The 56,324-nt window shown below is 66.2% G+C and carries 54 protein-coding genes and 1 tRNA gene (2 of these 55 cut by a window edge); 27 read left to right on the forward strand and 28 right to left on the reverse strand.

Annotated elements, in window-relative coordinates; genetic code table 11:
• The 11 genes from BMW90_RS09420 to BMW90_RS09470 all read right to left on the reverse strand — a co-directional run.
• On the reverse strand, window positions 1-125 hold the 5' end (the start) of the coding sequence (locus BMW90_RS09420; protein ID WP_074836278.1) for a DEAD/DEAH box helicase. It extends 4,744 nt beyond the left edge of the window; the window shows 125 of its 4,869 coding nt (coding positions 1-125); its start codon is at window positions 123-125; the stop codon falls past the left edge of the window.
• A gap of 213 nt (window positions 126-338) precedes the next feature.
• Window positions 339-413 (reverse strand) — tRNA-Phe (locus BMW90_RS09425).
• Window positions 414-514: 101 nt separating this feature from the next.
• Window positions 515-1,570 carry an alginate lyase family protein gene (locus BMW90_RS09430; protein WP_074836280.1) on the reverse strand — a complete coding sequence of 352 codons (1,056 nt, stop codon included), beginning with the start codon at window positions 1,568-1,570 and terminating at the stop codon, window positions 515-517.
• Window positions 1,498-4,215, reverse strand: coding sequence for an SEL1-like repeat protein (locus BMW90_RS09435; protein ID WP_083416007.1), 2,718 nt, complete (start codon window positions 4,213-4,215; stop codon window positions 1,498-1,500). The genes BMW90_RS09430 and BMW90_RS09435 overlap by 73 nt, the downstream gene beginning before the upstream one ends.
• Window positions 4,203-5,501 (reverse strand): alginate O-acetyltransferase AlgX-related protein, encoded by a 1,299-nt coding sequence (locus BMW90_RS09440; protein WP_170850530.1) that lies wholly within the window; start codon window positions 5,499-5,501, stop codon window positions 4,203-4,205. The genes BMW90_RS09435 and BMW90_RS09440 overlap by 13 nt, the downstream gene beginning before the upstream one ends.
• Window positions 5,501-6,253, reverse strand: coding sequence for a hypothetical protein (locus tag BMW90_RS09445; protein WP_074836286.1), 753 nt, complete (start codon window positions 6,251-6,253; stop codon window positions 5,501-5,503). Before BMW90_RS09445 ends, BMW90_RS09440 begins: the two co-directional genes overlap by 1 nt.
• Window positions 6,254-6,256: 3 nt before the next feature.
• The gene (locus BMW90_RS09450; RefSeq protein ID WP_074836287.1) at window positions 6,257-7,759 is read right to left on the reverse strand and encodes a right-handed parallel beta-helix repeat-containing protein; all 1,503 of its coding nucleotides are present in this window, start codon (window positions 7,757-7,759) and stop codon (window positions 6,257-6,259) included.
• The gene (locus tag BMW90_RS09455; RefSeq protein ID WP_074836289.1) at window positions 7,749-9,152 is read right to left on the reverse strand and encodes a mannose-1-phosphate guanylyltransferase; all 1,404 of its coding nucleotides are present in this window, start codon (window positions 9,150-9,152) and stop codon (window positions 7,749-7,751) included. Before BMW90_RS09455 ends, BMW90_RS09450 begins: the two co-directional genes overlap by 11 nt.
• A complete protein-coding gene (locus tag BMW90_RS09460; RefSeq protein ID WP_048532733.1) occupies window positions 9,149-10,243 on the reverse strand; it encodes a hypothetical protein in 1,095 nt (364 codons plus the stop codon). Before BMW90_RS09460 ends, BMW90_RS09455 begins: the two co-directional genes overlap by 4 nt.
• Window positions 10,244-10,251: 8 nt before the next feature.
• Window positions 10,252-11,727, reverse strand: coding sequence for a glycosyltransferase (locus BMW90_RS09465; protein ID WP_048532732.1), 1,476 nt, complete (start codon window positions 11,725-11,727; stop codon window positions 10,252-10,254).
• Between the two features lie 43 nt (window positions 11,728-11,770).
• The gene (locus BMW90_RS09470) at window positions 11,771-13,090 is read right to left on the reverse strand and encodes a nucleotide sugar dehydrogenase (protein WP_074836290.1); all 1,320 of its coding nucleotides are present in this window, start codon (window positions 13,088-13,090) and stop codon (window positions 11,771-11,773) included.
• A gap of 560 nt (window positions 13,091-13,650) precedes the next feature.
• Here BMW90_RS09470 and BMW90_RS09475 point away from each other — a divergent pair.
• Window positions 13,651-14,535 carry an MBL fold metallo-hydrolase gene (locus tag BMW90_RS09475; protein ID WP_074836291.1) on the forward strand — a complete coding sequence of 295 codons (885 nt, stop codon included), beginning with the start codon at window positions 13,651-13,653 and terminating at the stop codon, window positions 14,533-14,535.
• A gap of 228 nt (window positions 14,536-14,763) precedes the next feature.
• On the opposite strand, the gene modC is transcribed toward BMW90_RS09475, so the two are convergent.
• The 3 genes from modC to modA are packed head-to-tail and all read right to left on the reverse strand — an operon-like array spanning window position 14,764 to window position 17,278.
• A complete protein-coding gene (gene modC / locus BMW90_RS09480; protein WP_074836293.1) occupies window positions 14,764-15,840 on the reverse strand; it encodes a molybdenum ABC transporter ATP-binding protein in 1,077 nt (358 codons plus the stop codon).
• Entirely contained in the window at window positions 15,837-16,505 is a 669-nt protein-coding gene (gene modB, locus BMW90_RS09485; RefSeq protein ID WP_074836295.1) for a molybdate ABC transporter permease subunit, read from the reverse strand. Before modB ends, modC begins: the two co-directional genes overlap by 4 nt.
• On the reverse strand, window positions 16,505-17,278 hold the full coding sequence (gene modA / locus BMW90_RS09490) for a molybdate ABC transporter substrate-binding protein (RefSeq protein ID WP_074836296.1): 774 nt from the start codon (window positions 17,276-17,278) through the stop codon (window positions 16,505-16,507). Before modA ends, modB begins: the two co-directional genes overlap by 1 nt.
• Window positions 17,279-17,409: 131 nt before the next feature.
• On the opposite strand from modA, the gene BMW90_RS09495 reads away from it, so the two are divergent.
• The 3 genes from BMW90_RS09495 to arsJ are packed head-to-tail and all read left to right on the forward strand — an operon-like array spanning window position 17,410 to window position 20,544.
• Entirely contained in the window at window positions 17,410-18,258 is an 849-nt protein-coding gene (locus BMW90_RS09495) for an arsenate reductase/protein-tyrosine-phosphatase family protein (protein WP_074836298.1), read from the forward strand.
• A complete protein-coding gene (locus BMW90_RS09500) occupies window positions 18,255-19,256 on the forward strand; it encodes an ArsJ-associated glyceraldehyde-3-phosphate dehydrogenase (RefSeq protein WP_074836300.1) in 1,002 nt (333 codons plus the stop codon). The genes BMW90_RS09495 and BMW90_RS09500 overlap by 4 nt, the downstream gene beginning before the upstream one ends.
• A gap of 16 nt (window positions 19,257-19,272) precedes the next feature.
• Entirely contained in the window at window positions 19,273-20,544 is a 1,272-nt protein-coding gene (arsJ, locus tag BMW90_RS09505) for an organoarsenical effux MFS transporter ArsJ (protein WP_074836301.1), read from the forward strand.
• A 60-nt stretch (window positions 20,545-20,604) separates the two neighbouring features.
• On the opposite strand, the gene BMW90_RS09510 is transcribed toward arsJ, so the two are convergent.
• From BMW90_RS09510 to BMW90_RS09520, 3 genes are all read right to left on the reverse strand, one after another.
• On the reverse strand, window positions 20,605-21,396 hold the full coding sequence (locus BMW90_RS09510) for a hypothetical protein (protein WP_074836303.1): 792 nt from the start codon (window positions 21,394-21,396) through the stop codon (window positions 20,605-20,607).
• 13 nt (window positions 21,397-21,409) lie between these two features.
• On the reverse strand, window positions 21,410-21,751 hold the full coding sequence (locus BMW90_RS09515) for a hypothetical protein (protein ID WP_074836304.1): 342 nt from the start codon (window positions 21,749-21,751) through the stop codon (window positions 21,410-21,412).
• A 184-nt stretch (window positions 21,752-21,935) separates the two neighbouring features.
• Window positions 21,936-22,508 (reverse strand): TlpA family protein disulfide reductase, encoded by a 573-nt coding sequence (locus BMW90_RS09520; RefSeq protein WP_074836306.1) that lies wholly within the window; start codon window positions 22,506-22,508, stop codon window positions 21,936-21,938.
• On the opposite strand from BMW90_RS09520, the gene argH reads away from it, so the two are divergent.
• The 6 genes from argH (at window position 22,507) to BMW90_RS09550 (ending at window position 29,554) form a co-directional block, all read left to right on the forward strand.
• On the forward strand, window positions 22,507-23,898 hold the full coding sequence (argH, locus tag BMW90_RS09525; RefSeq protein ID WP_074836309.1) for an argininosuccinate lyase: 1,392 nt from the start codon (window positions 22,507-22,509) through the stop codon (window positions 23,896-23,898). The two genes, BMW90_RS09520 and argH, sit on opposite strands and share 2 nt — an antisense overlap.
• Window positions 23,895-24,041, forward strand: coding sequence for an argininosuccinate lyase (locus BMW90_RS09530; RefSeq protein WP_074836311.1), 147 nt, complete (start codon window positions 23,895-23,897; stop codon window positions 24,039-24,041). Before argH ends, BMW90_RS09530 begins: the two co-directional genes overlap by 4 nt.
• A 5-nt stretch (window positions 24,042-24,046) precedes the next feature.
• A complete protein-coding gene (locus tag BMW90_RS09535) occupies window positions 24,047-24,373 on the forward strand; it encodes a DUF2834 domain-containing protein (protein ID WP_074836312.1) in 327 nt (108 codons plus the stop codon).
• 146 nt (window positions 24,374-24,519) lie between these two features.
• On the forward strand, window positions 24,520-25,641 hold the full coding sequence (locus tag BMW90_RS09540; RefSeq protein WP_211568858.1) for a sugar-transfer associated ATP-grasp domain-containing protein: 1,122 nt from the start codon (window positions 24,520-24,522) through the stop codon (window positions 25,639-25,641).
• A 42-nt stretch (window positions 25,642-25,683) separates the two neighbouring features.
• Window positions 25,684-26,949: a diaminopimelate decarboxylase gene (gene lysA, locus BMW90_RS09545; protein ID WP_074836449.1), complete on the forward strand. Its 1,266-nt coding sequence runs from the start codon at window positions 25,684-25,686 to the stop codon at window positions 26,947-26,949.
• A 70-nt stretch (window positions 26,950-27,019) separates the two neighbouring features.
• Entirely contained in the window at window positions 27,020-29,554 is a 2,535-nt protein-coding gene (locus BMW90_RS09550) for a TIGR02302 family protein (RefSeq protein ID WP_244526473.1), read from the forward strand.
• Between the two features lie 18 nt (window positions 29,555-29,572).
• Here the strand turns inward: BMW90_RS09550 and BMW90_RS09555 are convergent, their stop codons facing one another.
• Window positions 29,573-30,418, reverse strand: coding sequence for a zinc-ribbon domain-containing protein (locus BMW90_RS09555; RefSeq protein ID WP_074836317.1), 846 nt, complete (start codon window positions 30,416-30,418; stop codon window positions 29,573-29,575).
• A gap of 176 nt (window positions 30,419-30,594) precedes the next feature.
• Here BMW90_RS09555 and BMW90_RS09560 point away from each other — a divergent pair, with 176 nt between their 5' ends.
• From BMW90_RS09560 to BMW90_RS09570, 3 genes are read left to right on the forward strand one after another with little or no spacing between them, the layout of a single operon-like run.
• Window positions 30,595-31,272: a cell division ATP-binding protein FtsE gene (locus BMW90_RS09560; RefSeq protein ID WP_048532711.1), complete on the forward strand. Its 678-nt coding sequence runs from the start codon at window positions 30,595-30,597 to the stop codon at window positions 31,270-31,272.
• A 26-nt stretch (window positions 31,273-31,298) separates the two neighbouring features.
• Entirely contained in the window at window positions 31,299-32,174 is an 876-nt protein-coding gene (locus BMW90_RS09565; protein ID WP_048533921.1) for a cell division protein FtsX, read from the forward strand.
• On the forward strand, window positions 32,174-32,923 hold the full coding sequence (locus BMW90_RS09570; RefSeq protein WP_074836319.1) for a lysophospholipid acyltransferase family protein: 750 nt from the start codon (window positions 32,174-32,176) through the stop codon (window positions 32,921-32,923). The genes BMW90_RS09565 and BMW90_RS09570 overlap by 1 nt, the downstream gene beginning before the upstream one ends.
• A 111-nt stretch (window positions 32,924-33,034) precedes the next feature.
• Here the strand turns inward: BMW90_RS09570 and lpdA are convergent, their stop codons facing one another.
• The 8 genes from lpdA to mdh all read right to left on the reverse strand — a co-directional run bounded on the left by lpdA (window position 33,035) and on the right by mdh (window position 43,511).
• On the reverse strand, window positions 33,035-34,429 hold the full coding sequence (gene lpdA, locus BMW90_RS09575) for a dihydrolipoyl dehydrogenase (protein ID WP_074836321.1): 1,395 nt from the start codon (window positions 34,427-34,429) through the stop codon (window positions 33,035-33,037).
• An 87-nt stretch (window positions 34,430-34,516) separates the two neighbouring features.
• A complete protein-coding gene (locus BMW90_RS09580) occupies window positions 34,517-34,927 on the reverse strand; it encodes an MAPEG family protein (protein ID WP_074836323.1) in 411 nt (136 codons plus the stop codon).
• 115 nt (window positions 34,928-35,042) lie between these two features.
• Window positions 35,043-35,306: a hypothetical protein gene (locus BMW90_RS09585; protein WP_074836324.1), complete on the reverse strand. Its 264-nt coding sequence runs from the start codon at window positions 35,304-35,306 to the stop codon at window positions 35,043-35,045.
• 114 nt (window positions 35,307-35,420) lie between these two features.
• Complete coding sequence (gene odhB, locus BMW90_RS09590; protein WP_074836325.1) at window positions 35,421-36,971, reverse strand: 2-oxoglutarate dehydrogenase complex dihydrolipoyllysine-residue succinyltransferase; 1,551 nt, start codon at window positions 36,969-36,971, stop codon at window positions 35,421-35,423.
• Window position 36,972: 1 nt separating this feature from the next.
• Window positions 36,973-39,945, reverse strand: coding sequence for a 2-oxoglutarate dehydrogenase E1 component (locus tag BMW90_RS09595; RefSeq protein WP_048532704.1), 2,973 nt, complete (start codon window positions 39,943-39,945; stop codon window positions 36,973-36,975).
• A gap of 97 nt (window positions 39,946-40,042) precedes the next feature.
• A complete protein-coding gene (gene sucD / locus BMW90_RS09600; RefSeq protein ID WP_074836327.1) occupies window positions 40,043-40,930 on the reverse strand; it encodes a succinate--CoA ligase subunit alpha in 888 nt (295 codons plus the stop codon).
• Between the two features lie 85 nt (window positions 40,931-41,015).
• Window positions 41,016-42,209 (reverse strand): ADP-forming succinate--CoA ligase subunit beta, encoded by a 1,194-nt coding sequence (gene sucC / locus BMW90_RS09605; RefSeq protein WP_048532700.1) that lies wholly within the window; start codon window positions 42,207-42,209, stop codon window positions 41,016-41,018.
• A 339-nt stretch (window positions 42,210-42,548) separates the two neighbouring features.
• A complete protein-coding gene (gene mdh / locus BMW90_RS09610) occupies window positions 42,549-43,511 on the reverse strand; it encodes a malate dehydrogenase (RefSeq protein ID WP_048532699.1) in 963 nt (320 codons plus the stop codon).
• A 160-nt stretch (window positions 43,512-43,671) separates the two neighbouring features.
• Between mdh and BMW90_RS09615 the strand changes: the two genes are divergently transcribed.
• Window positions 43,672-44,427 (forward strand): sulfite exporter TauE/SafE family protein, encoded by a 756-nt coding sequence (locus tag BMW90_RS09615; protein ID WP_048532698.1) that lies wholly within the window; start codon window positions 43,672-43,674, stop codon window positions 44,425-44,427.
• A 17-nt stretch (window positions 44,428-44,444) separates the two neighbouring features.
• Here BMW90_RS09615 and BMW90_RS09620 read toward each other — a convergent pair whose 3' ends face one another.
• Window positions 44,445-44,765 (reverse strand): hypothetical protein, encoded by a 321-nt coding sequence (locus BMW90_RS09620; protein WP_074836330.1) that lies wholly within the window; start codon window positions 44,763-44,765, stop codon window positions 44,445-44,447.
• Window positions 44,766-44,968: 203 nt separating this feature from the next.
• Here BMW90_RS09620 and BMW90_RS09625 point away from each other — a divergent pair, with 203 nt between their 5' ends.
• From BMW90_RS09625 to BMW90_RS09690, 13 genes are all read left to right on the forward strand, one after another.
• A complete protein-coding gene (locus tag BMW90_RS09625) occupies window positions 44,969-45,826 on the forward strand; it encodes an HpcH/HpaI aldolase/citrate lyase family protein (RefSeq protein WP_074836332.1) in 858 nt (285 codons plus the stop codon).
• Window positions 45,827-45,830: 4 nt separating this feature from the next.
• On the forward strand, window positions 45,831-46,379 hold the full coding sequence (locus BMW90_RS09630; protein ID WP_074836333.1) for an NnrU family protein: 549 nt from the start codon (window positions 45,831-45,833) through the stop codon (window positions 46,377-46,379).
• A 4-nt stretch (window positions 46,380-46,383) separates the two neighbouring features.
• The gene (locus BMW90_RS09635; protein ID WP_074836335.1) at window positions 46,384-46,587 is read left to right on the forward strand and encodes a DUF1737 domain-containing protein; all 204 of its coding nucleotides are present in this window, start codon (window positions 46,384-46,386) and stop codon (window positions 46,585-46,587) included.
• Window positions 46,587-47,633 carry a MaoC family dehydratase gene (locus tag BMW90_RS09640; RefSeq protein WP_074836337.1) on the forward strand — a complete coding sequence of 349 codons (1,047 nt, stop codon included), beginning with the start codon at window positions 46,587-46,589 and terminating at the stop codon, window positions 47,631-47,633. The genes BMW90_RS09635 and BMW90_RS09640 overlap by 1 nt, the downstream gene beginning before the upstream one ends.
• Before the next feature lie 329 nt (window positions 47,634-47,962).
• On the forward strand, window positions 47,963-48,352 hold the full coding sequence (sdhC, locus tag BMW90_RS09645; RefSeq protein ID WP_074836339.1) for a succinate dehydrogenase, cytochrome b556 subunit: 390 nt from the start codon (window positions 47,963-47,965) through the stop codon (window positions 48,350-48,352).
• 11 nt (window positions 48,353-48,363) lie between these two features.
• Entirely contained in the window at window positions 48,364-48,735 is a 372-nt protein-coding gene (gene sdhD, locus BMW90_RS09650; RefSeq protein ID WP_074836341.1) for a succinate dehydrogenase, hydrophobic membrane anchor protein, read from the forward strand.
• Window positions 48,736-48,761: 26 nt separating this feature from the next.
• On the forward strand, window positions 48,762-50,570 hold the full coding sequence (gene sdhA / locus BMW90_RS09655; protein WP_048532683.1) for a succinate dehydrogenase flavoprotein subunit: 1,809 nt from the start codon (window positions 48,762-48,764) through the stop codon (window positions 50,568-50,570).
• Window positions 50,570-50,830, forward strand: coding sequence for a hypothetical protein (locus tag BMW90_RS09660; RefSeq protein ID WP_074836343.1), 261 nt, complete (start codon window positions 50,570-50,572; stop codon window positions 50,828-50,830). The genes sdhA and BMW90_RS09660 overlap by 1 nt, the downstream gene beginning before the upstream one ends.
• A gap of 1 nt (window position 50,831) precedes the next feature.
• A complete protein-coding gene (locus tag BMW90_RS09665) occupies window positions 50,832-51,164 on the forward strand; it encodes a hypothetical protein (RefSeq protein WP_048532679.1) in 333 nt (110 codons plus the stop codon).
• 10 nt (window positions 51,165-51,174) lie between these two features.
• The gene (locus BMW90_RS09670) at window positions 51,175-51,954 is read left to right on the forward strand and encodes a succinate dehydrogenase iron-sulfur subunit (protein ID WP_074836345.1); all 780 of its coding nucleotides are present in this window, start codon (window positions 51,175-51,177) and stop codon (window positions 51,952-51,954) included.
• A 439-nt stretch (window positions 51,955-52,393) separates the two neighbouring features.
• Window positions 52,394-53,098 carry a hypothetical protein gene (locus tag BMW90_RS09680; protein ID WP_048532675.1) on the forward strand — a complete coding sequence of 235 codons (705 nt, stop codon included), beginning with the start codon at window positions 52,394-52,396 and terminating at the stop codon, window positions 53,096-53,098.
• 482 nt (window positions 53,099-53,580) lie between these two features.
• Window positions 53,581-54,780, forward strand: coding sequence for a type III PLP-dependent enzyme (locus BMW90_RS09685; protein WP_074836453.1), 1,200 nt, complete (start codon window positions 53,581-53,583; stop codon window positions 54,778-54,780).
• Between the two features lie 146 nt (window positions 54,781-54,926).
• The gene (locus BMW90_RS09690; protein ID WP_074836349.1) at window positions 54,927-55,775 is read left to right on the forward strand and encodes an urea carboxylase-associated family protein; all 849 of its coding nucleotides are present in this window, start codon (window positions 54,927-54,929) and stop codon (window positions 55,773-55,775) included.
• Between the two features lie 36 nt (window positions 55,776-55,811).
• On the opposite strand, the gene BMW90_RS09695 is transcribed toward BMW90_RS09690, so the two are convergent.
• A protein-coding gene (locus BMW90_RS09695) for a serine hydroxymethyltransferase (RefSeq protein WP_074836351.1) crosses the window boundary here: on the reverse strand, window positions 55,812-56,324 show its 3' portion. Its footprint extends 843 nt past the window's final position; the window shows 513 of its 1,356 coding nt (coding positions 844-1,356); the start codon falls outside the window, past its right edge; the stop codon is at window positions 55,812-55,814.

The following is a 56,324-nucleotide window of genomic DNA, read 5'->3' on the forward strand; positions in this document are numbered from 1 at the left end:
TAAAACTGACGTTGAATGTCGTCGTTCTCCATAAATACCCGAACAAGGCGTTCGAAATAGTCGCCTTTCTCTCGTTCGGTCCGCGCTGACGCGCGATACTCATTCAAAATGTCTTGTAGAAGCACCCGTAACGACCTCAGTTTATTGATTTTGTTGTTTTGGCTATTCGCCTCTCCAAAACCCTAGCGTGCATTGTGCGGACCGTCTAGCCAACCGAGACAGCGGGCGAAATGAATGCAGCCGAAAGTCACAGACGGCGAACTGTACATAGAGATGTACATGGCAACATTTGCCATGCGGCCTAAGCCATTGTTAAAAAAGGTGTATTTTTTAGCAAATGGTGCCCGGGGGCGGAATCGAACCACCGACACGAGGATTTTCAATCCACTGCTCTACCCCTGAGCTACCCGGGCACGGGAGAACGCGTTGCGTTCGGGTGGATGCCTTCTAGGAGAGCCGTGCCGGAGTGTCCAGTGGGTTTTTGCAAATTTCTGCCCCCCGGCACGGCATTTCTTCACTCCGCCGCACGTCGCCAGATCAGCCCCTGGTCGCCGCCGAGCTTGGAGCTGGCCAGCGGGCGGTAAACCGCTGCCAGCACTTCCAGATCCGACGAGGTCGTGAGGGTCAGGTAGGCCTCGAGCCAGGCGAGGTTGTAGGCCGAGATCTCGCGGCTGCCGTCGAAATAGCTCTGCTCCTCGCCGGTGATCTCGCGGGTGGTGGCGCCGTCGGTCAGATCGTCGAGCACAAAGCCCACCACGCGGTCGAGCGCGGCGTCGCAGCGCGCCCCCGGGGCGAAACCGTGATCGGCCAGCAGGCGCGAGGCCACCACGAGCGGTGCCACCGCGTGCATCTGGTAGTGGAAGGCCAGCCGACCGCGGGTCATCTCCTGCGGCAGGCTGCCATCGGGGGCGGCGGTGCAGAGCACGTAATCGGTCGACCAGGCAGCCCAGCCGCGCAACAGCCGATCGCCGCCCAGATCGGCGATGGCCGCCACGCCGAGCGCCGCCCAGGCGCGCAGATTGCCCTGGCGGGCGCCGCCGGGGGCCTGTTCCCAGAAACCGAGCTGGCGATAGGCCAGGGCGCTCAGCCAGCGCTGGATGGCCGAGAGATCTTCGTGCCGGGTGGCATGGGGCACGATCTGGCGCAGGGCCAGCCCCAGACCGGCCAGCCGCGCGCCAATGGTGAGCTGGGCGGTCTCGGTGGCCAGCGTCTCGAGCGCGCCGGCCTCGGCCCAGGTCGCAAGCTGGGCGATCACGCAATCGGCGATCACGGCTTTCTGCGCGCCTGGTTCATACACCCGGTTGGCCAGTTCGGCGAGGTCGCGGATGAAATCGTCCAGCGGCGCCAGCGCGGCTTCGGCGGCGGCCTCGGCGGCCGGGTCGATCTCGGAGCGGGTCGCGCCTTGATCGGCGTAGCGGCTGTCATAGGCGAGCGTCAGCACCGGCGCCGGCGGTTCCGGGCAGGTCAGGGCCAGCGCCGGCGCAGCAAGCCCGAGGCTCAGCGCAGCCGCAGCCAGCGCGCCAGATCCGCGGCGTCTGAATCTCCGCCGGTGGCGGCTTTGTCGAGCCATTCGAGGGCCTCCGTTTCATTGCGGGCGACGCCCGCGCCCATGGCAAGGTTGCGGCCAAGTTCCGCCATCGCCGGCACCGCGCCCGCGTGGGCGGCGGCGCGCAGGGCGGTGATGGCCTCGGCCAGGGATTGCGCCGTTGTGGCACGGTTTTGCAGCAGCCGGGCGTGACGCCAGAGCGCCTCCGGCTCGCCTGCTGCGGCGATCCGGGCCACCAGCTGCGGGAAATCGAACGTTTCGTCGATCGCCCGGCGCAGCTCCTCCGGTGCGGCGAGGTATTGTTCGAAGGCGCGCGGCAGGGTGTCGCCGCGGTCAACCAGTGCCTTGAAATGCGCGGCCGCCTGTTGCGGCGCGTAACTCGCCAGATCGGGCTGCGCGGTCAGGTGAAACAGCCGCCACTGGCCTTGCAGGTCTCCGGCCCGGTCGCGGGCGACAACCTGCGCGGGCCCCGGTGCCGGCCGGGTGTCGAATCCGGCCATCTGGCCATTGGTCAGTCGCAGTTTTGACAGGGTGTTGTGACCGGCGATGGCCAGCCCGATCTGGCGCCAGTGAAACGACATCGGCGCCGTGCCGTGGATTGCATGTGCCTCGCCCAGTTCGTCGGTGTCCTTGGTGGAACAGGCCATCAGGCTGACCGCGCGGTCGAAGTAATCGTCGCGCTTGGTTTCGGCGACGTGGGGCAGGGCGAACATCATGGCGAGAAAATCGCCACGGTCGTCGATGATCCCGGCAAATTCGTCAAAGACCCGGCGTTCGGCTTCCGGCGTCTTGCCAAGCCGCGCCAGCAGTCGGATCGCGGCACCTTCGCCCCGGTGGCTGGCCTGGCGCAGCAGGTGCCGCACTTCTTCGGCCATGGCCGGGTTCATGCCGCTGTCGTTGATCATCGCGACCGAGAGATCGAGCGCGGTGGTCACGCCATTGTTGAGATAGACCCGGCGGAAGAATTCCAGCGCCAGCGCCCGTTCCGCCGGATTGGTGGCCAGCGCAAACTCGAGCTTGGCGAACTCTTCCAACGTCTTATCGGAATTGTCGGTGCGGTCGGCCCAGATCCGCTGTGCCGTCTCGGTGGCGATCGGGTCGCGCTGCACGAGTTGCAGGTAATGGGCGAGGGACAGGGTGCGCCCGTCCAACGCCTGCGATTGCAGACGGGCCAGACGCCAGGGGTCCTTGTAGGGATCGAGCGCCATCAGGTTCGACGGCGTCAGCGCCACCATCTTGTGCGTGGTGCCGGCATAGGCCCGCGCCCAGGGTTCGGCCTGATCCAGCAGCGGCGCATCGGGCGCCTGGCAGCGGAACAGCCGGTCGAGGTCGTTCATTGCGGCGGCGTCGCGGTGGCGCGTGGCGGCCAGGGTCAAGAGGTCGACGGCGCGGTTGAGCTGCGCGGGATCGTCGCGATAGCGCAGCAGCCTGGCGGCAAGCGCGCGCATGCCCGCGGGGTCGTTGCGGGCGGTGGCGATCTCGAGCTGCGCGATGATCTCGTCTTCGCCGGCCCAGCGGCCGAGCCGCACCGAAAGCTCCTGCGCCAGCTGGGTAAAGACCAGGCCGGGCGCGCCGGGAATGGTGGCGATCTCGCGCAGATAGGTGAGGTAGGGCCCCGAGAGGCTGGTCTCCATGGCATCGATGTTCACGCCGGTCTGCAACAGCGGCGTCAGCGAGGCGCGGCGGCGGCCGCGGTCGTCGGCCTGGGTATGGGCGAGGATCTCGCGCAGGGTGTCGGCGTCGATGCCGCCCTCCTCGAGCCGCCCCCGGGAACCGTCATCGACCACGATGCCGCGGGCCACGGCGCGCCGGAGATAATGCAACATCTCGGCGCTGTCCTGATCTTCGGCCGCGGCCGAGAGATGAAATTCCACCATCCGCCAGGCCGCCCTGGCCGAACCCAGATCGGCGGCGAAGCGATACCACGCCCAGCCGATCTCGGCATTGCGGCGGACAATGCCTCCGGTGAGGTATTCGTGTGCGATGCGTTCGGCGCGGGCACAGACGCCACTGTCCATCTGTCCCAGCAGCCCGCCAAAGGCCATGGTGGCGGTCAGATCCTCCGGCGCGTCCCAGCCGGGCAGGGGGCGCGCTTCGGCCATGCGCCGCGCCACCAAAAGGAGCGCTTCGGGGTGACCGGCAAAGGCCGCCTCGAGGATCAGGTCATCGGCGGCGGAGGTGTCGGCGGGAGTGCCGATACCATTGCGATGGAACTGCGCCAGCTGCATTTTCTGGCCGTTGGTCAGCAGCGGGCGTTGCGCCGTCAGCTGCGCCACAAGCCCGGCCTGTTCAAGCGCATCGAAGCGGCCGGCGTCGATGTGCAGACCGATCAGGTCGATCAGCTCGGCCGCCCCTGAAAAGCGCGCGTCCGCGCTCGACAGCCGCGCGCGCAGGGTGGCGATAAAGTCGAAATGCCGGTCGGGATCGGCGCTCTGATAACGGCGGATGTCGCGTTGCAGATAGCGGGCGCGTTCCATCTCGGTCAGCGCGTCCTCGTCGCCGGGGCTGCCGTCGTCGACGCGCCGCTCGGCCGCGGCGCGGCCGCAGAGCGATTGTTCCTCGACCGCCGGCGGCAGGAAGGCCAGATCGAGCGGCACGGCCGGCAGCGCCGCCGGCGCCAAGAGCGCCATTACGCAGGGCGCACCCAGAAGACGGCTCAGCGCAGACATGCCCGCACCTCCGCATGCTCGCCGAAATCCACGTCCAGCGTCACCGCGACCGAGCTGACGCCCGCGCTCCAGAGACCGGTCATCGGCGCATAGAACCGCCCGCTGGGCAGCTGCGCCCGGTGGCGCAGGATTTCGCGGTGGCGGGTCTCGCCCGCGTCATTGCCAAAGGCCAGAACCGCGCGGCGGGCCGGGGCGCCCGCGGCATCGACAAACAGCATGTGCGCACTCTCCGTATCAAGCGTCGAAAGATCGACGCGCAGGGTCTTGGGATCGTCGGCGTCGCGCGCGACTTCGAGGGGGATGTCGCAGCGGTGGCGCGCGGCGGCGATCAGTTCGGCCATCGGCTGGTCGTCATGAAGCCCCGGGGCCTCGGCCTGGGGCAGTTCCCAGACCAGCACGCTGGGCCGGGCGTTCTGAAACTCGGCCGAGGTCAGATAGGTGGAAATCGCCGCAAAGGCACCACCACCCGGCACCGAATATTGCACCACGTCGAGCCCGGTTTGCTGCGCCAGAAAGCCGGCGAAATTGGCCTCCGGCGTGTCGGAATGCTCGCTGCCCACCAAGGCGACAACGCCCCTCGCGCCCTCGGCGGTAAAGGTACGGCTGGTCTTCCAGGTCGCGGTTTCGGCCGGCGGCAGCGGCTCGGCGCAGGAGCGTTGGCGGACAAGGCGGGCGTGCGAGGCCACGCTGGCCGAACCGGTGGGCACCGTCTCGAACCGGCCTTGCGCCAGCGCATCGATCCCCGGCACCGCCTTGATCGCGGCGCCGATGGCGGCGGCGGCCAAGCGCGCTCCTTCGGCGGTCAGCCGCGGATCGGTGCGGAAATAGGGCAGGGGGCCGGTGGCGTCGACCATTTCGGCGCGCAGATCGACGGCGCGCACCCCGGCCGCCTGCAATTGCGACAGCGCGTCGAGATAGACCGTGGTGGCCAGCGAATAGTCAAAGCCGTAATTGGTGGTGGCGGGAGACAGGTATTTCGGCATCGCCAGCGATTTCACCGGCACCGGCGCATAGATCAGTGCCGTCCCCTTCGCGGCCAGCGCCTGCGTGAGTGTGGCGAGATCGGCGATTGTCTCCGGCGCCATCGGGTGATGATTGTGCAGGTCGGGATGCAGGCGAAAGAACACGCCCTCGCGCCCCTCGACGCTGGCCATGAACTGCCCTTCTGCCAAGCCGCGGCAGCCATAGCCCGAAGCCGCCGCCGGCCCCGCCAGTCCCAGACTGGCCACACCCAGCCCCAGCATCGCCGCGGCGGCGCGCCGCCGGAATGTTGCGCATCGCGTCATCATGTCGCCTCCCTGTGCCGCTGCCGCGCCTCGGCGCTCCGGCGCAGGCTTTGCGCCATGGTGCGGACCGGCAGATCGCCCGTGCGTTCGGCCAGCTCGAGATAGCCGATCACCCGGGTCAGCGCCGCCGCATCCAGATCGTCGCGGCTCAGATCCTTCATCGCCAGTGCCAGCACCATGCGCGCGCCGCCCTCCTGACGGATGCGGGCGCGGGTGGCCTCGGACATCGGACCAAACAGCTTGCCCGGACCATTGAGCGCGATCAGCGCATCCTGGGCCAGGCTGTTGCCGGCCCAGGCATGGGGATAGAGCACGCGGATAAATTGCGACACGCGGTGTTTCGGCTCGCGCGCGGGGTCGAGCAGGTAGAGCGCCGCGACAAAATCGTCGAACAGGCCCTGCCGACCGGCGCCCGAGGCGATGCTGGCGTAATAGGCGATGTCAGAGGCATGTTCCGCCGGGCCGCGTGGCCGCAGGCGCTTGACCATGCGCAGTGCCGCCAGCCCGTCCCCGGCCTCGGCCAGCCGGCGCAGATCGGCGTCGCGCAGCGGCCTGTTGCCGACCATCGCCTTGCGCAGCCGCCGCAGTTCGGCGGTGGGCAACTGGCGGGTGTGGGTGATGCCACGGTCGACCACTACGGCGATCCTGCGACTTTCGGGGGCTGCCGGCAGGGTCAGCGGCTGGGCGAGGCCGGCGCTGGCCAGCGTCCCGGCCAGCACCGTTGCCAGCACGATGGTTCGGCGCATTGCCATGGCTCAGCCCTCCTGCCCGCAATGACTGGGCAGATCGGCGATCCGCACCAGGCCCGCCGCGTCCAACGCGATCGGCGCGCGGCCGGTAATGTCCGAGGCGATGTAACGCGCCTGCCGGCCCAGGTCTCCGGCCAGAAACCGCGGGAATTGCCGGGTAAAATCGTTACCTTCCAGCAGGATCGCCTCGGCCGTGGCCGTGGCCACGCCGGCGCCGTTGGCGTCGAGCACATTGTCCTCGATCCGGGTCACCGCGCCGGCGGGCTGGCCCGACACCCAGATGCCGGCGCTCTTGTTGCTGACCAGGATGTTGCCGTCCAGATGCGCCGCCAGGCTGTGACGCACCTCGATGCCCTTCTGCCGGTTGCCGATCACGTAATTGCCGCTGACACGGGCACAACGGGCCCGGTCGAGCTTGATGCCGCTGCCATCGCGGGCCCAGACGATATTGCCCTCGACCCGGGTGCGGTCGGGGGCGTTCTTGATCAGGATGCCGACGCGGTCGCCCTCGAGGATGGCATTGCCCGCCAGCACCGTGCCGGAAGAGCCGTCGAGCACCCGGATCGCGTTGGTCACCGAGCGCCCGGCCAGAAGGTTGGCGGTGACGCGGGTGTCGCGGCTGTGCAGGATGACCAGCGCGGCCGATCCCGCGTCTTCGATCCGGTTGCCGTCGATCACCAGCCCCTCGGCGGCCTGCACCGAGATGCGCTTGATCCGCGCGATCTTGCTGTTGGCGATGAAAGAGCCGGCGGCGGGCCGGTCAAGCGCGCCGCGAATGACCGAGAGACCGGAATATTTGACCGTGCTGCCAAACCCGAGATCGGCGATCTCGGCGTCGCGCACGTGCAGCGTGCCGGCGCCGGTGGTGGTGACGAAGGGGGCGAATTCCGCATTGTCGGGGCTTTCGCCACCGACCCCGCGCAGCACAGCGCCCTCGAGCACCAGCCGGCCGAAATTTAGCACGAAGGCGCCGTGGTTGCGGCTGAGGTCCAGCCGCTCGCCGGGCCCGATCCGCAGCTCGGCCCCGTGCCGGATGATCAGCGGCGCACGCAATTCGAGCCCGCCCGTGCCGGGCACCGCGTCTTCGCCCATCAACGCCGCCAGATCGGCCAGCCCGAGGCTGCCGCTTTCGATCATCCGCACCTGGGGGCCGCGCCCGGCCTGCGCCGCCAGGACGGCGCTGTTGTCCTCATGCCCGAAGGCCTGCGCCAGACGGCCGAGCGCGATCCGCAGATCGAAACTGCCGGTCGAGATCGCCGCGCCGGTGGGGGCCCCGATCGGCGTGACATCGGCCGCCGGCGGCAGTGCAAAGCCGGCTTCGGCCATCAGCGCCCGGGCGCCGAACCGCGCGGCCTCATCCGCCGCCACCGCCTCGGCCAGCCGCAGGACGGCCTGCCGCTGCTGCTGGCCATGGCTGTCGGGCGCGGCGAAACCGGGCAGGGCCATGCCGGCCGCCATCACCGCCGCAACCCAGAGGCCGGCGCGTCTCGTGTTCCGTTCACGAGGCATGACGCGCACTGCTGGCCAGGTCCTGCGGGGCCTCCTGCAAGACGATGGTGAAGACCAGCACCTCGACCGCCGTGTCGGTCGGATTGCTCAACGTCGTGCGCGTCTGATGGCATAGCGTCTGGCGGTCGCCGTCGCGCAGCCGCGCCTGGGTGCGGCCATTGGTCAGCAGCACCTCGCCCGCCGCCACGATCGCCTCGCGTCCCGGCGCGGGATCGAGCCGCATGGTGCCGCCGGGTTTGACCGTGACGGTGCAGAGCGTCATGTGATCGCGCGCCACCAGCTGGCGGATGCTGCCCCATTCGTAATCGGTGCGCTGGTGTTTCTCGGCCTCGATGCGCTCGTTCGACTTCAAGTGTTCGGCCACCTGCTTGACGGACTGGCAATGGCCCACCTTGGTGACCAGCAGCGCATCGGCGGTGTCGACGACGATGATATCCTCGAGCCCGACACAGGTCACCAGACGGGTTTCCGAGCGGATCATGCAGTTCTTGCTCTCGACCGAGATCACGTCGCCCTGAATGACATTGCCCGAGGCGTCGGTGTTGGAAATGCCGTACATCGCGGTCCAGCTTCCGACATCGCTCCATTCCACGTCGAGCCGGCAGAGCGCGATGCGCCTTGTCTGCTCGAAGACCGCCTTTTCGGTCGGTTCGGCATCGGCCTGGCCAAAGGCTTCGCCGTCAAGCAGCAGGCCCTCGGCGGTCTCGGACGCGGCGCTCAGCGCCTGCACCACGTGGTCGAGCGTTTCGGGATCGTAGCGGGCGTATTCCTCGATGATAGTCGCCGCCTTGAACAGGCTGATGCCCGAGGCCCAATAGGCGATGTCGCTCTCGACCAGCAGCCGCGCCTTGCGGGTGGGGGGTTTTTCGACAAAGCGCTCGACCTCGCGCAGGTTGGGATGGGCGATGATCGGGCCGCCGTCGGTGATATAGCCAAAGCCGGTTTCGGCATAACGCGGCTTGATCCCGAAGGTGACGATGTATCCGGCCTCCGCGCCCGGCTGCACCGCCTTGATCGCGGTGTTGATGTCGCCCTCGATCACGTGATCGGCCGGCACCACCAGCATCAGCTGGTCCGGATCCCTGGCCGCCAGCTTGAGCGCGGCGGCAAGGACGGCGGGGCCGGTGTTGCGGCCCATCGGTTCGAGGATCACGTCGGCGCCGCGGCCGATCTGGCGCAGCTGACGATGCAGCGTGCGGCCGTGTTTCGCGGACGAGACGATCAGCGGGGTGCCGAAGCCTTCGCCGGAATGCCGTTCGACGGCGGCCTGGAAGAAGGTGAGCGACGCGGCATCGCCGACCCGTTGAAACTGCTTCGGGCTGTGCGTGCGCGAGATCGGCCAGAGCCGCGTGCCATTGCCGCCGCAGATGATCAGGGGGGTGATCTCTTTCATTGTCCGTCCGTCCCATTCTCAAACGGTTTGGCGAAAAGTGCCTTGGAAATCCGCACCCGTGCGGATTTTCCGATGTCATCGGCGGTCAATGCGCCGGGCTGCGGCCGGAGCCGGACCGGCAGGAAGAGATCGCCGTCTTCCGCCGCGGCGCTGGTGGCCGAGGTCAGGATGATCTGCGCCGGGATCGCCCGGCCGTCATTCATCTGAAGATGCACCACCTCGCCTGCCATCGCGCGCGACAGGCCTTCGGTGCTCATCTGGGTCTGCACGCTGACGGTTTCGTCCTGGCCGAACAGCATCAGGATGCTGTCGCCCGGCAGCACGGTGGCGCCTTCGAACATGCCATCAGTCAGGGTGACGGTGCAGTCGCAGGGCGACTGAAAATTCAGCACGTCGCCGGTGGTGGCCGAGAGCGAATAGAGCACCTCGCCCTTGCCGGCGGCAGGGTTGAGATAGATGATCTGGCCGCCGCTGGTGGCGCGCATCTCATTGCCGGCGCGCATGATGAAGACCGGGCGCAGCTCGTAATTGGTGGTGTAGCGCACAAAGAGCGCGCTCAGAGCCAGATAGATCAGCAGCAGCGAGGTCAGCACCACGCCGATGCTCTTGAGCCGGCGGCGGTTGTCCTCTTCGGTGCCGCCCGCCTTCGGCTGTTTGAGCTGGGTCGGGCCGGTGTAGCTCATCATCGAGCCAAGGCTGACGACGTCGCCGGCGATATAGGTGTTCAGGATATACCGCAGCTGCGGCAGATGCGGGCCGGTGGGGTCGATGAACTGCAAGGTGAGCTCGTCGCCGGTGGCATTGACGCTGACCTTGGCCTCGGGAAAGAGGGTGATGGTGAAGCCGCCGAAATCGAACCGCAGGCGCACCGGCTGACGGCTGTTGATCAGCGCCGGCGGAACCGCGTTCAGCAATTCGACGTAGGCCGCCGTCACCGAAACCCCGGTGCCGGTAAAGCGGGCCTCGCCGATCTGGGCCGTGAACGGCACCGGCAGTACCGGGTGCTCGTTGTCAAATCCGAACTCGGTCGGGACCTGAGGCGCTTTGGGTGCGCCATGTTCGTCTTTTTCCATGGTGATCTTGTCAAGCATCGCGCACCTCAGACTTTGGTAAAATACAGGATCGCAACCGTCAGCCAGACCAGCGCGAGCGCGTGGTGGGCGGCACTTTCGGTTGCCTTGAGCTTGTCACGCAGCGCGATGATCGCGCCGCCGGTTCCGCCGCCCTGGCGGGTCCATTTCTGCTTGTCCATGCGGAACAGGACATAGGTTTTCAGCGCCGCGCCCACGACCTGGCTGAAATACAGGATCGGCGGATGGGTGACCGGAAACCAGCTGCCCCGGAACAGCGCGATGATGACGCAGAAGATATAGCGGGTGATCATCACCCAGGCGATGTAGAGCGGGATCACCGAGGGGCTGACCATGATCGCGGCCAGCGCCACGGTGATCGGCCCGACAAGCGTCGTCCACATCGAGACCCGCTGGTCGAGCACCGACCACCAGGTAAAGCCGCCGATCAGCCGCGGCGAGAGCCGCAGCGCCCGGCCGTTGGTGCGGATCATGTTGCCGAACCAGCGCACCATCAGCGTCTTGGAACTGTCGAGAAACGTCGGCCGTGGCTGAAACTCGAAGCTGACCGAGCGCACATCCGGCAGGTAATGCATCTCGTAGCCGTTCTTGAGCAGCCAGAACCAAGTGGATTTGTCGTCGCCGGTCAGGAAATCCACCCGGCCCAGCCGCCAGTGGTCGAGGAAATCCTGGCCGATGGCCTGAATGAAGGTCGGATCGGTGGCCAGATCGGCGCGAAAGACGCTCATCCGCCCGGTCAGCGTCAACACCCGCTTGGACAGCCCCATCGAACACATCATCACCTGCCGCTGGTTGAAGCGCAGCACGAACCAATCCTTGAACAGGCTCTCGCGGCCGACTTCGACGTCTTCGTCGGTGGTCAGAGCGCCGACCTTGAGATCGGTGAACACCGGCGCGCTTTCGGTCCAGATGTCCTCGGGCACCATGGTGTCGCCGTCGACAAAGACGAGGATGTCGCGGTGGGTGGGCGAAAGGCCACCCAGGATGCGCAGGGTCCGGGCCAGCGCGTCGCGCTTGCCGTTGGCCTTGATGCGGTCGACGATCAGCTGAACGCCGGTCATGTCCTCGGCTTGGGTCTCGTAGATCTGTCGGATCAGCCGCGCGTCGGCGCCATCGACCACCGAAGCCACGATCGTCGCCCCGTCCCGGGCGCGCGCGGCGGCGCGGAACACGCTGCGATAGACGGGCAGGGTGACCTCCGGCTCCACCATGTAGGAGGTGACCAGCATGTACATGTGCGATCTGCCGGCCCGTTGGGCGAACCGCCGCCGCGCAAGACGCTTGCGCCGCGGATGGATGACCCGCCGAAAGACCACCGCGCGGGCAAAGTTGATGGCCGCCCAGCTGTACCGCCACGTGCCCAGGAAGCCCATGATGAAGATCGTGTTGGTCGCATACTGGATCTCCCCCAGTGCCGCTCTGGGCACCAGGGTCACCAACAGGACGACCAACGAAAAATAGGCCATATGGGAGAGCGCAAGCATGGCTCGGCTCCTCTCTGCGATCACGATGTTGCGAAGTGCTGGCTTACCAGCAGATGCCCTCGTAGGTGCCGCTCGACACCTTCTGGCGGTTCATCCGGGTCAGATCGAGCACCGGGCGGTCCTTGGCCGCGGCCTCGAGCGTATCCAGCGTGTCGCGGTAGAAGTTGCCCACCAGAATCGCGCCGGCCTCATGGATCATCGCATCCAGGTCCGGGGTCATCCGGTCCTTGAGATCGGGGATCACGTCATTGCCGCGGCCCGCCGCCGAATTGTCGTTGGCATAGGCTTCGTGCACATAGGGATCATAGACATCGACCTGCACGCCGTTCCTGATCAGCCGTGCCGCCAGCTCTGCCAGCGGGCTTTCGCGCAGGTCGTCGGTGCCCGGTTTGAAGGAAATGCCGACAAAGCCGACCTTTTTCGCCCCGGTGCGTTCCACCATCGCCTCGGCGCGGCGGATCTGTGCCTCGTTGGCCTCGAGCACCGCGTTCAGCAGATGTGCCGGCGTGTTCTGCGTCTCCGCCAGATGGCGCAGGGCGCGCACGTCCTTGGGCAGGCAGGAGCCGCCGAAGGCAAAGCCGGGCCGCATGAAGTAGGACGAGATGTTGACCTTGGTGTCGGAGCAGAGAATCTCCATCACCGTCTGCCCGTCGAGGCCGGCGGCCTTGGCGATATTGCCGATCTCGTTGGCAAAGGTCACCTTGACCGCGCGCCAGGTGTTCGAGGTGTATTTCACCATCTCGGCGGTGCGCACATCGACAACTTTGATGTCGCAGGGCAGGTCGATGTTGATCGCGGTCAGGATGTCTGCGGTGCCCTGATCCAGCGCGCCGAAGACGATCAGGCCGGGATCGTCGTAATCCTCGATCGCGGTGCTCTCACGCAGGAATTCGGGGTAATAGCCGACGCCGAAGTCGCGCCCGGCGATCTTGCCGCTTGCGGCTTCCAGCGCCGGGATGCAGGTGTGCTCGGTCGAGCCGGGGACGATGGTCGAGCGGATGACCACGCTGTGGTAGCCCTGCTTTTTCGCCATTGCCGCGCCGATGTTGCGGCAGGCGGTCTCGACATAGGTCAGCCCGACAGAGCCATCCGGCGCGCTGGGCGTGCCGACGGCGATAAAGGAGACGTCGCTGTTGTCGATCGCATGCTGCACATCGTCCGTGGCAGACAGCTTGCCGTCGCCGACAACCTGCGCAATAAGCGCATCCAATCCGTTTTCGACGATCGGGGAAAGCCCCGCATTGATCGCCTCGACCTTCCCCGGCTCGACATCGACCGCGATGACCTGATGACCGTCGCGGGCCAGGCAGGCCGCTGAGACCACGCCTACATACCCAATGCCAAAGACACTGATTCTTGCCATTTGCTCTACCTCTACTGTCCACCCTTGTGGGCGGTTATGATTTTTTATTGTTGCCCTTATTTTGGGCATTTTTTGAGACTAGTATGCTCGTTTTATACGGAGATATTAAGAATTTGCGTCAGATTGGTAATGTAAAACGTGAATTTTGTGCGCGTTCACATTTGCGGTGGTATTTGCGCCACAGTCGATTCCGGGGCATCGGTATAGGATGACGCGCAAAGGCATCACGTCACTCCCTTTAATCCTGGGTTAACCTTGAGTGAAGATATTGACAGGAAATTCACGGATGCCACGATATATCGTGATTTGAGCGTGAATTGAGGGGGCGTCAATTTGCGCGTCCAGCCCGAGTCACCGCCATCGCCCGGGCTACATGAACCGATGTTCAGAAATCCGCTGCAAGAAAAAACTTCACAGGGTTCCGCTACGTAGCAAAACCCTTGTCGCAACGGTTCGGTTGACGCATTCAAACATTGCTATGTATTGAAACGTCTTTCATGCTAGTTTAACTGACGTCAGGCCAAAGGCGCCGCAGGGCGCCCCGGATCAGGAGAGGCATTATGACCAGCTATCCCGTGAACATGACCGTTACCCCGCAGGTGCAGGCTTTCTTTGACGAGGCCACGAATACGATTTCCTATATCGTCCGGGATCCGGGGTCGGACGCCTGTGCGATCATCGATTCCGTCATGGACATCGATTATGCGGCAGGGCGGATCACCTATGATCACGCCGATGCGCTGATCCGGTCGATCGAAGAGCAGGGGTGTCGTCTCGAGTGGATCATCGAAACTCATGTTCATGCCGATCACCTCTCGGCCGCGCCCTATATTCAGGACCGGCTCGGCGGCAAGATCGGCATCGGATCGAAAATCATGGTGGTGCAGGACACCTTCGGCAAGGTGTTCAACGAAGGCACCGAGTTTCAGCGCGATGGCAGCCAGTTCGACAAGCTGTTCGAGGATGGCGATCGCTACATGATCGGCACGATGGAGGCCTTTGCGCTTTATACGCCCGGGCATACTCCGGCTTGCATGACCCATGTGATCGGCGATGCGGCCTTTGTCGGCGACACGCTCTTCATGCCTGACGGCGGCTCGGCGCGGGCGGATTTCCCCGGCGGCGATGCCGGCGAGCTCTACGATTCGATCCAGAAGGTGCTGCGCCTGCCGGACGAGATGCGGCTGTTCATGTGCCACGATTACGGCCCCAACGGCCGCGACATCCAGTGGGAGACCACGGTGGCGGAGGAAAAGGCGCACAACATCCACGTCGGTGGCGGCAAGACGCGCGAGGATTTCATCAAGTTCCGCACCGAACGCGATGCCACGCTGGCCATGCCCAAGCTGATCATCCCCTCGCTTCAGGTCAACATGCGCGCCGGCGAGGTGCCGCGCGACAAGGACGGCAACCCGGTGCTCAAGGTGCCGGTCAACGGCCTCTGAGCCGTCGCCCGCCCCGGACCTGATCCGGGGCCCCGCCGCCGCCTTTCCGCCCCGGACATATGATCCGGGGCCTCTCTCCCCGTCCCCCAGACGCGCCGCATCCCTTTGCGAAAACGCCGAACGGTGCCCACTCACCCTCGCATGTCCCGTTGCCCGCCGATCCTGCTCTATGCGGTTCCAATGGGGCGCCATGCGCCAGCGTACCCGCACTGGGGGCCGGCGCCAGGTCTACGGGTCTTCGCGCCCGACCTGATGCCGGGCCACCGCCATCGACTTGACCAGCGCGAAACAGCTTTGTCCGACCGCCAGCCCCATCGCCTGCACCGAACGCTGGGTGATCCGCGCCAACAGCACCTCGTCGCCGACCGTCAGGGTCACCAGCGCGCCCGGCCCGTCGCCCGGCAGCAGGCTCTCGATCACCCCGGGGATCACGTTGAGCGCCGAAATCGCCTCGGGGCGGCGGCGGGCCAGCATGACGTCATGCGCCATGATCCGCACCCGCACCAGATCGCCCGGGGTGCCGCTGATCCGCGGCAGCCAGAGCGGCCCGCCGGCGCTGCGCAGCCGGGTCAGCCCGTCCCCCTCCTGGCCATCGATCCGCGCCGTCAGCGTTGCTCCGGCTTCGCGCAATCCCATGCCGCGCAGGGCGCGCGGATCGAACAGGATATCCTCGGTCGGCCCGTCGCGCAGCACCTGGCCCCGGTCGATCACCACGATGCGGTCGGCCAGCCGGCGGGCCTCCTCCATGTCGTGGGTCACCAGCACCACCGGCATGTTCAGATGTGCCCGGAGCCGCTCGACCTCGGCGTAAAGCCCCTCGCGGGTGCCCCGGTCGACAGCCGAGAACGGTTCGTCGAGCAAGAGCACCGCCGGATCGCGCGCCAGCGCCCGGGCCACCGCGACCCGCTGTTGCTGCCCGCCCGAAAGCTCCGCCGGCCGGCGTGCCTCGAGCCCGCCCAGATGCACCAGCTCCAGCACGGCGCGCGCCCGCGTCTCATCGGCGCCGGCGGCCATCACGTTGGCCAGCGCCGTCATCTGCGGGAACAGCGCGTAAGACTGGAACACCACGCCCAGCCGCCGCCGATGGGTGGGCAGCCGCGTGCCCCGCGCGGTATCGAGCCAGGTCTCGCCGCCCACGGCGACGCGGCCTTGGTCCGGTTGCCAGAGCCCGGCAATCGCCCGGAGCAGGGTGGATTTGCCTGCGCCGGAGGGCCCGACCAGCGCCAGCAGTTCGCCGGCCTCGACCTGAAACGCCACATCGAGCGGGATCGGCGCCCCGGAACTGACCGCCACCTCGAGCGTCACGACAGCCTCCGCCCGGCGCGCGCCGAAAGCCGGAAGGTCACCGCGATGGTCACCAGCGAGATTGCCAGCAGCACCGCCGACATCTGCGCCGCGCCGGCCATGTCAAAGGCCTGCACCCGGTCGTAGATCGAGATCGCCACTGTCCGCGTCTCGCCCGGGATCGCGCCGCCGACCATCAGCACGATGCCGAATTCGCCCAGCACATGGGCAAAGGTCAGCACCATGCCGGTCAGCACCCCGGGCCAGGCCAGCGGCAGCTCGACCCGCCAGAGCGCCGTCAGCGGGGCCATGCCGCAGCAGGCTGCCGCTTCGCGCACCTCGCGCGGCACCGCCTCGAAGCCGCGCTGGGCGGGTTGCACCGCAAACGGCAGGTTGAACAGCACCGAAGCCGCGACCAGCCCCTCGAAGCTGAACACCAGCGGCCCGCCGAACGCGCCCTGCCAGAGCTGGCCCACCGGGCTTTCGGCGCCGAAGGCCACCAGCAGATAGAACCCCAGCACCGTTGGCGGCAGAACCAGCGGCAGGATCACCAGCGCCTCGACGACGCCTTTGCCGGCAAAGCGATGAAAGGCCATGAAGCGGCCGAGAAACACCGCCACCGGTAAGAGCAGTACCACCGTCCAACCCGCCAGATGCAGTGAGAGCCAGAGCGCGGGCCAGTCCATCAGGCGGGCTCCGGCGCGGCAAAGCCATAGGCGGCCAGGATCTCCTGCGCCGCCGGTGTTTGCATGAACTCGTGAAACGCCCGGGCGGTCGCGCCGGCCTTGGGCGTCAGCACCATGCTTTGGTCAAGCGGGCTGTGCCAGGCGTCGGGGATCAGCGCGCTTTCGGCCCGTGCCCGCAGGGTGTCGGCCGCCGCCAGAGAGGCCGCGACCAGCCCGCCCTGCGCATTGCCCGAGCTTGCGAATTGCGCTGCCTGGGCGACATTCTCGCCAAAGACCAGATGCGGGGCGATGGCCTCCCAGAGCCCGCGATGCAGCAGCGCCTCGCGGGCGCGCTGGCCATAAGGCGCATGTTCCGGGGTGGCGATGGCAAAGCGGCGGATCTCGCCCCGGGCCAGCGCCGCGGCGAGCCCGTCCATCGCCGCATCCACTGCCAGCCCGCCGTGCGGCGCGATCAGCGCCAGGCGGCCGCGGGCATAGACCGTGGCGGCCGCCTGAACCGCACCGCTATCGGCCAGAACCTGCACATAGGCGGCATCGGCCGACAGAAAGAGCTCGAACGGGGCGCCATTTCGGATCTGCTGTGCCAGCGTCCCGGAGGAGCCAAAAGCCACCCGCACCGGCCCTCCGCCGGCGGCGGCAAAGCCCGCGGTCAAGGCCGGCATGACAAAGCGCAAAGAGGCCGCCGCGGCAATCACCGGCGGCGCCTCGGCCTGCGCCGGCAGGGCCAGGGCAGCGGCGGTCAGGGTCAGAAAATGACGGCGGGGCAGCGGCATGTCGGGCGGTTTTCCAAGGTTTCCGAAACCTTATCGGCGCCGGGGCAGGGATAAAAGCCCGACCTTCGACGCGGGACAGGCGCGGCGCTTTTTCGTTGTGGAATCATTTTTCATTCTGTATTTCACGAAATATGGAAAAATATGCCTCCACCCTCACCGAACAATTCGCCGCGCTCAGCCATCCGCAGCGCCTTGCGGTGTTTCGCTTGCTGGTCCGGCGCTGCCCCGATGCGCTGCCGGCCGGCGAGATCGCCGAGGTGCTGGGGCACAAGGCCTCGACGCTTTCGGTCTATCTTGCCGCGCTCACCCGGGTCGGCCTGATTTCCCAGACCCGGCGCGGCACCTCGCTGCTTTACGCGCTTGACACAAAGGCGGCGCAGGGTCTGGTGAGCGATCTGTTTCTCGATTGCTGTCGCGGGCGGCCCGATCTCTGCCCGCCGATCTTTCACCCCCTGTCCGACAGGAGCCAGACCATGCGTGACCGCAGCTACAACGTTCTGTTCATCTGCACCGGCAATTCTGCCCGGTCGATCTTTGCCGAGGCGATCCTGCGCGATGTGGCGGGCGACCGGTTCAACGCCCATTCGGCCGGCACCAGGCCCGGTTCCGAGCTCAACCCGATGGCGCTCGAGATACTGGCCGCCAAGGGCATTCCGACCGGCGATCTGCGGGCCAAGAACGTCGATGAATTCCAGGGGCCCGAGGCGCCGACCTTCGATTTCGTCTTTACCGTCTGCGACCGCGCCGCCAACGAGGAGTGCCCGGCCTGGCAGGGTCAGCCGATCAGCGCCCACTGGGGCCTGCCCGATCCGGTCAAGACTACCGGCAGCGCGGCCGAGCGCAGCCTGGCCTTTCAACAGACCTACGCCATGATGCGGCACCGGATCATCGCCTTTGCCGCGCTGCCGCTCGATGCGCTCGACCGCGTCTCGCTGCAAAACAGGGTCGATGACATCGGCCGCGAAAAGGAAACTGCATGACCACCTATGCCTTGAACGGCCTCGGGCGGATGGGAAAGCTCGCCCTGCGTCCGCTTCTCGAACGCGGCGCCGAGATCGTCTTTGTCAACGATGCGGTCGGCGACCCGGCAATGCACGCGCATCTTCTGGAGTTCGACACGGTGCATGGCCGCTGGCCCGCCACATTTGCCGCCGATGACCAAAGCATCACCATCGACGGCATCCGCATCCCCTGCCGGCAAGGCCGTGAGATCGCCGATCTGCCGCTCGAGGGTGTGGACGTGGTGATCGATTGCACCGGGGTCTTCAAGAGTGCGGCCACGCTCCAGCCCTATTTCGACGCGGGCGTGAAAAAGGTCGTGGTCTCCGCCCCGGTCAAGGACGGCAACGCCGCCAATATCGTGATGGGGGTGAATCACGACCGCTATGATCCGGCCGGTCACCGCATCGTCACGGCGGCAAGCTGTACCACCAATTGCCTCGCGCCGGTGGTCAAGGTGATCCACGAGAACCTCGGCATCAAACATGGGTCGATCACCACGATCCACGATGTGACCAATACCCAGACCATCGTCGACCGTCCCGCCAAGGACCTGCGTCGCGCCCGGTCAGCGCTGAATTCGCTGATCCCCACCACCACCGGATCGGCAACGGCGATCACGCTGATCTACCCGGAGCTTGCCGGCAAGCTGAACGGCCATGCGGTGCGGGTGCCGCTGCTCAATGCCTCGCTGACCGATTGCGTTTTCGAAGTGGCGCGCGAAACCTCGACCGAAGAGGTCAACGCGCTGTTTGAAGCGGCCGCCGCCGAAGGTCCGCTCACGGGCATTCTGGGGTATGAGACCCGGCCGCTGGTCTCGACCGATTACACCAATGACCCAAGGTCCGCGATTGTCGATGCGCCTTCGACGATGGTGGTGAATGGCACGCAGGTGAAGATCTATGCCTGGTACGACAATGAATGGGGATATGCCAACCGGCTGGCCGATGTTGCCCTGATGGTCGGCGCGGACCTCTGAGAGCGGAGCCGAAGCAATGACCGCTCAGACCGCTGAGACCCCGAACGGGCTTGCCGCCTATATTGCCGTCACCGCGGCCTATTGGGCGTTCATGCTCACCGATGGCGCGCTGCGGATGCTGGTGCTGCTGCATTTTCACACCCTGGGCTTCAGCCCGGTACAGCTGGCCTATCTCTTCGTGCTCTACGAGATCGCCGGCGTGGTGACCAACCTCTCTGCCGGTTGGATCGCCGCGCGCTTTGGCCTGACCTCGACATTGTATGCCGGGCTGGGAGTGCAGGTGCTGGCGCTGCTGGCGCTGGCGCAGCTCGATCCCGGCTGGGCGGTGGGCGCCTCGGTGGCCTATGTGATGGCGGTGCAGGGGGCTTCCGGCGTGGCCAAGGACCTGGCCAAGATGTCATCGAAATCGGCGGTCAAGGTGCTGGCCCCGAAAGAGGGCGGCGGGCTGTTTCGCTGGGTGGCGCTGCTGACCGGCTCGAAGAACGCGGTCAAGGGTCTCGGCTTCCTGGCCGGCGCTGCGGCGCTGGGCCTTTTCGGCTTCACCGCCTCGGTGCTGGGCATGGCGGCGGTGCTGTCCCTGATCCTCCTGGCTGTCGCGCTGCGCATGCCGGCGGGGCTGTCGATGGGGCGCAAGGACGCGAAATTCCGCGAGGTGATATCGAAGAACCGCGAGATCAACTGGCTGAGCGCGGCGCGGGTGTTCCTTTTTGGAGCCCGCGATGTCTGGTTCGTGGTCGGCATCCCGATCTATTTCTACGCCGTGCTGTCGGATGGCACCGAAGCCGGCAACCGCGCGGCCTTTTTCATGATCGGCAGTTTCATGGCGGTCTGGACCATCCTCTATGGCGCGGTGCAGGCCGCGGCGCCACGGCTGTTGCGCGCCCGAACCCGGCCCGACCCCGAAATTGCCGCCCTGGCGCGGCATTGGGTGGCGGCGCTGATCCCGGTGCCGGCGGCGTTGGCGGCGCTGGTGGTGATGTCTGGCGCGCCGGCCCCGTGGCTGACCGGGGTGCTGGTGATCGGCCTGCTGATTTTCGGGGCGCTCTTTGCGGTGAACTCGGCGCTGCATTCCTACCTGATCCTCGCCTTCACCAGCGACGACCGCGTGACGCTGGATGTCGGCTTCTACTACATGGCCAATGCGGCGGGCCGGCTTCTGGGCACGGTGATGTCGGGGCTGGCGTATCAGATTGGCGGCGTGGCGCTCTGCCTTGCCGCGGCGGCGCTGTTCATCGCGCTGAGCTGGGGCGCGATGGTGAGGCTGGCGCCGGGGCAGGCCCGGGGCTAGGCAAGAAAAAACCCCCGCCAGTGGCGGGAGTCGTGGAGCTCTTGAGCCTTGAAGCCGAGCTTACTTGGAGCCCGGCATCGGCTTGGGCGTTGCGGGCATGCGCTTGCGGGTGCGCCGCGCCGGGGCGGCCGGTTTCGCGGCCGCCGCCTTGGGGGCCTCTGCCTTGGGAGCATCGGTTTTCGGCGTTTCGGTTGTTGCAGCGGGCTTCGACGCTTCTGCGTTCGGCGCTTCGGCCTTGGCAGCAGGCTTCGCCGCTTCTGTTTTCGGGGCTTCAGCCTTGGCAGCAGGCTTCGCCGCTTCTGTTTTCGGCGCTTCGACCTTGGCAGCGGGCTTCGGTGCGTCTGTCTTGGGCGCTTCGGCCTTGGCGGCGGGCTTGGCCTCTTCGGTTTTCGGCGCTTCGACCTTGGCAGCAGGCTTCGGTGCGTCTGACTTGGGCGCCTCAACCTTGGCAGCAGGTTTCGGCGCCTCGGCCGTCGGTGCCTCGACCTTGGCTGCGGGCTTCGGCGTTTCGAACTTGGCCGAAGGTTTTGTCACCTGGGCCGGTGCGCTAGCCGTCTTTGCAGCCGGTGCGGCGGGGGCCGGTTTCTCCGCGACCGGTTTCACCGGTTTCGCCGCGGGTTTGCGGGCCGGGGCCTTGCGGGCGGCCGGCTTGGCCGTCGCCGGTTTTCCGGGCGCTTCGGCTGCGGTGTTTGCCGGGGTGGCCACGACCGGACCCACCGGCGAGAGCAGCTTGGCGCTCTCGAAGGCCGAAGTCATCATGACCTGCGCAAGGCGCATGTTGGATTCGAAGGCGCGGTTGGCCATCTGAAGGCAGGCCGCCGACATTTCAAGTTGTTTGACAAGCAGATTCATCAGTCTTTCCTGTTTATGCAAGGTTTCCGAACAGGGCTCCCGGCCCGGCAGGCCCGCGTTTTGCAAGCCGGCTCCGGTTGTCGCCCACGGCATCCGACAGCGGCGCCACCCAGGCCAACGTCACCTGCTCTGGGCGCTGGCCCGACGCCAGCGCCAGCGCCGCAGCCAGATTGGCCTCGAAAAAGGCCGCCGGCTTTTCGGTGAACATGCGGGTGGTTTCATCCCGTGCAACCGACCAGCCGCCAAACATGCCGAGGCTGCGATAGGCGATGACGCATTGGGCCTGCGCGGCCAGCGCGCCCATGGCAAGACAGGCGTTCCAGCTGTCGAGGGCCTGCTTCAAGCCTGTCTGCATCTCACCGTGTCGTCCTTCGCGGCACCGGGCACGCCCGGACGTGGCGCTCGCCACGATTTCTGTCACCGGCCAGTATAACACGAATTGCCGCGCTTGCAGCATATTTAATGCTGCACTGCGGCGGGCGTCGGCGGCCTGTTGCCGTTAGGTCAGGAGGCGCGAAAAGCGGCGCTATTCCAAGGGGTCAGCTGTCAATCATCGCTTGCAAAATGGCCTTGGCACTCTCGCCGGACCAATCGGCGTCACCTTCGAGGCGGGCGATCTCCCGGCCTTCGCGGTCGAGAATCACCGTTGTCGGCAGGCCCAGCACCCGGACGCCGCGGGCAATCGCCTGATCGGGATCGCGGTGCAGCGGCAGGTTGTCGACGCCGATGCTTTCGAAGAACCGGGTCATCGAGGGCGCCGGGTTGCGGCCGGTGGCCAGCGTCACCACCTCGAAATCCTCGCCGCCCAGCTCGGTCTGGAGATCGGCCAGCATCGGCATTTCCTTACGGCAGGGCGCGCACCAGGTGGCCCAGAAGTTCAGCAGGACCACCTTGCCAAGGTAATCGTCGAGGTTGAGCGCCGCGCCATCGAAATCAGTGAAATCCCGTGCCGGCACCGAGACCGGGGCGGGATGCACCTTGAGCTTTTGCATGTCGCCCTCGCGCAGCGCCTCGAGCGCGGCGGGATCGGCAGCATTTGCGCTTGCCCCCAAGCCCATATAGACAGCGGCAGCAAGAGCCGATGCATTCAATCCCCGACGAGTGAGCTTCATGTCAGACAAATCCTCAAACCAGATGTGGGGCGGCCGCTTTGCCGCTGGACCGGACGCGATCATGGAGGCGATCAATGCCTCGATCGGCTTCGATCAGCGCATGGCCGCACAGGATATCGAAGGCTCCCGCGCCCATGCGGCGATGTTGGCCGCCCAAGGCATAATTGACGGTAAAGACGCCGAGGCGATCAGGGAAGGGCTTCTCACGATCTTGTCAGAGATCGAGGGTGGTGGTTTCGCCTTTTCCACCGCGCTGGAAGACATTCACATGAATGTCGAGGCCCGGCTGAAAGAGGTGATCGGCGAACCGGCGGGCCGTCTGCACACCGGCCGCTCGCGCAATGACCAGGTGGCGACCGATTTCAAACTCTGGACCCGCGACCAGCTTGATGCGGTCGATCAGGCGTTGGGCGCGCTGATCAAGGCGCTTCTTGCCCAGGCCGAGGCCGGGGCCGATTGGGTGATGCCGGGCTTTACCCATTTGCAGGTCGCCCAGCCTGTCACCTGGGGCCACCACATGATGGCCTATGTCGAAATGTTCGCCCGCGACCGTTCGCGCATCCAGGACGCCCGCCGCCGGATGAACGAATGCCCCCTCGGCGCCGCCGCGCTGGCCGGCACCTCCTTTCCGATCGACCGCGAGGCAACGGCGCAGGCGCTGGGTTTCGACCGCCCCGCCGCCAATTCGCTCGACGCCGTGTCTGACCGGGACTTCGCGCTGGAATTCCTCGCCGCCGCCTCGATCTGCGCCATGCACCTCAGCCGCCTGGCCGAAGAGCTGGTGATCTGGTCCTCTGCGCAGTTCCGCTTCGTGACACTCTCGGACCGGTTCTCGACCGGCTCCTCGATCATGCCGCAAAAGAAGAACCCCGACGCGGCCGAACTGATCCGTGCCAAGATCGGCCGCATTTTCGGCGCCAACGTGGCGCTGATGACGGTGATGAAGGGGCTGCCCTTGGCCTATTCCAAGGACATGCAGGAAGACAAGGAACAGGTCTTCGACGCCGCCGACAACCTGATGCTGGCGCTGGCCGCGATGGAGGGGATGGTCAAGGACATGTCGGCCAATCGCGACAGCCTCGAGGTCGCGGCCGCCACCGGATTCTCGACCGCGACCGACCTGGCCGACTGGCTGGTGCGGGTGCTGGGCATGCCGTTCCGCGATGCGCATCACGTCACCGGTTCGCTGGTGGCCAAGGCCGAGGCCAAGGGCTGCGATCTGCCCGACCTGAGCCTCGAAGAGATGCAATCGGTGCATGAGCATATCACCCAGGACGTCTTTGACGTGCTGGGCGTGCATAATTCCGTGGCCTCGCGCACCTCTTATGGCGGCACCGCGCCGTCGCGGGTGCGCGAACAGGTGGCGCGCTGGAAAGAGGCGCTGGCATGAGCCGCCTCGCGGCGCTGGCCGCGCTCGTGCTTTTGGCGGCCTGTGGCGTCGACGGCGAACCGGAGCGGCCCGAGGCCAGGACGCCGGTGAACCTGTCGGTCACCGGCACCGCCGAGGTCGGCCTTTCCGGCGGCTCGAGCTGAACGCCATGGCCGGGGTCTCTCCGTTTCGCTGGCTCTACCTCGCGCTCGCGCTCTGGGGGGCGGTGCATCCGATGGCTTATCTCCTGCGTTGGTTTTCGCAGAACGGGTTTGACCTGCCGGGCCTGGTGGCGGCCTGGCATGTCAATGCGGCGACCAGCGGGCTGGTCTGGGACCTGACGATTGCCGCCCTGGCGCTGACCCTCTGGATCGCCGCCGAGGTGGCGGTCCGCCGCAACTGGGAGGCGCTGCTGGCGATTCCGGCAACCTTTCTGATCGGCCTGTCCTGCGGCTTGCCGCTCTATCTCTTCCTGCGCAGCCGGCCTATACTTTAGCGCGCATTCCTCTACCAGAATTCCCGCGTTTGTAACGCAGCTGCCCCATTCCAGCCATATTTGGCTGGGAAATTATGGCCGGACTCAGCCAGGGGAATCCACAGCGCGCCATGACCTTTGTCTCTGCCAACAAGACAGCCGTTTCCGTGCCACCCGCCGCAGGCCAGGGCCGGCTGATGCGGGTGGCCCGCGAACACGGAGTCGGGCCGGTCAGGCAATATGCCCAGATGCTGGCGCTGCGGGTCAGGGGCACCGGGATCGACACCGGCGAATACTACGATTTCGGACTTTACGACAACGCCCACACCGGCCGCGGCCGCGCGCGCTTTCTTGGCGAACAGGCCAGCCGCGAGCTCAATCTTTCGCTCTCCCCGGATGGGGTCTGGCACCACGACGCCATCGTTTCCGACAAAGTGGCGCTGGTGCAGTACCTTGCCGAACGCGGAATGCCCACCGCCGAGACCCAGGCCACCGTCGGCAAGAGCCATGCCTTTGGTGGCATTCCCCGGCTCAGGAACACCGGCCAGTTGTTGGGTTTTCTCTCCGCCGGAGCGCGTTATCCGCTGCTGGCCAAGCCGACCTTCGGCCGGCTCAGCACCGGCGCGGCGCGCATCGACCGGATCGACGACGAAGGCCGCTTCCTGCGCTTTGCCAATGGCCGTTGCGCCGATCTGGCGAGCTTTGCCGAAGAGGTGATGCGGGATCACGGCCGCACCGGCCTGGTGTTCCAGAGCGCGCTGCGTCAGCACGGCGCACTGACGGCGCTGACCGGCCCGGCGCTTGTCACCCTCCGACTGGTGACCCTGGCCGAAGCGCCGCAGGCGCCTGCCGTGCTCTATGCGCTGGCCTGCCTGCCGGATGCGGGCGCGGGAATGCTCTGCCCGGTCGACCTGTCCGATGGCACGCTGGGCGAGATCCGTCGGGGCAGCGGGCCCGACACCGAGTGGCGCAGCAGCCATCCGGTTACCGGCCGGCGCCTGACGGGGCAGGAGCTGCCCGACTGGCGCGCGGCCTGCGAGCTGGCCTCTGCGGCCCATGCGCTCTTGCCGGAATGCGGCATCATGGGCTGGGATATCGGCCTGACCGTCGACGGCCCGGCGCTTGTCAGCGGCACCGGCACGCCGCGCCACGCGCTCTATCAGCTGGCCCATTGCGAAGGCGTGATGAACCCGCGCTTCGCGCCCCGATTTCGGGCGGTGGCGGCGCGGCAGGCGCAGGCGGTGCAGGTGGCACTCGGGCGCGGCGCGGCGCCCGGCACGCGGCGCTGATCGCCCATTGATCCCACCGGCGGTTTTGCTATGACCGCCGCCATGGATCATTTTCTCTACCGCGACGGCGCGCTTTTCGCCGAGGACGTGCCCGTGGCCGAGATTGCCGCCACGGTCGGCACGCCGTTCTATCTTTATTCCACCGCCACGCTGCTGCGCCATTTCACCCTGTTCGACGAGGCGCTGAACGGTCTGCCGCATCTGGTCTGCTACGCGATGAAGGCGGCCTCGAACCAGGCGATCCTGAAGACGCTGGCGCAGGCCGGGGCGGGGATGGATGTGGTCTCGGGCGGGGAATATGCCCGTGCCAGGGCGGCCGGCGTGCCGGGCGAGCGGATCGTGTTTTCCGGTGTCGGCAAGACGCATGAGGAGATCCGCACTGCGCTGACCGGCGGCATCCGCCAGTTCAATGTCGAGAGCGAGCCGGAAATGGCGGTGATCTCCGAAGTCGCCAGCGCGCTGGGCGTCGAGGCGCCGATCACCATCCGGGTGAACCCGGATGTCGATGCCAGGACCCACGCCAAGATCGCCACCGGCAAGAGCGAGAACAAGTTCGGCATCCCGATCTCGCGCGCCCGCGAGGTCTATGCCCATGCCGCCAGTCTGCCGGGCCTCAAGGTGGTGGGCATCGATGTGCATATCGGTTCGCAGCTTACCGAGCTCGAGCCGTTCCGGCTGGCCTACCGCAAGGTGGCCGAACTGACCGAAACGCTGCGCGCCGACGGCCATGACATCGAGCGCCTCGATCTCGGCGGCGGGCTGGGTATTCCCTACACCCGCTCGAACGAGGCGCCGCCGCTGCCGGTGGAATACGGCGCATTGATCAAGGAGACCGTCGGCCACCTCGGCTGCGAGGTCGAGATCGAGCCGGGGCGGCTGATCGCCGGCAATGCCGGTATCCTGGTGTCCAAGGTGATCTACGTCAAACAGGGCGAGGACCGGCAGTTCCTGATCCTCGACGGCGCGATGAACGACCTGATCCGCCCGGCGATGTACGATGCCTGGCATGATATCGTGCCGGTGATCGAGCCCGAGGCCGGGGTCGAGCAGACCGCTTATGACATCGTTGGCCCGGTCTGCGAATCGGGGGATACCTTTGCCAGGGGCCGGATGATGGCGCCGTTGGTCCCCGGCGCTCTGGTCGCCTTCCGCTCGGCCGGGGCCTATGGTGCTGTAATGGCAAGCGAATACAACACCCGCCCGCTGATCCCCGAGGTTCTGGTGCGGGATGATAAATTTGCTGTCATCCGCGCCCGTCCGACCTTTGACGAAATGATAAACCGCGATACCATCCCCGAGTGGCTCTGACGCGCCCCCGCGTTCGGGCCGGTCAGTATGGAGCGGTATCATCCCCCGGACGACACGGTATCTTGAGAGTGTGAGCCGCATTCGCGGCGCGGTGACCCTGACATATCTCGGCCTCTGGTCCGAGCGTGTGACGCGTGCCTTCTGGCCGCTGTGGTCGGTGGCGCTTGTGGCGCTTGCCCTCCTGATGCTCGGTATGCAGGATCTCCTGCCGCTCGAGGCGGTCTGGGCGCTGATCGTGTTTTTTGCGCTGGGCGGGCTGCTGACGCTGGGCCTTGGCCTGCGCCGGTTCCGCCGGCCGCGCCGCGACGAGGCGCTCGACCGGCTCGATGCGACGCTGCGGGGACGGCCGCTGCAAACCCTGCGTGACAATCAGGCGATCGGCGGCAGTGATGCCGCCTCGGTCGCGGTCTGGCAGGCGCATCAGGATCGCATGGCCGCGCGCGCCGCCGAGGCGCGCGCCGTGTCGCCGGATCTGCGGGTGTCGCGGCGCGATCCCTTTGCCCTGCGCTACGTGGCGGTTCTGGCGCTGGCGGTGGCGCTGCTCTTCGGCTCGTTCTGGAAGGTCTCTTCGGTCACCGGCGTCACCGCCGGCGGCCAGGCGCTGGCCTCTGGCCCGACCTGGGAAGGCTGGGTCGAGCCGCCGGCCTATACCGGCCTGCCGTCGCTCTACCTTGCCGATCAGACCGGCGGCACGCTGGAGGTGGCCGAGGGCAGTCGCATCACCCTGCGGTTTTACGGCGAGGTCGGTGCGCTGACGGCGCGCGAGACGGTCTCGGGCCGCACTGCCGAGGTGGAAAGCGTGGCCGAGGCCTCGCAGAGCTTTGAGGTGCGCCAGCCCGGGGCGCTGGTGATCGACGGCCCGGGCGGCCGTGACTGGCAGATCGCGCTCGCCGCAGACACCGCCCCGCAGGTGCGCGTGATCGACGAGATCACCACCGCCGCGCGCGGCGAGATGTCCTTGCCCTTCGAGGCCGAGGACGATTACGGCATCCGCTCCGGCGAGGCCACCATCCGGCTCGATCTGGCCGAGGTCGACCGCCGCCATGGCCTGGCCGTCGAGCCCGAGCCGCGCGCGGCGATCAGGGTGCCATTGCCGCTGCCGATTTCCGGCTCGCGGGCGGCGTTCAACGAGACTCTGATCGAGGATTTCTCGCAACATCCCTGGGCCAACCTGCCGGTCACCATCGAGCTGCGGGTCATCGACGACCGCGACCAGACCAGCGCGCCAGAGACCCTGGCCACGCCGCTGCCCGGCCGCCGGTTTTTCGATCCTTTCGCCGCCGCCATCATCGACCAGCGCCGGGCGCTCTTGTGGTCGCGCGGCAATGCCGGCGACGCGGCAATGATCCTGCGTGCCATCACCCACCGTCCCGAAGGTCTTTTCCGGTCGGCCGTGCCCTACCTGCGGATGCGTACCATCCAGCGCCGGCTCGAGAGCTTTGCCGCCACCGGCATGACCGGTGCGCAACGTGACGAACTGGCCGCCGCGATGTGGGATCTGGCGGTGCTGCTCGAGGATGGCGACCTGTCGGATGCGCTCGAACGGCTGCGCCGGGCGCAGGAGCGGTTGTCGGAGGCGATGAAGAACGGCGCCTCGGATCAGGAGATCGCCGAGCTGATGCAGGAGCTGCGCGAGGCGACGCAGGATTACATGCGGCAATTGGCCCAGCAGCAGCGCGAGAACGGGGAACAGCCCGAAACGGCGCAGACCCCGGAAAACATGATGGAGATGACGCAAGACGATCTTCAGGCCATGATGGACCGGATCCAGGAGCTGATGGAACAGGGGCGGATGGCCGAGGCCGAACAGGCGCTGGCCGAATTGCAGCAGATGCTCGAAAACATGCAGGTCACCCAGGGCCAGCAGGGTCAGGGCCAGCAGTCGCCCGGCCAACAGGCAATGGACGGGCTGGCCGAGACCCTGCGCGATCAGCAGGGGCTGTCGGACCAGGCGTTCCGCGACCTTCAGGAACAGTTCAACCCCAATGCCCAGCAAGGCCAGAACCAGGGCAACCAGGGTCGGGATGGCCAGCAGGGCCAGGGCGAGCAGCACCAGCAGGGCGAAGGCCAGGGCCAGGGTCAGCAGCAGGGTGAACAGGGTCAAGGCGGGCTCGAAGGCGAGCTGGCCGACCGGCAGGAGGCGCTGCGGCGCGAGGTCGAACGCCAGCGTGGCGCGCTGCCCGGTCAGGGCACTGAGGCCGGCCGCCGGGCACAGCAATCGCTCGAGGATGCCGAACGCGCCATGGAGGGCGCCGAACAGGCGCTGCGCGCGGATGATCTGGCCGAGGCAATCGACCGCCAGGCCGAAGCGATGGACGCGCTGCGCGAGGGCATGCGCAACCTCGGCGAAGCGCTGGCCGAGGAACAGCGGGAACAGGGCGGCCAGGGCGACACCGCCGGCGCCCGCGAGGGCGAGCGGCGTGATCCGCTGGGCCGCGACGCCGGCAATTCCGGCACCATCAGCAGCGGCGAAGAGTTGTTGAACGGCGAAGACGTCTATCGCCGCGCCCGTGAGCTTCTGGATGAAATCCGCCGCCGCTCGGGCGAGGGCGCCCGGCCGGAAATCGAACGCGACTATCTGGAACGGTTGCTCGACCGGTTCTGATGGCGGGCGAGGCCGGGATCAGCCCGGGGTTTGTGCCGCCTCCGACGACATGCCGTCGAGCCAGTGCAGCGCCGCCAGCACCTGCGCATCGAGCCAGCCCCGCAGCCCGTTGACCCAGATCACATAGCTCTCGAGCGCTGGCGCGAGTCCCGGGGCCGTCTCGGCGATCTGCGGCGAATAGGCATAGATCAGCGCCGCAATCGCCACCAGAAGCAACACCCAGGTAAAGCCACGGCGGAAGTGGCTGCGTGCGGTGCGCTCGGGCTCGGCGGCGATCTCTTCGCTGGCCTCGCTTTTGCGCGGCTGATCGGTGGAACGCAGGGTCGAGTTGATCTCTTCGATATCGGGAAGCAGTTCGCGCCGCGAGCCGCTGGCGGCGGCGGCCGCCGCCGCGGTGGCGCTGGGCGTCGGCTCCGGCGCTTTCGGATCCTTGCCGCGCAGGCGCGCCATGCGCTCGCGCGATTGTCGCGCGCGCTGCGCCTGCTCGTCTTCGGTGCGGCGCATGTCGTCAAGCCCGAGATCGGGCTGGCTCTCGACCGCGCCGCGCTCGGCCTCGCGCACCCGGCTCTCGCGCTCGGCCTCTTCGCGTAGCACGCTGGCGACTTCCGGGTCCAGCTGGCGCTGGGGCGCGGCGGGCTGCGGCGGTGTGGAGGGCGCTGGCTCCGGCGCGGCGGCTGACGCGTCTTCCGGGCCCGGGCGTGCCGACTGCCGGGCGGGGTCAAAATCTTCGTGCTCCGGGGCGCCGGCGGCGGGCTGAAACCAGGTCTTGCCGCAGGCCGAACATTGCACGTCCCGGCCCTCGGGCGGAACCACATCATCCGGAACCTCATACTGCGCGTCGCAATTCGGGCACGTCAGCCGCATCTTTCCCACCTGTCGCTCTTTCGGGGGCTACCCCTGCCTCAGCTTGGATCATATGTCCACCGATCGGCAAGGAAAAGCGCAATGCCGCCAAGGGCGCGGATTGCAAGTGGGGCAGGGCTGTTGCATTACGGGCCGGACTTGACGACGAACCTTATTTTACAGGGCGGGGCGCATACGTGATCGAGCTTGATGAAGTGGCCTACAGCTATGGCGGCGGCGAACTGCTGACCGACCTGTCGCTCAGGCTGGCGCCGGGGTCGTTCCACTTCCTCACCGGCCCCTCCGGCGCCGGCAAGACCACCTTTCTCAAGCTCTGTTACGGCGCGCTGGTGCCGACCGGCGGGCAGGTGCGGCTTTTCAATCAGGACGTGCGCGAGCTCGACCGGGACGGCATCGCCTATGCCCGCCGCAGGATCGGCGTGGTGCATCAGGATTGCCAGTTCCTCGATCACCTGCCGGTGGCCGAGAACATCTCCTTGCCGCTGGCGGTCTCGGGACAGGACAGGCTGGCGGCGCAGGCCAACCTCAAGGAGCTGATGTCCTGGGTCGGCCTGGCGCATCGCGCCCAGGCCCTGCCGCCCGAGCTGTCGGGCGGCGAGCGGCAGCGTGCCGCGCTGGCCCGGGCGCTGATCCTGTCGCCCGACGTGATCCTTGCGGATGAGCCCACCGGAAACGTCGACTGGGAAATGTCGCAGCGGCTGCTGAAATTGCTCGTCGAACTCAACAAGATGGGCAAGACGGTCATGATTGCCACCCATGATCTCAGTCTGATCCGCGCCGCCAAGCACCACGTGCAGGCCCGCGTTTTGCGGATCTCCGGGCGCAAGCTGCAACTGGCGGGGGCGGACCTGTGAAGATCAACCTCGCCGCCGTGACCGACATGCTGTCCTTTGATGCCGGCGCCGACCGGGTGGTGCCGCCCACCGGCTTCACCGCCCGGCTGACCGTCTTTACCGCCGGGGCCATGGCCTTTCTCGCGGTGTTTGCGCTGGCGCTGTCGCTGGCGTCCGGGCGGCTGGCCGCGAACTGGCGTGACGCACTGGCCGGCAGCGCCACGCTGCGGATCTCGGCACCCGCCGCGCAGATGGCCGCGCAGACCGAGCGCGCGCTCACGATCCTGTCTGAGACCCCCGGCGTGGCCGAGGCCCGCGCGCTGGAGCCGGACGAACAGCGCGCCCTGCTGGAGCCCTGGTTCGGCCCGGACCTGCCGGTCGAGAGCCTGCCGGTGCCGCAGTTGATCGAGGTGCGCGAGACCGCCTCGGGCTATGACGGCGACGGGCTGCGGCTCAGGCTACAGGCCGAGCTGCCCGGCGCGGTGCTGGACGATCATACCCGCTGGCGCAAACCGCTGGTCAGCGCGGCAGGACGGCTCAAGTTGCTGGGCTGGCTGGCGATCGTGCTGATCTTTGGCACCATGGGCGCGATGATCACCCTGGCGGCCAATGCGGCGCTGGCGGCCAATGCCCAGGTGATTCAGGTGCTGCGCCTTGTGGGCGCCACCGACACCTATATCGCCCGCGCCTTCGTGCGCCGCTTTACCCTGCGCGCCGCCACCGGCGCAGGCGCCGGCGTCCTTGCCGGGCTGCTGGCGGTGGTTTTGCTGCCCGGCGCCGGCTCCGAGGCCGGCGTGCTTACCGGGCTGCGCTTTCAGGGGGGGCATTGGCTCTTGCCGTTGCTGGTGCCGCTCCTCGCGGCGGTGGTGGCCTTTGCCGCCACCCGCTATGCGGCGATGCGCGTGCTTGGGGGACTTCGCTGATGCAATATGCGCGGTCGCTGCTGTTCAATTTCCAGATGTACCTGATGCTCGGCCTCATGGGGATCGCCTTTTTTCCGCTGGCGCTGGCCAGCCGCGACGGCGCGCAATGGGCCTGCAAGACCTATTGCCGCTGGGTCCGCTGGACCGCCGGCTGGATGGTCGGGCTGAAAACCGAGGTGCGCGGCGCGGTGCCGCAGGGCGAAGTTCTGGTCGCGGCGAAGCACCAGTCGTTTCTCGACATCATCATCATCTTCTCCGCCTTGCCGGCGGCCAAGTTCATCATGAAGCGCGAGCTGCTCTGGGCACCGGTCCTCGGGCAATATGCCGCCCGCATCGGCTGTGTTCCGGTTGCCCGCGGCAAGCGCGGGGCCGCGATCAAGAAGATGGTGGCCGACGTCGCCGCCGGCATGGCCAACCCCGGCCAGCTGGTGATCTATCCGCAGGGCACCCGCGTCGCGCCGAACCGCTATCTGCCCTACAAGGTGGGCTCGCATGTGCTCTACGCCGAGCTGGGCCAGCCCTGTGTGCCGGCGGCGACCAATGTCGGTGTCTTCTGGCCGCGCCACGGCGTTTTGCGCAAACCCGGCCTCGCGGTGGTGGAGTTCCTCGAGCCGATTGCGCCGGGGCAGTCGCGCGCGAGCTTTCTGAACACGCTGGAAGAAGTGGTCGAGCGGCGCTCGCAGGAGCTGATGCTCGAGGCGGGGTTCGCGGATCTGCCGGAGGAAAACCGGCACCTGACCCGGCTCTGAGCGATCCGGTCGGCCCGGCAGTCGAAATTCCGTCACCGGAAAAATGTGCGAAAATCCCTGAGAATTTCTGGCAGGGCCGGTGGCGGGACTGGGCCCGCCACCGGCGCGGTCTCACATGTGGATCGCGCCGTCGCCACAGGCCAGCGCGGCTTCGCGCACCGCTTCCGAGAAGGTCGGATGGGCATGGCAGGTCAGCGCCACATCCTCGGCCGAGGCGCCGAATTCCATTGCCACGCAGATCTCGTGGATCAGATCGCCGGCCGCCGGGCCGATGATGTGGCAGCCGAGCACCCGGTCGGTTTCCTTGTCGGCCAGCAGCTTGACGAAACCGTCGCCGGCGAACACCGCCTTGGCGCGGCCGTTGCCCATGAAGGAGAACTTGCCGACCTTGTAGGCGCGGCCTTCTTCCTTGAGCTGTTCCTCGGTCTTGCCGACGCTGGCGACCTCGGGATGGGTGTAGATCACGCCCGGAATGACCCCGTAGTTCACGTGGCCATGTTTGCCGGCGATGACTTCGGCCGTTGCCATGCCTTCGTCCTCGGCCTTGTGCGCCAGCATCGGGCCTTCGATGGCGTCGCCGATGGCATAGATGCCCTTGACGCTGGTCTGCCAGTCGTCACCCACCTTGATCTGGCCGCCCTTGGTGGTCTCGATGCCGAGATCGGAGAGGCCGAGGCCGTCGGTAAAGGGCCGCCGACCGGTGGCGCAGAGCACCACATCGGCCTCGGCCGTGGCCTCGCTGTCATCCTTGCGCAGCTTGTAGTTGACCTTGGCCTTGGTCTTGGTGGCCTCGACGCTCGAGACCGCGGCGCCGAGCGTGAATTTCAGCCCCTGCTTCTCGAGCAGCTTCTTGAACTGCTTCTGCACGTCGGAATCCATGCCGGGGGTGATGTGATCGAGGAATTCGATCACCTCGACCTCGGACCCGAGCCGGGCATAGACCGACCCCATCTCGAGCCCGATGACACCGGCGCCGATGACGATCATCTTTTTCGGCACCTTGCCCAGGGCCAGCGCGCCTTCCGAGGTGACCACGACCTTTTCGTCGACGGTGACATCGGCGCCGGGCACCGGCGAAGGCTCGGAGCCCGAGGCGATGATGATGTTTTTCGCCTCGTGCACCTCGTCGCCGACCTTGACCTTGCCGGCCTCGGGGATCGAGCCCCAGCCCTTGAGCCAGTCGATCTTGTTCTTCTTGAACAGGAATTCGACGCCCTTGGTGTTCTGGCCGATGACGTCGTCCTTGTAGGCCTGCATCTGCTTCCAGTCGACCGAGGGGCTTTTCCCCTTGAGGCCCATCCTGGCAAAGTTGTGCTCGGCCTCGTGCAGCTGATGGGTGGCGTGCAGCAACGCCTTGGAGGGGATGCAGCCGATGTTGAGGCAGGTGCCGCCGAGCGTCTCGCGGCCCTCGACGCAGGCGGTCTTGAGACCCAGTTGCGCGCAGCGGATGGCGGCAACATAGCCGCCGGGGCCTGCGCCGATGACGATGACATCATAACTTGCCATGGTGTGTCCTTTCTTGGTCGGGCAATTCGGGGGCGCTGCCCCCGGACCCCCGGGATATTTGCGGCCAGAAGAAGATGCGGGTTGGGCTCATAGCAAGGCTGCCACGAGCAGGGTGAGGATGGCGACAAGGCCCAGTGCCCAGAACAGGCTGCGCCAGGGCACCCAGCCGAAGGCATAGGCCGGGATGTAGAGCAGCCGGGCGACAAGGTAGAGGCCCGAGGCCGCGGCGGTGACCCCGCTGGCCCTGTCGGCGAAGGTCACCACCAGGGTGGCGATGGCGAAGAGGATCAGGCTCTCGAAGTGGTTGTTCATCGCCCGGTAGAGCCGCGCGGTGCGCAGGCTCACCTGATCCTCGAGCGCGCCACCCAGACGGGGGCGGTCACGCGGGGAGAGGGTCTTGCCCGGGCCGAGCTCGAGATTGGCCGGGACCGCCATCAGCGCGATCTGGCCGATTTGCAGCAGAGCTGCGAGGGTGAGGGCGGTGAGTTCGGGGGTCACGGACACAACGCGCCCCGGGCCTGACCCGGGGCCTCCTGGGGGCGGGCAGGCGAGAGGCCTCGGAGCAGGTCCGAGGCGAGAGGGGCCTGGGGGGCCGGGGCGGCGGGTGCGATCCTCATAGCGTATCCAGGATGTGGCAGGCCGCGTCCCGGACGCCGTCTGTCTCGGACCGGGCCCTGGCGCGCGGACCATCGATGAAGTCGCGGGCCTTGTCCAGGTCGTTGACCTCGAAGAGGCAGAACACCCGGGATGGCGTGTCGTGTTCCTGCCAGATTTGCAGAAGCGAGAGGCCGGCGTCGCGCTGTGCCTCGGTGTCGGCATCGAAATGCTCTTTCCAGCTGGCAAAATCGTTCACGTCGTAGCGGCAAAGCAATTGCATCTTGTGCCTCCTCGTTTCCCTCCCCGGGCCGCCGCGTAAGGGGGGCGGCCCCCTCCCGGTTGCGGTTCCCGCGGGCGTGCCGGGCGGACGCCCGGCCGACGGCCCGGCGCCGGGTTACAAATCCATCAGCAGACGCCGCGGGTCTTCCAGCGCTTCCTTGACGCGGACGAGGAAGGTGACCGCGCCTTTGCCGTCGACGATGCGGTGATCGTAGCTCAGTGCCAGGTACATCATCGGGCGGATCTTGATCTCGCCGTTCACCACCATCGGCCGGTCCTGGATCTTGTGCATGCCGAGGATGCCCGATTGCGGCGGGTTGAGGATCGGCGAGGACATCAGCGAGCCATAGACGCCACCGTTGGAGATGGTGAAGGTGCCGCCCTGCATCTCGGCCATCGACAGCTTGCCGTCGCGGGCGCGTTTGCCCTTTTCGCCGATCGCCTTTTCGATTTCGGCAAAGGACATCTGGTCGGCGTCGCGGATCACCGGCACGACGAGGCCCTGCGGCGTGCCGGCCGCGATGCCCATGTGCACGAAGTTCTTGTAGACGATGTCGGTGCCGTCGATCTCGGCGTTGACCTCGGGCACCTCTTTCAACGCATGGCAGCAGGCCTTGGTGAAGAAGGACATGAAGCCGAGCTTCACATCGTGTTTCTTCAGGAACAGATCCTTGTATTCGTTGCGCAGCGCCATGACCTCGGTCATGTCGACCTCGTTGTAGGTGGTCAGGATGGCGGCGGTGTTCTGCGCGTCCTTGAGGCGGCGGGCGATGGTCTGGCGCAACCGGGTCATCTTGACCCGCTCCTCGCGCGCGGCATCCTCGGCCGCCACCGGCGCACGGGGCGCGGCCGCGGGGGCCGATGCCGAAGCGGCGGCGGAAGTGGCGGCCACCGCCTTGGCGACGTCTTCCTTCATCACCCGGCCGTCGCGGCCCGAGCCCTGCACCTGATCGCGCGAGAGGCCTTTTTCGGCCATCGCCTTCTTGGCCGAGGGGGCATCCTCGACGTCGTTCTCGTCCCGCCCGGCGGGGGGCGTGGTGTACTGGCTGCCGCCGGCCGGATGCCCGGCATCGTCAGCGGACGCCGCGGCGCCGCCTTCGGACGAGATCACCGCCAGCTTGGCCGAGGCCTCGACGGTGTCGCCTTCCTTGGCGGTGATTTCCGCCAGAACGCCGGTCGCCGGGGCGGGCACTTCGACGCTGACCTTGTCGGTTTCCAGCTCGCAGAGCATCTCGTCCTGGGCCACCGGATCGCCGACCTTCTTGAACCAAGTCGAGACCGTCGCCTCGGTCACGCTTTCGCCGAGGGTGGGGACCATGACATCGACGCTGCCGCCGCCGCTGGCGGCTCCGTCGGCCGCGCCGGAGGTCTCTTCCTCGGTCTTGGCTTCGGCTGGGCGCTCCTTGGGTTCGGTGGCACCGGCTTCGCCGCTCTCGGCGATATTGGCAAGCAGGGCGTCGACGCCCACGGTCTCGCCTTCTTGCGCCACAATGTCGGACAGTTTGCCGGCGGCGGGCGAGGGCACCTCGACCGTCACCTTGTCGGTTTCCAACTCGCAGAGCATCTCGTCCACCGCGACACTGTCGCCCGGTTTCTTGAACCAGGTCGCCACGGTGGCCTCGGTCACGGATTCACCCAGCGTGGGCACGCGTACTTCGGTCGGCATATCAGTCGTTTCCTTCAATCGTCAGCGCCTGGTCGACCAGCGCCTGTTGTTGAGCTTTGTGTTGCGAGGCGAGGCCCGTGGCCGGCGAGGCGCTGGCGGCGCGGCCGACATAGACCGGGCGGCTGTGGGTGGCGTTGATCCGGTTGAGCACCCATTCGAGGTTGGGTTCCATGAAGGTCCAGGCGCCCTGGTTCTTGGGCTCTTCCTGGCACCAGATCATCTGCGCGTCCTTGAACCGCTCCAGCTCCTTCACCGCCGAGATCGCCGGGAAGGGATAGAATTGTTCGAAGCGCATCAGGTAGATGTCGTCGAGACCGCGCTTGTCGCGTTCCTCGAGCAGGTCGTAATAGACCTTGCCCGAGCACATGACGACGCGGCGGATCTTGCTGTCGTCGACCAGTTTGGTTTCGGAATTGCCCTTCTCGGCATCGTCCCAGAGGACGCGGTGGAAGGAGGAGCCGGTGGTGAATTCCTCGGCCTCGGAGACCGCCACCTTGTGCCGCAGCAGCGATTTCGGCGTCATCAGGATCAGCGGCTTGCGGAAGGTCCGGTGCATCTGGCGGCGCAGAATGTGGAAGTAGTTGGCCGGCGTGGTGCAATTGGCCACGATCCAGTTGTCCTGGCCGCACATTTGCAGGAAGCGCTCGAGCCGGGCCGAGGAGTGCTCGGGGCCCTGGCCTTCGTAGCCATGCGGCAGCAGGCAGACCAGGCCCGACATCCGCAGCCACTTCGATTCCCCCGACGAGACGAACTGATCGAACATGATCTGCGCGCCGTTCGAGAAGTCGCCGAACTGCGCCTCCCACATCACCAGCGCGTTGGGTTCGGCCAGCGAATAGCCGTATTCGAAGCCGCTGACCGCATATTCGGACAAGGCGCTGTCGATCACGTCGTAGCGCGCCTGGCCCTCGCGGACGTGGTTGAGCGGGTAGTACCGCTCTTCGGTGTCCTGGTTGATCAGGGCGGAGTGGCGCTGCGAAAAGGTGCCGCGGGCGCTGTCCTGGCCGGACAGGCGCACCGGATAGCCTTCGGTGAGCAGCGAGCCGAAGGCCAGCGCCTCGGCGGTGGCCCAGTCAAAGCCCTTGCCGGTCTCGAACATCTTCTGCTTGGCTTCGAGCAGCCGGCCCACCGTGCGGTGCAGCGGGAAGCCTTCGGGCGCCCGGACGAGCGCGGCTCCGACCTCTTCCATGGTCTCGGGTTTGATCGCGGTTTCGCCGCGTTGGTAATCGTCGTCGCTCTGCCGGTCGAGATGCGACCACTTGCCATCGAGCCAGTCGGCCTTGTTGGGCTTGTAATCCTTGCCGGCCTCGAACTCTTCGTTCAGCCTGGCCTGGAAGGCGGCTTTCATGTCCTCGATCTCGCCCTCGGGGATCAGCCCGTCCTTGACCAGCCGCTCGGTATAGAGCGAGAGCGTCGTCTTGTGGCCCTTGATCTTCTTGTACATCAAGGGGTTGGTGAACATCGGCTCGTCGCCTTCGTTGTGACCGAAGCGGCGGTAGCAGAAGATGTCGATCACCACGTCCTTGTGGAACTTCTGGCGGAACTCGGTGGCCACCTTGGCGGCGTGCACCACCGCCTCGGGGTCGTCGCCATTGACGTGAAAGATCGGCGCCTCGACCACCAGCGCGTTGTCGGTGGGGTAGGGCGAGGAACGCGAAAAGTGCGGCGCGGTGGTAAAGCCGATCTGGTTGTTCACCACGACGTGGATGGTGCCGCCGGTCTTGTGACCGCGCAGGCCCGACAGCGCGAAACATTCCGCCACCACGCCCTGGCCGGCAAAGGCTGCATCGCCGTGCAGCAGCACCGGGATCACCGTGGAATGTTCGGCGTCGTTGCGCTGATCCTGCTTGGCGCGGGCCTTGCCCAGAACCACCGGGTTCACCGCCTCGAGGTGGCTGGGGTTGGCGGTCAGCGACAGGTGCACCTTGTTGCCGTCGAACTCGCGGTCCGAGGAGGCGCCGAGGTGGTATTTCACGTCGCCGGAACCGTCCACGTCCTCGGGCTTGAAACTGCCGCCCTGAAACTCGTTGAAGATCGCCTTGTAGGGTTTGTTCATCACGTTGGCGAGCACAGAGAGCCGGCCGCGGTGCGGCATGCCGATGACGATCTCTTCGACCCCCAGCGCGCCGCCGCGCTTGATGATCTGCTCCATCGCCGGGATCAGGCTTTCGCCACCATCAAGGCCGAAGCGCTTGGTGCCCATGTATTTGACGTGCAAGAACTTCTCGAAACCCTCGGCCTCGACCATCTTGTTGAGGATGGCTTTCCGGCCTTCGCGGGAAAACTTCACTTCCTTGCCGTAGCCCTCGATGCGCTCTTTCAGCCAGGCGCTCTGTTCAGGGTCGGAGATATGCATGTATTGCAGCGCGAAGGTGCCGCAATAGGTCCGCTTCACGATCTCGACGATCTGCCGCAACGAGGCGATCTGAAGCCCCAGAACATTGTCGATGAAGATCGGCCGGTCCATGTCGGCGGCGGTGAAGCCATAGGTCTTGGGGTCGAGCTCGGGGTGCGGGCTGTCCTGGCGCAGGCCCAGCGGATCGAGATCGGCGGCCAGGTGGCCGCGAATACGGTAAGCCCGGATCAACATCAGCGCCCGGATACTGTCGAGCACGGCGCGCTGGATCTGGTCGTCGGTCAGTTCGACCCCGCGGCTCTTGGCGCTGTCGGCGATCTTCTTGCCGGCGGCGCGGCTCTCGGCCGGGGGCGGGGCGGGCCATTCGCCGGTCAGCGCGGCGGTGACGTCGTCACCGGGCTGCGGCGGCCAGTCGGCGCGCGCCCAGGAGGGACCTTTCGCCTCGTTCTTGACGTCCCGATCATCGTCGCCCAGCTGCCGGAAAAATTCCTGCCAGGCCTCGTCGACCGAGGCCGGATCGTCGGCGTAGCGGGCGTATATCTGTTCCAGATATTCCGCATTGTGGCCTTGCATGAAGCTCGAGGCCTTGAAGATGTCGTTGGGGCTTTGGTCGGTCATCTTTGCACCTTTGGCGGACGTGAACCGGTTGTCTTTAGTCGGTAGGGCGGGGGTGACCCCGCCTTACCATAGGATTGTTTTCAGCCTCTGACAGGGGTCAGCCCTTGTCGATGGCCTCCTTGACGGCCTCGCCCAGCGTCGCCGGGCTGTCGGCCACCACGATGCCGGCGCTGCGCATCGCTTCGATCTTGTCGTCGGCGCCGCCCTTGCCACCGGCGACGATGGCGCCGGCGTGGCCCATGCGACGGCCCGGAGGCGCGGTGCGTCCGGCGATGAAGCCCGCGGTCGGTTTCCAACGGCCCTTCTTCTTTTCGGAGGCGAGGAATTCCGCCGCTTCCTCTTCGGCCGAGCCGCCGATCTCGCCGATCATGATGATCGAGGTGGTCTCGTCATCGGCGAGGAACATCTCCAGCACGTCGATGTGTTCGGTGCCCTTGATCGGGTCGCCGCCGATGCCCACGGCCGAGGATTGGCCCAGGCCCATGTCGGTGGTCTGCTTGACCGCCTCATAGGTCAGCGTGCCCGAGCGCGAGACCACGCCGACCGAGCCGCGCTTGTGGATATGGCCGGGCATGATGCCGATCTTGCAGGCGTCGGGCGTGATGACGCCGGGGCAGTTCGGGCCGATCAGCCGGCTCTTGCTGCCTTCGAGCGCGCGCTGCACCTTCATCATGTCGAGCACCGGGATGCCTTCGGTGATGCAGACAATCAGCTCCATCTCGGCGTCGATCGCCTCGAGGATCGAGTCGGCGGCGAAGGGCGGCGGCACATAGATGACAGAGGCATTGGCCTCGGTCTTGGCCCGGGCTTCATGCACCGAGTTGAAGACCGGCAGGTCAAGGTGGGTCTGACCGCCTTTGCCAGGGGTGACGCCGCCGACCATCTTGGTGCCGTATGCGATGGCCTGTTCGGTGTGAAAGGTGCCCTGCGAGCCGGTGAGGCCCTGACAGATCACCTTGGTGTTTTCATCTACGAGGACTGCCATTGAAAGGAGTCTCCTTGTCGTTTCCGTAGGGTGGGTCTGCGACCCACCGTGATCCGCGAGGGTGGGTTACAAACCCACCCTACGATTACCCTTTGACCGCTTTCACGATCTTCTGGGCGCCATCCTTGAGGTCGTCGGCGGCAATCACGTCAACATCCGAGTTGTTGATGATCTCCTTGCCCTTCTCGACGTTGGTGCCTTCGAGACGCACCACCAGCGGCACCTTCAGGCCCACTTCCTTGACCGCGGCGATCACGCCCTCGGCAATGACGTCGCAACGCATGATGCCGCCGAAGATGTTGACCAGGATGCCCTTCACGTTCGGATCGCTGGTGATGATCTTGAACGCCTCGGTCACCTTTTCCTTGGTGGCGCCACCGCCCACGTCGAGGAAGTTGGCCGGCTCGGCGCCGTAGAGCTTGATGATGTCCATCGTCGCCATGGCCAGGCCCGCGCCGTTGACCATGCAGCCGATCTCGCCGTCGAGCGCGATGTAGTTGAGGTCGTATTTCGAGGCCTGAAGCTCCTTGGCATCTTCCTCGGTCTCGTCGCGCAGCTCGGAGATGTCGGGCTGGCGGTACATGGCGTTGCCGTCAAAGCCGACCTTGGCGTCGAGCACCTTGAGCTCGTTGCCGGGCATGACGATCAGCGGGTTGATTTCCAGCATCTCCATGTCCTTCTCGATGAAGGCCTTGTAGAGAATGCCCATCAACTTGACGCATTGCTTGACGGCCGCGCCCTCGAGGCCCAGCGAAAAGGCGACGCGGCGGCCGTGATAGGGCTGATAGCCGGTGGCGGGATCGACGCTGAACGACAGGATCTTCTCCGGCGTGCTGGCGGCCACCTCTTCGATGTCCATGCCGCCCTCGGTCGAGCAGACAAAGGACACGCGGCTGGTCTGGCGATCGACCAGCAGCGCGAGATAGAGTTCGCGGTCGATGTCGGAACCGTCTTCGATGTAGATGCGGTTGACCTGCTTGCCGGCCGGGCCGGTCTGGTGGGTGACCAGGGTCTTGCCCAGCATCTTCTTGGCCTCTTCGGCGGCTTCTTCGACCGACTTGGCCAGCCGCACGCCGCCCTTTTCGCCGGCGCTCTCTTCCTTGAAGGAGCCCTTGCCGCGGCCACCGGCGTGAATCTGGGCCTTGACGACCCAGAGCGGCCCGTCCATCTCGCCAGCCTTGGTCTTGGCCTCGTCCGCCTTCAGAACGACGCGGCCATCGGATACCGGCGCGCCGTAGGAGCGAAGCAGTGCCTTCGCCTGATACTCATGAATGTTCATGGATCAACTGTCCCGTCTTGCTGCAATTGCATTGTGCCATTGCATATTAAAAACAGGTTCCTAAACGTAAAACTGTCGCGTCAACGGTGTTAGCGCCGAAAACCCGACATTTGTGATCACACGATTTCAGCGTGTGATCACAAACTCTGCGGCCGACCGGGCCTCTCTGCCGACTGCCGCGAATCACCTGCCATGCAGGGCGCCGCGGCACCCCGGCGGCGATGCAAATCCTGCAACCGCCTTGGACGCGCGCCATCCCGGAAACGCCGAAACGAAAACGGGCGCCCCCGCAGGGACGCCCTTGATCATTTCGGCTGTCCGGGCCCAGGGCCGGACGGCTCAGGCCAGGGTGCTGTCGATGCCCTTGCAGGCTTCGACCAGGCCTTTCACGGCCTTGACCGAAGCGTCGAACATCTCTTGCTCCTGCTTGTTGAGCTTGATGTTGACGATGCGCTCGACGCCGCCGGCGCCGATCACGGTGGGCACGCCCACATACATGCCGTTCAGGCCGAATTCGCCGTCGCAATAGGCCGCGCAGGGCAGGACGCGCTTCTGGTCTTTCAGATAGGCTTCGGCCATTTCGATGGCGCTGGTGGCCGGGGCATAGAAGGCCGAGCCGGTTTTCAGCAGGCCGACGATCTCGGCGCCGCCGTCACGGGTACGCTGGACGATGGCGTCCAGTTTCTCTTGCGTGGTCCAGCCCATGTCTACCAGATCGGGGAGCGGGATGCCGGCGACGGTGGAATAGCGCACCGAAGGCACCATGGTGTCGCCGTGGCCGCCCAGAACGAAAGCGGTGACATCTTTCATCGAGACGTCGAATTCCGAGGCGAGGAAGTGACGGAAACGCGCCGAATCAAGCACGCCGGCCATGCCGCAGACCTTCTCGGCGGGCAGGCCGGAGAATTGTTGCAGCGCCCAGACCATGGCGTCGAGCGGGTTGGTGATGCAGATGACAAAGGCGTCGGGAGCGTTGTCGCGGATGCCTTCGCCGACCGATTTCATCACCTTGAGGTTGATGCCAAGCAGGTCGTCGCGGCTCATGCCGGGCTTGCGCGGCACGCCGGCGGTGACGATGCAGACATCGGCGCCGGCGATGTCGGCGTAATCCTGGGTGCCTTTGAGCCGGGCGTCGAAGCCCTCGGAGGGACCGGATTCCGCAATGTCGAGCGCTTTGCCCTCGGGGGTGCCTTCGGCAATGTCGAACAGGACAACGTCGCCCAGTTCCTTGAGCGCGACGAGGTGGGCGAGCGTGCCGCCGATCTGTCCTGCGCCGATCAGGGCAATCTTGGGTCTGGCCATGGGAATTTCTCCGGTCGGTGTTGAATTTGGCCGTTTGCGTAAGCCGGAATTCGGCGCGGCGCAAGTGCGCTGCGCTGCGGCGCCAAACGGCGCAACGGCTGGAAGTGCCGGGGTGATAGCGATAAAGACCGGGAAACAAGGGCAGTTAGACGAGGCGCAGATGCTGGAATTCTCCCCCGGATTTTTCGCCGTGGCGCTGCCTGCGGTGGTGTTTGCCGGGGTGTCCAAGGCCGGTTTCGGCTCGGGCGCGTCCTTTGCAAGTGCCTCGATTCTGGCGCTTGTTCTGCCGCCGGGCCTTGCCCTCGGGATCATGCTGCCGCTTCTGATGCTGATCGATCTGGCCAGCCTGCGGCCCTATTGGCGGCGCTGGTCCTGGCCCGAGGCGCGGGCGTTGATGCTGGGCGCGCTGCCCGGCGTGGCGCTGGGGGCCTGGCTCTACCGGATCGCCGATGACGATGCCATCCGGTTGCTGATCGGGGTGATTTCGCTGGCGTTCGTGATCTGGCAGATCAGCCTGGCGCGCGGCTGGGTCACGCTGGGCGGGCGGCCGCTGCCGTTGCGCGGCGGCTATCTGTCGGGGATGACCGCCGGGTTCACCAGCTTCGTCAGCCATGCGGGCGGCCCGCCGGCGGCGGTGTTTCTGCTGGGCCGCAAGCTCGACAAGACCCGGTATCAGGCGACCACGGTGATCGTGTTTTGGGTGATCAACCTGTTCAAATTCGTGCCTTACAGCTTCCTCGGCATTTTCACCATCCAGACGCTGATTGCCGATCTCCTGCTTGCGCCCGCCGCGCTGATCGGGGCCTGGCTGGGGGTGAAGGCGCATCACATGATCCCCGAGCGGGCGTTTTTCGCGGTCACCTATGTGCTGCTGAGCTGCACCGGGGTGAAACTGATCTGGGATGCCCTGGCATAGCGGTGTTCACAGGGGCGTCAGGTGTCACTGCCCTTGGCGGGCAGCGGCTCGGCCAGGGTTTCAAAGGCCTGGCCGGCGGCCATCAGACAGGTGATGCCGTTGGCGGTGGTGACGGTGATCGTCCAGCTGCCGGTGTCGCGCGAGGCAAAAAGCTCCATCACCGCATTGTTGCCGCCGAGGCCAATGGATTGCCGGCTTTCGCCGTATTTTTCCGCCAGCCGCGCGATCACCGCGTCACGCGGGGCACAATTGGGGGTGGTCTGGGCGCTGGCCCGATCGGCGGCCAGCGCCAGCAGGCAGGCGCCAAGGCCGAGGCTCAGTTCAAAGACGTGTTTCATCTCGTTCCCTCTGGTTGAGGCGGGCGTCTGACGCCGGCCGGTGGATGGGATCAGCCTGCGGCAAATGGGTTAATTCCGCGGTAAACCTGGCGCACGTTGCCTGTTATCGGGGTTTCTGCTGCACTGCGGCACTTCACCCCTTGAACTTTTCGGAAATCAATGACCCTAATTCGCGCAACAATCTTGCAAGGAGGATCCTCTCGATGGATATGCGCGCGCGCCCTTACCGTTCCGTTCTCTATATTCCCGGCTCCAAGACCCGGGCGCTGGACAAGGCGCGGGGCATGGCGGTGGATGCGATCATCTTCGATCTCGAGGACGCGGTCTCGGTCGAGGAAAAGGCCAATGCCAGGGCGACGCTGGCCGCGGCTCTGTCCGAAGGCGGCTATGGCCCGCGGATGAGGATCGTGCGGATCAACGGGCTCGACACCGAATGGGGCCACCAAGACGCCCGGGCGGTGGTCGAGATGCGGCCCGACGCGGTGCTGCTGCCCAAGGTGAATTCCGCCGATGATCTCGATGCTCTGGCCGAGATCACCGGCGACCTGCCGATTTGGGCGATGATGGAGACGCCGCAAGGCATGTTGCGCGCCGAAGAGATCGCCGCCCATCCGAAACTCGCGGGCTTTGTCATGGGCACCAATGACCTTGCCAAGGATTTGCAATGCCGCTTCCGCGCCGATCGCTTGCCGCTGATGGCGTCGCTCGGGCTCTGCCTGCTGGCGGCCAAGGCGCATGGTGTGGTGATTGTCGATGGGGTCTACAATGCCTTCAAGGATGACGATGGCCTGCGCAGCGAATGCCAGCAGGGCCGTGACATGGGCATGGACGGAAAGACGCTGATCCACCCGGCGCAGGTGGCCATCGCCAACGAGGTCTTTGCGCCCTCGGGCGAGGACATCGATCTTGCCGGGCGCCAGATCGCCGCCTTCGAGGAGGCCGAGGCGAAGGGGCAGGGGGTGGCCGTCGTCGATGGCCGCATCGTCGAGAACCTGCATGTTGCCACGGCACGCGAGATACTGGCAAAAGCAGAGGCAATTGCAGCCCTCTCATCGGAGTAGCCTCATGTTTCTTCTTGTCCTCGGTCTCGCGCTCTGGGCGCTGGCACATTTCTTCAAACGTCTGCTCCCGGCCCGCCGCGCCGCGATGGGCGACAAGGGCAAGGGGGCGGTGGCGCTGGCGCTGGTTGTCTCGGTGGTGCTGATGGTGCTGGGCTATCGCGCGGCGCCGTTCGTCGATGTCTGGTATCCGCCGGAATGGGCGCGGCATCTCAACAACCTGATGGTGCTGATCGCGCTCTTCATGATGTCGCCCGCCCCCAAGAAAGGCCGCCTGCTCTCGGGCATGCGCCATCCGATGCTGATGGGCTTCGGCCTCTGGGCGCTGGCGCATCTGCTGGTCAATGGCGATGTCGCCTCGATCGTGCTGTTTGGCGGGCTGCTGGTCTGGGCCACGGCCGAGATTCTGGTGATCAACCGGGCCGAGCCGCGCTGGGTGGCGCCGGCGCCGGGCTCCTATGGCAAGGATGCCATGTTCTTTCTGGCCTCGATCGTGCTTCTGGGTGTGATCGGCTATATCCACGGGCTGATCGGCCCGTCTCCATTTCCGGGGTAACTAAATGAAACTCTATCGTTTTCTATCCGCCGACGACACGTCGGAATTCTGTCACAAGGTCTCGGCCGCGCTCGACAAGGGCTGGGCGCTCTACGGCGACCCGACCTATGCCTTTGACCATGCCAATGGCGTCATGCGCTGTGGCCAGGCGGTGACCAAGGAGGTCGAGGGCCAGTATTCGCCGGACATGAAGCTGGGGGCGCAGTAATGGCCGCGACGACGACCGCCAAGACCAACCCGGGCCGCTTCTTCGAGGATTACCGGCTGGGCGAGGTGATCCGCCACGCCGTGCCGCGCACCGTCTCTGGCGGCGAAAGGGCGCTTTATCATGCCCTGTACCCGGCGCGTCACGCGCTATATTCCTCGGATGAATTCGCCCGCGGCGCGGGCCTGCCTTCCGCACCGGTCGATGATCTGGCGGCGTTCCATCTGGTGTTTGGCAAGACGGTGCCGGATATCTCGCTCAATGCCGTCGCCAACCTCGGCTATGCCGAGGGGCGCTGGCATCTTCCGGTCTATCCCGGCGACACCCTGCGCGCGGAAAGCGAGGTGATCGGGCTCAAGCAGAACTCCAACGGCAAATCCGGCGTGGTCTATGTCCGCACCCGGGGGCTCAACCAGCGCGACGAAGTCGTGTTGGATTATGTCCGCTGGGTCATGGTGCGCAAACGCGATCTCGCGGCGCCGGCACCGGAGACGGTGATCCCCGAACTGCAAAAGGTGATCCCGGCGGCGGATCTCGTGATCCCCGACGGGCTCGACTTTTCCGGCTATGATTTCGATCTGGCAGGCGAGCCGCACCGCTGGGGTGACTATGTGGTGGGCGAGACCATCGATCACGTCGATGGCGTCACCGTCGAAGAGGCCGAACACATGCTGGCCACCCGGCTCTGGCAGAACACCGCCAAAGTGCATTTTGATGCCACTTTCCGTCCCGACGGGCAGCGGCTGATCTACGGTGGGCATGTGATCTCGCTAGCGCGCGCGCTCAGCTTCAACGGGCTGGCCAATGCCCAGATGATCGTCGGGCTGAACGGCGGCGCACATGCCAACCCCTGTTATTCCGGGTTGACGGTCAAGGCCTGGTCAGAGGTGCTCGACAAGGCCGAGACCGGCGCGCCCGGCGTCGGCGCGATCCGGCTGCGGCTGGTGGCCACTTCCGGCGGCGATCCCTTCACCCTCAAGGGCGCGGACGGCAAGTACCTGAGCCATGTATTGCTCGATCTCGACTACTGGGCGCTGATGCCCGTCTGACCCAAAGGTAGGGCGGGTCTGCCCCATTGTCCCGCCCTCCAAACCGCGTGATCACACCCCTCCCGAGACCTCCCCGAGACCCGCCCGAGACGTGATCGCTAACATATACCTGATGAATTTTGGCAGGTATATGCCGCCTGGATCTGCACCGAATCACCGGGTTTTCTGCATAGCGGCAATTTTGTGATCACTGCCTCCGAGGCTGTGATCACAAATCCCGAAAAATCCGCCAATTGGGCCAAAAAACCACGTCTTATCGGGGGCGCGCCCGGTGACACGCCGGAAAAAATCACTATCACCTATAGTCAAGAGAACCGAAAGGAACCGCCATGGCTGATGTGAACCGGGGCAATCGCCCGCTCTCTCCTTTCATGATTGGACCGTATTACCGGCCGCAGATCACCTCGATCTCGTCAATCATGGTCCGTCTCACCGGCATTGCTTCGCTCGGCAGCGCCCTCCTCGTGGTCTGGTGGCTGCTGGCGGCGGCGACTTCGGAAAGTGCCTTCGGCCTGATCGACGGCCTGCTGCGCAGCTGGTTCGGCGACCTGATCCTGCTGCTCGCCTCCTGGGCGATCTGGTATCACATGCTGGGCCGGCTGCGGCATGTGATCTGGGATTTCGGCTACGGGCTCTCGCTCGAGACCTCGGAAAAGATGGGCTGGGGCATGTTCATCGCCGCCACCGGTCTGGCCCTGTTCACGGCCATCGTGCTTTAAGGAGGCCTAGGATGAATTACCTGACAGATCGCAAACGCGCCGAAGGGCTTGGCTCGGGCCGCAAAGGCACGCATCACCACTGGAAAATGATGGTGACCTCGATCAGCCTTGTCGTGCTGGTGCCGCTGTTCGTCTTTGTCTTTGGCAGCGCGCTCGGCCGCAGCCAGGAAGAGGTCATGGCCTTCCTTTCGCGCCCGTTCCCGCTGATCGTGATCGCCATGGGGCTGATCGTGGGCCTGACCCACATCAAGATGGAAATTGACGAAGCAGTCGAGGATTACGTCCACGGCATCGCCCGCAAGCTGACCCTCGTGGCCACGGCGGCGCTGGTCTACACGCTGATGGTGGCCGGCCTTTTCGCTCTTTTGAAACTCGCCCTCTGATCCGCCGCGCGAGAAGGAAAACAACAATGACAGCAGCTTACGAATACGAGACGCATGATTATGACGTCGTTGTGGTGGGCGCCGGCGGTGCTGGCCTGCGCGCGACGCTGGGCATGGCCGAACAGGGCCTGCGCACCGCCTGTGTGACCAAGGTCTTTCCGACGCGCTCGCATACCGTGGCGGCACAGGGCGGTATCGCCGCTTCGCTTTCCAACATGGGCCCCGACCATTGGCAGTGGCACATGTATGACACGGTCAAGGGCTCCGACTGGCTCGGCGACACCGACGCGATGGAATACCTCGCGCGCGAGGCGCCCAAGGCGGTCTATGAACTCGAGCACTACGGCGTCCCGTTTTCGCGCACCGAGGAAGGCAAGATCTACCAGCGTCCCTTCGGCGGCCACACCACCGAGTTCGGCGAAGGCCCGGCCGTGCAGCGCACCTGCGCCGCCGCCGACCGCACCGGCCATGCCATCCTGCACACGCTCTACGGCCAGTCGCTGAAGCAGAAGGCCGAGTTCTACGTCGAATATTTCGCCATCGACCTGTTGATGAGCGAAGACGGCGCCTGTCAGGGCGTGCTCTGCTGGAAGCTCGACGACGGCACCATGCACGTCTTCAACGCCAAGACCGTGGTGCTGGCCACCGGCGGCTATGGCCGCGCCTATTTCTCCGCCACTTCGGCCCACACCTGCACCGGCGACGGCGGCGGCATGGTGGCCCGCGCCGGCCTGCCGCTTCAGGACATGGAGTTCGTCCAGTTCCACCCCACCGGCATCTACGGCTCCGGCTGCCTGATCACCGAAGGCGCGCGGGGCGAGGGCGGATACCTCACCAACTCCGAAGGCGAGCGCTTCATGGAGCGCTATGCACCGCAATACAAGGACCTGGCGCCGCGCGACTACGTGAGCCGCTCGATGACCATGGAAATCCGCGAAGGCCGCGGCGTCGGTGAGGACGGGGATCACATCCACCTCAACTTGTCGCATCTGCCGCCCGAGGCGCTGGCCGAACGCCTGCCGGGGATTTCCGAGAGCGCCAAGATCTTTGCCGGTGTCGATGTCACGAAAGAACCGATTCCGGTACTGCCGACGGTGCATTACAACATGGGCGGCATTCCGACCAACTACTGGGGCGAGGTGCTCAACCCCACCGCGGATGACCCCAACCGCGTGGTTCCCGGCCTGATGGCCGTGGGCGAGGCCGGTTGCGCCTCGGTGCATGGCGCCAACCGCCTCGGCTCGAACTCGCTGATCGACCTGGTGGTCTTTGGCCGCGCCGCCGCGATCCGTGCCGGCAAGGTGGTCGACGCCGAGAGCGCGGTGCCGACTGCGCCCAAGGCCGAGATCGACAAGGCCTTCGACCGGTTCGACGGGCTTCGCAACGCCAAGGGCGGCACGCCGACGGCCGAGCTTCGGCTCGAAATGCAGAAGACCATGCAGGAGGACGCCGCCGTTTTCCGCACCGCCGAGACCCTGTCGCAGGGTGTCGAGAAGATGACCAAGATCGCCGCCAAGCTTGACGATCTGCATGTCACCGACAGCTCGCTGATCTGGAACTCCGATCTGATGGAGACGCTGGAGCTGACCAACCTGATGCCCAATGCGCTGGCCACCATCGTCGGCGCCGAGGCGCGCAAGGAAAGCCGTGGCGCCCATGCCCATGAGGATCACCCCAAGCGTGACGACGAGAACTGGCGGGTACACACCATCGCCACGGTCGATGGCACCAAGGTCGATCTCAGCTTCCGCCCGGTGGTCAAGGACCCGCTGACCACAGAAGACGAGGGCGGTATCGCGCTGAAACGGATCGCGCCCAAGGAAAGGACGTTCTGATGAAGCTGACCCAGGTACTGACTCTCGCGGCGTTCTGCGTCGCTCCGGTCGCCGCGTTGTCCCAGTCTTATGGCGAAAAGGGCTGGATCGGCGAGGTGGATGCCAAATCCTATGTGGCCGCCGACGATCATTACGTCGCGCCGGGCAAGGAGGCCCGTGTCTATGTCGAGCCCGTGCGCGCGGCGCCGTCCGAGACTTTCGGCTGTGTCATGGGGCTGGGCGTGATGCAGCGCGGTACGCTGATCTGCCCGGGGCACTGACGTGACCGGAGTGACGGGCACGAGGGCCATCTCCCTCGCCGCGCTGGCGCTGGTGCTGGCCGCCTGTACGCCGGCGTCGCAGGACCAGTTGGCCCGTGGCGCGGCGAAATCCGTGGTGGCGCGTGCCGCCGCCGAGCGGCTGCCCGGCGTGCCGGTCGCGCCCTATACCGATTGCATCATCGACAATGCCACGTCGCAGCAGATTCTGGTGCTTGCGGCGGACAGCGTCACCGGGCCCACCGCCTCGACCTGGGAAATCATCACCGGGATTGCGCGCAAACCCGAGACCCTCCAATGCCTGCTGACCAATGGCGTCAGCGCCTTGCTGCAATAGGAGCAACGACATGGTACAACTGACCCTCCCCAAGAATTCCCGCATCAAGACCGGCAAGACCTGGCCCAAGCCCGAGGGCGCGACCAATGTTCGCAAGTTCCAGATCTATCGCTGGAGCCCGGAAGAGGGCGGCAATCCCACGGTCGACACCTATTTCCTCGACATGGACAAATGCGGGCCGATGGTGCTCGACGCGCTGATCAAGATCAAGAACGAGATCGACCCGACGCTGACCTTCCGTCGGTCGTGCCGCGAAGGCATCTGCGGCTCCTGCGCGATGAACATCGACGGGATCAACACGCTGGCCTGTATCTACGGCCTCGACGAGATCAGCGGCGACGTGAAGATCTATCCGCTGCCGCATATGCCGGTGGTCAAGGATCTGATTCCCGATCTGACGCATTTCTATGCCCAGCACGCCTCGATCATGCCCTGGCTGGAGACCAAGACCAATCGCCCGGCCAAGGAATGGAAGCAATCGATCGAGGACCGCAAGAAGCTCGACGGGCTTTATGAATGCGTGATGTGCGCGTCCTGCTCGACAGCCTGCCCGTCTTATTGGTGGAACGGCGACAAATACCTCGGGCCGGCGGCGCTGCTGCATGCCTATCGCTGGATCGTCGACAGCCGCGACGAGGCCACAGGCGAGCGGCTGGACGATCTGGAAGATCCGTTCAAGCTCTATCGCTGCCACACCATCATGAACTGCACCAAGACCTGCCCCAAGGGGCTGAACCCGGCGGAGGCGATTGCCCACATCAAGAAGATGATGGTCGAACGCGCGGTCTGATCCCCGAGGCGCAATGGGCTTGGAGACCCCGGATCACGTCCGGGGCAGGCCCCCGGATCGGGTCCGGGTCAGGCCCTTGGACCGCGACAGCGGACGGGCCCCGCGCCCCAAGCTCTCCCCGTCCCGGACCTGATCCGGGACCTCCCCCGCGCCGAGCAACCCGGAAGGCCGGTCGACAGCCGCCCCGCGCGAGCTAGATGTCATCCGGCACGCCAAGCCACCTGCGGTCCCATGATCATCCTACTCGGCCTTCTGATCGCTTTTATCCTGCTGCTGATCTTTGCGCGGCCCGCGACGCGGCAGTGTCGCTGGCGGGAGCGGCGCGGGGCGGAGGAGAGCCAGTGGCACTGCGCCTATTGCGGCGCGCAGACCGGGGGCGCGCCGGGCAGGCCGCCGGATTTCTGCTTGCGCGATCAAGGGCCACCGCTAGGTTGAGGCAATGCAATTCCTGTGCCCGCCCGAGCTGCTCGACCATATTCCGCATCCGCAGCCGGCGGCGAAATTCCTGCCGCAGTGGTTTCGCGACCTGCCGCGCGAGATGGGTCTGCGCGATGCCCATGGGCTGCCGGGGCTGACGGTGCGGGCTTGCCTGCCGGTGGCAGACATCATGGCGCTGGGCTGGATCATCCCGCTGCCCTTCGACATTTCCGCCGGCGTCGACCCGGACACCGGCCAGTTGCAGTTCCGCTGGGCCGAGGGTCTGCCCTTCGCTCCGATCGAACCGCACCACCCGGGTCAGATCGGCGCCGGCCGGCCGCCGTTTCAGGCCGTCCAGCCGCTGAAGTTCCTCAATCCCTGGCGTGTGATCCTGCCGGCGGGCTGGTCAGCCGCCTTCCTGCATCCGCAGAACCATTTCGAGCTGCCCTTCCGGGCCTTTTCCGGAGCGGTGGATTGTGACGCGCTGGAGGTGCCGGTGAATGTGCCCTTTGTCTGGCAGGCGCAGAGTGCCGAAGCGCATCTGCCCGCCGGAACGCCGATGGTTCAGGTCGTGCCCTACGAACGAAAGGCGATGACGGGTGCCGCGCAAGTGCGTGCCGAGAGCGTCGACGAACAGGCCGCCCGGGCGGTGGCGCATCGCCGCAAACACAGCGAAGAATCGATCTATGCCCGCGAATGGCGTCGGCGGCACGAGCGCGGCGGCTAGGTCTGCTCCCGGCGCATGGCGAGCTTGCGGACGCGGGGGCTGCGCCGGGCGGTCCCGGCCTAGTCTCAGACGTGGGGAGGGAACCTCCCGACCAGAGGTACTGCCATGAAAACTCGCCATAAAATCGATGCAGAACCCGCGCCGGCCGCGCTGGATCAGGCTTGGGCCTGTTCCACGCCAGAGACGCTGCCGGCTTCTGATGCGCGGGTCTCGTCCGCCGCGCCGGCCGCCTGACGACCGGCAGTTTCGCGCCCTTATCGGCCAAAAGGCCGGGGCGCGGAAAAATCCCCGGAGCGGGCAAATTTCCTCTTGATCGAATCCCGCTTCCGCTCCATATGCGGCTTCAAGACGCCAACGCACGCGCCTCTGTCGAGGTGGGCAATGCAACACCCACGCGGTTACGTAGCGACGGTAACGTCTCCCTTGGAACTGAGCGGTCTGCGCCGGGAAACCGGAATGGCCGGGTCTGATTGGAGATGACCATGAACGCATATGTAACCGGGCTCACCGCTCGCGACAGCTCTTTTGTCACCACTGCAAACACCGATCAGCCCGCCGTTTCGCGCGTCGAGGCTTATATCCGCGCGCAGGATTTTGCCCGCCCGACGCTGGTGATCGACACCGAGGCCGTGGCCCGCCAATTCGCCGCGCTGGCGCAGGGCCTGGGCCGCGCGCGCATCCATTATGCCGTCAAGGCCAACCCGGCGCCCGAGATTCTGCGCAAGCTGCACTCGCTGGGCTCGAACTTCGATGCCGCCAGCCGGGTCGAGCTTCAGATGTGCCTCGATGCCGGTGCCGCGCCCGAGCAGCTGTCTTTCGGCAACACCATCAAACGCGCGTCGGATATCGCCTGGGCGCATGAGCAGGGGATCGACCTCTTTGCCGTCGATGCCGAGGAAGAGATCGAAAAGATCGCCGCCAATGCGCCCGGCGCCCGCGTCTACCTGCGCATCATCGTCGATGCGACCGAGGCCGAATGGCCGCTGACCCGCAAGTTCGGTTCGGGCCGCGACAAGGCACTGGCGCTGATCGCGATGGCCAAGGACTACGGGCTGAACCCGGTCGGCCTGTCGTTTCACGTCGGCAGCCAGACCCGTCGCGCCGCGATGTGGGCGCCGATTCTCGATCAGGTGGCCGCCGTCTGGCATGCCGCGAAAGCCGAGGGCCACGAGTTGACCCTGCTGAACATCGGCGGCGGCTTCCCGGCGTTCTACGGTCGCGAGATCGACGCGCCGGCGCTTTATGCCGCCGAGGTCATGCGTCTGGTGCAGGAGCGGTTCGGCGACGTGCCCGAGATCATGGCGGAGCCGGGCCGGGGCCTGGTGGCCGAGGCCGGTATGATCGCCGCCGAGGTGCTGCTGGTGTCGAAGAAATCCGACGATGACCTGCACCGCTGGGTCTATCTCGACATTGGTCGTTTTTCCGGTCTGGCCGAGACCGAAGGCGAGGCGATCCGTTATCAATTCGCCACCGCGCGCGACCACGAGACAACCGGTGCCTGCATTCTTGCCGGCCCGTCCTGCGACAGCGCCGACGTGCTCTATGAAAAACAGCCGGTGCAGCTGCCGCTCGGGCTGCGCGCCGGCGACAAGGTGATGATCCGCGCCTGCGGGGCCTATACCTCGACCTATGCCAGCGTCGGCTTCAACGGCTTCCCGCCGCTGGACGTGGTGGCGATCTGATCCGGGAGCGCCCGAGGCAAGAACCGAGCTGCTGACTTGATGAGTAAACGGGGGCGACGCGGCCGGCGTTGCCCCCGTTTGCCGTTTGCGGGCTTGCCAAGGCTGCGCCCGCCCTGTCAGATCGCGGCAAACGACAGGAGTTCTCGATGTCCCAGATGCCCGCCGATGCCGAAGAGCGCCGCGCCGTCCCGCCGGTGATCTGCTACCCGCCGGAGACGCTGCCCGACCCGCAACTGGCGCTGAAACAGGCGGCGCGTGCGGGTGCGGAAAAGCTCTCCGAGGTGCGGGTGCCGCCGCGCGAGGCACGGTGTTTCGAGGTGAAGGCCGGGCAGTTCGTGCGCATCACCTCGGTCGAGGGGCCGCAGGTGGGTGATCTGAACCTGTGGAATGCGCAGGATCTGGGTGAGCGGTTCTTTTCGGGCAAGACAAGGGCGTTGCATGGCACCCATGTGAGTACCGGCGACAGGCTCTGGTCGTCGCTGCCGCATCTGCGGGCGATGGCGACGGTGGTGGCGGATACGCTGGACTGGTACGGGATCGACGAGTTCGGCGGCGCGGTGCATGACGTGATCGGCACCCGCTGCGATCCCTATACCGGCCACCTTCTGTCGGGGGTGCAATATCATCATTGCTGCCATTCCAACCTGACGCGGGCGCTGGCCGAGGCCCGCGGGCTGCCGCTGGAACATGCCGAATTGCATGTGCATGACGTGCTCAATGTCTTCATGTGCACCGGCTTCACCCGCGACACCGGGCAGTATTTCATGAAGGCCAGCCCGGTGCGCCCCGGCGATCACTTCGAACTTTTTGCCGAGATCGACCTGCTGGGCGCGCTGAGCGCTTGTCCGGGTGGCGATTGCTCGGCCGAGCACACCTCGGATGCGGCGGCCTGCCATCCGCTGCTGGTGGAAGTTTTTGCGCCGGCACCTGAGGCGCTGGCCGGGTGGGAGCCGGCGCCGGCCAACGGCTATGACCGGACACACGGGCTGGGCTGAGGTGTCCAGGGGCGAGAGGCCGGCGCGGCGGGCGCTTCAGGACGGGGGCGGGGCCTCTGCCTGGTGGATGAAGTGCAGCCGGTCGAAGCTGGCGCGCCAGGCGGCGACATCGGCGGCCAGGGTTTCCGGCGCATCGGCGGTAAGCGCCCTGGCGACAAGCCGGGCCAGTTCCGGCGCGTGCGCGTCGGTCATGCCCCAGCGCACCAGCTCCGGCGTGCCGATGCGCAAGCCGTTCATGTCGCCTTCGACCGGATCGCCGGGCAGGCCGATGCCGCAGGCGAGGAAACCGGCCTTGCGCAGGGACTTCGAGGCCGCCTGACCGCCGCCGAAGTTTTCGGCACGCAGGGCGAACTGATGCGACCGGGTGGCGCCATCCGACGTGCGGAACACCGGCAACCCTTCCGAAGCCATGTCGCGGGCCAGGGCGCGGGCCAGGGTGACCATCTGCGCCGCATAGGCCTGGCCATGATCGCGCCAGTCGAGCAGCGATACCGCGAGAGCGGCGGATTTGGCGGCGTCGAAATTGGCGGTGAGACCGGGAAAGGCGAT

This window comes from Marinovum algicola, from assembly GCF_900109145.1.
Classification (GTDB): Bacteria; Pseudomonadota; Alphaproteobacteria; order Rhodobacterales; family Rhodobacteraceae; genus Marinovum; species Marinovum algicola.

Coding starts and splice junctions, on each gene's coding strand:
- BMW90_RS09430 (WP_074836280.1), bottom strand. CDS start 1,570: ATGGCTCGACAAAGCCGCCACCGGCGGAGATTCAGACGCCGCGGATCT.
- BMW90_RS09435 (WP_083416007.1), bottom strand. CDS start 4,215: ATGTCTGCGCTGAGCCGTCTTCTGGGTGCGCCCTGCGTAATGGCGCTC.
- BMW90_RS09440 (WP_170850530.1), bottom strand. CDS start 5,501: ATGACGCGATGCGCAACATTCCGGCGGCGCGCCGCCGCGGCGATGCTG.
- BMW90_RS09445 (WP_074836286.1), bottom strand. CDS start 6,253: ATGGCAATGCGCCGAACCATCGTGCTGGCAACGGTGCTGGCCGGGACG.
- BMW90_RS09450 (WP_074836287.1), bottom strand. CDS start 7,759: ATGCCTCGTGAACGGAACACGAGACGCGCCGGCCTCTGGGTTGCGGCG.
- BMW90_RS09455 (WP_074836289.1), bottom strand. CDS start 9,152: ATGAAAGAGATCACCCCCCTGATCATCTGCGGCGGCAATGGCACGCGG.
- BMW90_RS09460 (WP_048532733.1), bottom strand. CDS start 10,243: ATGCTTGACAAGATCACCATGGAAAAAGACGAACATGGCGCACCCAAA.
- BMW90_RS09465 (WP_048532732.1), bottom strand. CDS start 11,727: ATGCTTGCGCTCTCCCATATGGCCTATTTTTCGTTGGTCGTCCTGTTG.
- BMW90_RS09470 (WP_074836290.1), bottom strand. CDS start 13,090: ATGGCAAGAATCAGTGTCTTTGGCATTGGGTATGTAGGCGTGGTCTCA.
- BMW90_RS09475 (WP_074836291.1), top strand. CDS start 13,651: ATGACCAGCTATCCCGTGAACATGACCGTTACCCCGCAGGTGCAGGCT.
- modB (WP_074836295.1), bottom strand. CDS start 16,505: ATGGACTGGCCCGCGCTCTGGCTCTCACTGCATCTGGCGGGTTGGACG.
- modA (WP_074836296.1), bottom strand. CDS start 17,278: ATGCCGCTGCCCCGCCGTCATTTTCTGACCCTGACCGCCGCTGCCCTG.
- BMW90_RS09495 (WP_074836298.1), top strand. CDS start 17,410: ATGGAAAAATATGCCTCCACCCTCACCGAACAATTCGCCGCGCTCAGC.
- BMW90_RS09500 (WP_074836300.1), top strand. CDS start 18,255: ATGACCACCTATGCCTTGAACGGCCTCGGGCGGATGGGAAAGCTCGCC.
- arsJ (WP_074836301.1), top strand. CDS start 19,273: ATGACCGCTCAGACCGCTGAGACCCCGAACGGGCTTGCCGCCTATATT.
- BMW90_RS09510 (WP_074836303.1), bottom strand. CDS start 21,396: ATGAATCTGCTTGTCAAACAACTTGAAATGTCGGCGGCCTGCCTTCAG.
- BMW90_RS09515 (WP_074836304.1), bottom strand. CDS start 21,751: ATGCAGACAGGCTTGAAGCAGGCCCTCGACAGCTGGAACGCCTGTCTT.
- argH (WP_074836309.1), top strand. CDS start 22,507: ATGTCAGACAAATCCTCAAACCAGATGTGGGGCGGCCGCTTTGCCGCT.
- BMW90_RS09520 (WP_074836306.1), bottom strand. CDS start 22,508: ATGAAGCTCACTCGTCGGGGATTGAATGCATCGGCTCTTGCTGCCGCT.
- BMW90_RS09530 (WP_074836311.1), top strand. CDS start 23,895: ATGAGCCGCCTCGCGGCGCTGGCCGCGCTCGTGCTTTTGGCGGCCTGT.
- BMW90_RS09535 (WP_074836312.1), top strand. CDS start 24,047: ATGGCCGGGGTCTCTCCGTTTCGCTGGCTCTACCTCGCGCTCGCGCTC.
- lysA (WP_074836449.1), top strand. CDS start 25,684: ATGGATCATTTTCTCTACCGCGACGGCGCGCTTTTCGCCGAGGACGTG.
- BMW90_RS09555 (WP_074836317.1), bottom strand. CDS start 30,418: ATGCGGCTGACGTGCCCGAATTGCGACGCGCAGTATGAGGTTCCGGAT.
- BMW90_RS09565 (WP_048533921.1), top strand. CDS start 31,299: ATGCTGTCCTTTGATGCCGGCGCCGACCGGGTGGTGCCGCCCACCGGC.
- BMW90_RS09570 (WP_074836319.1), top strand. CDS start 32,174: ATGCAATATGCGCGGTCGCTGCTGTTCAATTTCCAGATGTACCTGATG.
- lpdA (WP_074836321.1), bottom strand. CDS start 34,429: ATGGCAAGTTATGATGTCATCGTCATCGGCGCAGGCCCCGGCGGCTAT.
- BMW90_RS09585 (WP_074836324.1), bottom strand. CDS start 35,306: ATGCAATTGCTTTGCCGCTACGACGTGAACGATTTTGCCAGCTGGAAA.
- odhB (WP_074836325.1), bottom strand. CDS start 36,971: ATGCCGACCGAAGTACGCGTGCCCACGCTGGGTGAATCCGTGACCGAG.
- BMW90_RS09595 (WP_048532704.1), bottom strand. CDS start 39,945: ATGACCGACCAAAGCCCCAACGACATCTTCAAGGCCTCGAGCTTCATG.
- sucD (WP_074836327.1), bottom strand. CDS start 40,930: ATGGCAGTCCTCGTAGATGAAAACACCAAGGTGATCTGTCAGGGCCTC.
- sucC (WP_048532700.1), bottom strand. CDS start 42,209: ATGAACATTCATGAGTATCAGGCGAAGGCACTGCTTCGCTCCTACGGC.
- mdh (WP_048532699.1), bottom strand. CDS start 43,511: ATGGCCAGACCCAAGATTGCCCTGATCGGCGCAGGACAGATCGGCGGC.
- BMW90_RS09615 (WP_048532698.1), top strand. CDS start 43,672: ATGCTGGAATTCTCCCCCGGATTTTTCGCCGTGGCGCTGCCTGCGGTG.
- BMW90_RS09620 (WP_074836330.1), bottom strand. CDS start 44,765: ATGAAACACGTCTTTGAACTGAGCCTCGGCCTTGGCGCCTGCCTGCTG.
- BMW90_RS09625 (WP_074836332.1), top strand. CDS start 44,969: ATGGATATGCGCGCGCGCCCTTACCGTTCCGTTCTCTATATTCCCGGC.
- BMW90_RS09630 (WP_074836333.1), top strand. CDS start 45,831: ATGTTTCTTCTTGTCCTCGGTCTCGCGCTCTGGGCGCTGGCACATTTC.
- BMW90_RS09635 (WP_074836335.1), top strand. CDS start 46,384: ATGAAACTCTATCGTTTTCTATCCGCCGACGACACGTCGGAATTCTGT.
- BMW90_RS09640 (WP_074836337.1), top strand. CDS start 46,587: ATGGCCGCGACGACGACCGCCAAGACCAACCCGGGCCGCTTCTTCGAG.
- sdhC (WP_074836339.1), top strand. CDS start 47,963: ATGGCTGATGTGAACCGGGGCAATCGCCCGCTCTCTCCTTTCATGATT.
- sdhD (WP_074836341.1), top strand. CDS start 48,364: ATGAATTACCTGACAGATCGCAAACGCGCCGAAGGGCTTGGCTCGGGC.
- sdhA (WP_048532683.1), top strand. CDS start 48,762: ATGACAGCAGCTTACGAATACGAGACGCATGATTATGACGTCGTTGTG.
- BMW90_RS09660 (WP_074836343.1), top strand. CDS start 50,570: ATGAAGCTGACCCAGGTACTGACTCTCGCGGCGTTCTGCGTCGCTCCG.
- BMW90_RS09670 (WP_074836345.1), top strand. CDS start 51,175: ATGGTACAACTGACCCTCCCCAAGAATTCCCGCATCAAGACCGGCAAG.
- BMW90_RS09680 (WP_048532675.1), top strand. CDS start 52,394: ATGCAATTCCTGTGCCCGCCCGAGCTGCTCGACCATATTCCGCATCCG.
- BMW90_RS09685 (WP_074836453.1), top strand. CDS start 53,581: ATGAACGCATATGTAACCGGGCTCACCGCTCGCGACAGCTCTTTTGTC.
- BMW90_RS09690 (WP_074836349.1), top strand. CDS start 54,927: ATGTCCCAGATGCCCGCCGATGCCGAAGAGCGCCGCGCCGTCCCGCCG.